Annotated in this window: 37 protein-coding genes (1 of these 37 cut by a window edge); 12 read left to right on the forward strand and 25 right to left on the reverse strand. The window is 49.1% G+C overall.

Annotated elements, in window-relative coordinates; genetic code table 11:
• The 3 genes in view from Q6A92_RS05510 to lpdA are tightly spaced (at most 13 nt apart) and all read right to left on the reverse strand, a layout consistent with a single transcriptional unit that may run on beyond the window.
• On the reverse strand, positions 1-850 hold the 5' portion of the coding sequence (locus Q6A92_RS05510; RefSeq protein WP_274399258.1) for an alpha-ketoacid dehydrogenase subunit beta. Its footprint begins 134 nt before the window's first position; only the first 850 of its 984 coding nucleotides appear in the window; its start codon is at positions 848-850; its stop codon lies beyond the left edge, outside the window.
• Positions 851-863: 13 nt separating this feature from the next.
• On the reverse strand, positions 864-1,889 hold the full coding sequence (locus tag Q6A92_RS05515) for a thiamine pyrophosphate-dependent dehydrogenase E1 component subunit alpha (RefSeq protein WP_332237338.1): 1,026 nt from the start codon (positions 1,887-1,889) through the stop codon (positions 864-866).
• Entirely contained in the window at positions 1,886-3,304 is a 1,419-nt protein-coding gene (lpdA, locus tag Q6A92_RS05520) for a dihydrolipoyl dehydrogenase (protein WP_332237339.1), read from the reverse strand. Before lpdA ends, Q6A92_RS05515 begins: the two co-directional genes overlap by 4 nt.
• A 257-nt stretch (positions 3,305-3,561) precedes the next feature.
• On the opposite strand from lpdA, the gene Q6A92_RS05525 reads away from it, so the two are divergent.
• Both Q6A92_RS05525 and Q6A92_RS05530 read left to right on the forward strand, forming a co-directional pair.
• Positions 3,562-3,783, forward strand: a complete 222-nt coding sequence (locus tag Q6A92_RS05525) for a helix-turn-helix transcriptional regulator (RefSeq protein WP_443029692.1) — start codon at positions 3,562-3,564, stop codon at positions 3,781-3,783.
• Complete coding sequence (locus tag Q6A92_RS05530) at positions 3,764-4,204, forward strand: branched-chain amino acid ABC transporter substrate-binding protein (protein WP_332237340.1); 441 nt, start codon at positions 3,764-3,766, stop codon at positions 4,202-4,204. Before Q6A92_RS05525 ends, Q6A92_RS05530 begins: the two co-directional genes overlap by 20 nt.
• Before the next feature lie 20 nt (positions 4,205-4,224).
• Here the strand turns inward: Q6A92_RS05530 and Q6A92_RS05535 are convergent, their stop codons facing one another.
• Positions 4,225-5,226 carry a DUF4003 family protein gene (locus Q6A92_RS05535; RefSeq protein ID WP_332237341.1) on the reverse strand — a complete coding sequence of 334 codons (1,002 nt, stop codon included), beginning with the start codon at positions 5,224-5,226 and terminating at the stop codon, positions 4,225-4,227.
• Between the two features lie 482 nt (positions 5,227-5,708).
• On the opposite strand from Q6A92_RS05535, the gene Q6A92_RS05540 reads away from it, so the two are divergent.
• The gene (locus Q6A92_RS05540) at positions 5,709-6,134 is read left to right on the forward strand and encodes a VOC family protein (protein ID WP_274399251.1); all 426 of its coding nucleotides are present in this window, start codon (positions 5,709-5,711) and stop codon (positions 6,132-6,134) included.
• 164 nt (positions 6,135-6,298) lie between these two features.
• On the opposite strand, the gene Q6A92_RS05545 is transcribed toward Q6A92_RS05540, so the two are convergent.
• Complete coding sequence (locus Q6A92_RS05545) at positions 6,299-6,682, reverse strand: DUF4064 domain-containing protein (RefSeq protein WP_332237342.1); 384 nt, start codon at positions 6,680-6,682, stop codon at positions 6,299-6,301.
• A 214-nt stretch (positions 6,683-6,896) separates the two neighbouring features.
• Between Q6A92_RS05545 and Q6A92_RS05550 the strand changes: the two genes are divergently transcribed.
• On the forward strand, positions 6,897-8,045 hold the full coding sequence (locus tag Q6A92_RS05550; protein ID WP_332237343.1) for a mechanosensitive ion channel family protein: 1,149 nt from the start codon (positions 6,897-6,899) through the stop codon (positions 8,043-8,045).
• Between the two features lie 450 nt (positions 8,046-8,495).
• Here Q6A92_RS05550 and Q6A92_RS05555 read toward each other — a convergent pair whose 3' ends face one another.
• Positions 8,496-8,894 carry a hypothetical protein gene (locus tag Q6A92_RS05555; RefSeq protein ID WP_332237344.1) on the reverse strand — a complete coding sequence of 133 codons (399 nt, stop codon included), beginning with the start codon at positions 8,892-8,894 and terminating at the stop codon, positions 8,496-8,498.
• A gap of 532 nt (positions 8,895-9,426) precedes the next feature.
• Between Q6A92_RS05555 and Q6A92_RS05560 the strand changes: the two genes are divergently transcribed.
• Positions 9,427-9,783, forward strand: coding sequence for a hypothetical protein (locus tag Q6A92_RS05560; protein WP_332237345.1), 357 nt, complete (start codon positions 9,427-9,429; stop codon positions 9,781-9,783).
• A 274-nt stretch (positions 9,784-10,057) separates the two neighbouring features.
• Here the strand turns inward: Q6A92_RS05560 and Q6A92_RS05565 are convergent, their stop codons facing one another.
• The 5 genes from Q6A92_RS05565 to Q6A92_RS05585 form a co-directional block, all read right to left on the reverse strand.
• Complete coding sequence (locus Q6A92_RS05565; protein ID WP_274399247.1) at positions 10,058-10,369, reverse strand: hypothetical protein; 312 nt, start codon at positions 10,367-10,369, stop codon at positions 10,058-10,060.
• 158 nt (positions 10,370-10,527) lie between these two features.
• Positions 10,528-12,345, reverse strand: a complete 1,818-nt coding sequence (locus tag Q6A92_RS05570) for an ABC transporter ATP-binding protein (RefSeq protein WP_443029693.1) — start codon at positions 12,343-12,345, stop codon at positions 10,528-10,530.
• On the reverse strand, positions 12,342-14,099 hold the full coding sequence (locus tag Q6A92_RS05575; protein WP_274399245.1) for an ABC transporter transmembrane domain-containing protein: 1,758 nt from the start codon (positions 14,097-14,099) through the stop codon (positions 12,342-12,344). The genes Q6A92_RS05570 and Q6A92_RS05575 overlap by 4 nt, the downstream gene beginning before the upstream one ends.
• A 368-nt stretch (positions 14,100-14,467) precedes the next feature.
• Positions 14,468-14,902, reverse strand: a complete 435-nt coding sequence (locus Q6A92_RS05580) for an Hsp20/alpha crystallin family protein (protein ID WP_274399243.1) — start codon at positions 14,900-14,902, stop codon at positions 14,468-14,470.
• Between the two features lie 143 nt (positions 14,903-15,045).
• Complete coding sequence (locus Q6A92_RS05585) at positions 15,046-16,317, reverse strand: APC family permease (RefSeq protein WP_332237346.1); 1,272 nt, start codon at positions 16,315-16,317, stop codon at positions 15,046-15,048.
• Between the two features lie 121 nt (positions 16,318-16,438).
• Between Q6A92_RS05585 and Q6A92_RS05590 the strand changes: the two genes are divergently transcribed.
• Together Q6A92_RS05590 and Q6A92_RS05595 are read left to right on the forward strand one after the other, a co-directional pair.
• Entirely contained in the window at positions 16,439-17,329 is an 891-nt protein-coding gene (locus tag Q6A92_RS05590) for a LysR family transcriptional regulator (protein WP_332237347.1), read from the forward strand.
• Positions 17,330-17,453: 124 nt separating this feature from the next.
• The gene (locus tag Q6A92_RS05595; RefSeq protein ID WP_332237348.1) at positions 17,454-19,562 is read left to right on the forward strand and encodes a DNA topoisomerase III; all 2,109 of its coding nucleotides are present in this window, start codon (positions 17,454-17,456) and stop codon (positions 19,560-19,562) included.
• A gap of 106 nt (positions 19,563-19,668) precedes the next feature.
• On the opposite strand, the gene Q6A92_RS05600 is transcribed toward Q6A92_RS05595, so the two are convergent.
• From Q6A92_RS05600 to Q6A92_RS05615, 4 genes are all read right to left on the reverse strand, one after another.
• Entirely contained in the window at positions 19,669-20,370 is a 702-nt protein-coding gene (locus Q6A92_RS05600; RefSeq protein WP_332237349.1) for an SGNH/GDSL hydrolase family protein, read from the reverse strand.
• A 409-nt stretch (positions 20,371-20,779) separates the two neighbouring features.
• Positions 20,780-21,487 carry an acyl-[acyl-carrier-protein] thioesterase gene (locus Q6A92_RS05605; RefSeq protein ID WP_274399234.1) on the reverse strand — a complete coding sequence of 236 codons (708 nt, stop codon included), beginning with the start codon at positions 21,485-21,487 and terminating at the stop codon, positions 20,780-20,782.
• A gap of 406 nt (positions 21,488-21,893) precedes the next feature.
• Positions 21,894-22,373 carry a threonine/serine exporter family protein gene (locus Q6A92_RS05610; protein WP_274399233.1) on the reverse strand — a complete coding sequence of 160 codons (480 nt, stop codon included), beginning with the start codon at positions 22,371-22,373 and terminating at the stop codon, positions 21,894-21,896.
• A gap of 12 nt (positions 22,374-22,385) precedes the next feature.
• A complete protein-coding gene (locus tag Q6A92_RS05615; protein WP_332237350.1) occupies positions 22,386-23,171 on the reverse strand; it encodes a threonine/serine exporter family protein in 786 nt (261 codons plus the stop codon).
• A 419-nt stretch (positions 23,172-23,590) separates the two neighbouring features.
• Here Q6A92_RS05615 and gpmA point away from each other — a divergent pair, with 419 nt between their 5' ends.
• Positions 23,591-24,334 (forward strand): 2,3-diphosphoglycerate-dependent phosphoglycerate mutase, encoded by a 744-nt coding sequence (gene gpmA, locus Q6A92_RS05620; protein ID WP_274399230.1) that lies wholly within the window; start codon positions 23,591-23,593, stop codon positions 24,332-24,334.
• A 395-nt stretch (positions 24,335-24,729) separates the two neighbouring features.
• On the opposite strand, the gene Q6A92_RS05625 is transcribed toward gpmA, so the two are convergent.
• Positions 24,730-26,124, reverse strand: coding sequence for an amidase (locus Q6A92_RS05625; RefSeq protein ID WP_332237351.1), 1,395 nt, complete (start codon positions 26,122-26,124; stop codon positions 24,730-24,732).
• A 456-nt stretch (positions 26,125-26,580) separates the two neighbouring features.
• Here Q6A92_RS05625 and Q6A92_RS05630 point away from each other — a divergent pair, with 456 nt between their 5' ends.
• Positions 26,581-27,639, forward strand: coding sequence for an ATP-binding protein (locus Q6A92_RS05630; protein ID WP_332237352.1), 1,059 nt, complete (start codon positions 26,581-26,583; stop codon positions 27,637-27,639).
• A 398-nt stretch (positions 27,640-28,037) separates the two neighbouring features.
• On the opposite strand, the gene Q6A92_RS05635 is transcribed toward Q6A92_RS05630, so the two are convergent.
• From Q6A92_RS05635 to Q6A92_RS05645, 3 genes are all read right to left on the reverse strand, one after another.
• On the reverse strand, positions 28,038-28,331 hold the full coding sequence (locus tag Q6A92_RS05635) for a YxcD family protein (RefSeq protein WP_332237353.1): 294 nt from the start codon (positions 28,329-28,331) through the stop codon (positions 28,038-28,040).
• Positions 28,319-28,768: a hypothetical protein gene (locus Q6A92_RS05640; RefSeq protein WP_332237354.1), complete on the reverse strand. Its 450-nt coding sequence runs from the start codon at positions 28,766-28,768 to the stop codon at positions 28,319-28,321. Before Q6A92_RS05640 ends, Q6A92_RS05635 begins: the two co-directional genes overlap by 13 nt.
• A 355-nt stretch (positions 28,769-29,123) precedes the next feature.
• On the reverse strand, positions 29,124-30,314 hold the full coding sequence (locus tag Q6A92_RS05645) for an MFS transporter (RefSeq protein WP_332237355.1): 1,191 nt from the start codon (positions 30,312-30,314) through the stop codon (positions 29,124-29,126).
• Between the two features lie 173 nt (positions 30,315-30,487).
• On the opposite strand from Q6A92_RS05645, the gene Q6A92_RS05650 reads away from it, so the two are divergent.
• Complete coding sequence (locus Q6A92_RS05650) at positions 30,488-31,129, forward strand: hypothetical protein (RefSeq protein WP_274399223.1); 642 nt, start codon at positions 30,488-30,490, stop codon at positions 31,127-31,129.
• Between the two features lie 55 nt (positions 31,130-31,184).
• Here Q6A92_RS05650 and Q6A92_RS05655 read toward each other — a convergent pair whose 3' ends face one another.
• Positions 31,185-32,369 (reverse strand): MalY/PatB family protein, encoded by a 1,185-nt coding sequence (locus Q6A92_RS05655; RefSeq protein WP_332237356.1) that lies wholly within the window; start codon positions 32,367-32,369, stop codon positions 31,185-31,187.
• Positions 32,370-32,527: 158 nt separating this feature from the next.
• A complete protein-coding gene (locus Q6A92_RS05660) occupies positions 32,528-33,133 on the reverse strand; it encodes a thioredoxin family protein (RefSeq protein WP_332237357.1) in 606 nt (201 codons plus the stop codon).
• An 843-nt stretch (positions 33,134-33,976) separates the two neighbouring features.
• Here Q6A92_RS05660 and proB point away from each other — a divergent pair.
• Together proB and Q6A92_RS05670 are read left to right on the forward strand one after the other, a co-directional pair.
• Positions 33,977-35,119 (forward strand): glutamate 5-kinase, encoded by a 1,143-nt coding sequence (gene proB, locus Q6A92_RS05665; RefSeq protein ID WP_332237361.1) that lies wholly within the window; start codon positions 33,977-33,979, stop codon positions 35,117-35,119.
• Positions 35,119-36,384, forward strand: coding sequence for a glutamate-5-semialdehyde dehydrogenase (locus Q6A92_RS05670; protein ID WP_274399216.1), 1,266 nt, complete (start codon positions 35,119-35,121; stop codon positions 36,382-36,384). The genes proB and Q6A92_RS05670 overlap by 1 nt, the downstream gene beginning before the upstream one ends.
• Before the next feature lie 86 nt (positions 36,385-36,470).
• Here the strand turns inward: Q6A92_RS05670 and pheA are convergent, their stop codons facing one another.
• The 4 genes from pheA to Q6A92_RS05690 all read right to left on the reverse strand — a co-directional run bounded on the left by pheA (position 36,471) and on the right by Q6A92_RS05690 (position 40,351).
• Positions 36,471-37,289, reverse strand: a complete 819-nt coding sequence (pheA, locus tag Q6A92_RS05675; RefSeq protein ID WP_332237358.1) for a prephenate dehydratase — start codon at positions 37,287-37,289, stop codon at positions 36,471-36,473.
• 160 nt (positions 37,290-37,449) lie between these two features.
• The gene (locus tag Q6A92_RS05680) at positions 37,450-38,148 is read right to left on the reverse strand and encodes a LutC/YkgG family protein (protein WP_332237359.1); all 699 of its coding nucleotides are present in this window, start codon (positions 38,146-38,148) and stop codon (positions 37,450-37,452) included.
• Positions 38,145-39,614 carry a LutB/LldF family L-lactate oxidation iron-sulfur protein gene (locus tag Q6A92_RS05685; protein WP_332237360.1) on the reverse strand — a complete coding sequence of 490 codons (1,470 nt, stop codon included), beginning with the start codon at positions 39,612-39,614 and terminating at the stop codon, positions 38,145-38,147. Before Q6A92_RS05685 ends, Q6A92_RS05680 begins: the two co-directional genes overlap by 4 nt.
• Positions 39,605-40,351: a (Fe-S)-binding protein gene (locus Q6A92_RS05690; protein ID WP_274399211.1), complete on the reverse strand. Its 747-nt coding sequence runs from the start codon at positions 40,349-40,351 to the stop codon at positions 39,605-39,607. Before Q6A92_RS05690 ends, Q6A92_RS05685 begins: the two co-directional genes overlap by 10 nt.
• Between the last annotated feature and the right edge of the window lie 832 nt (positions 40,352-41,183).

A 41,183-nucleotide genomic window follows, 5' to 3' on the forward strand; every position in this document is an offset into this window, starting at 1 on the left:
CAAACAGGCAGCTCTCGGCAATAATTGCCGCAACCTCGCTGATGACACTGCCTTCCTTCGTGTCTTCAGTCACGAGCAGCACTTTTCCGGTTTTTTTGGCCGCGGCAATGATCGCTTCTTTATCAAGCGGATAGACCGTGCGCAGATCAAGGATGTGAGCGGAGATGCCTTCGCCGGCAAGTTTTTCGGCGGCCTGAAGGGCCAGATGAACGGCAAGGCCGTAGGTAATGACCGTTACGTCCTCTCCCTCCCGTTTTACATCCGCCTTTCCGATCGGCAGTACGTACTCGTTATCGGGCACTTCACCCTTGATCAGCCGGTAAGCGCGCTTATGCTCAAAAAAAAGCACCGGATCGTTGGCGCGGATCGAAGCCTTCAGAAGCCCTTTGACGTCATACGGAGTCGACGGCATGACAATTTTAAGTCCGGGAACATGGGCGAAAACCGCCTCCATCGACTGTGAATGGTAGAGGCCGCCGTGCACTCCGCCGCCGTATGGAGCGCGGACGGTCAGCGGCACAGACCAGTCATTGTCGGAACGGTAGCGCATCTTGGCCGCCTCGGAAATAATCTGATTGGTTGCCGGAAGCATGAAGTCGGCAAATTGCATCTCGGCGACCGGACGCAGGCCGTACATAGCCGCACCGATGGCGACGCCGACGATCGCCGATTCGGCAAGAGGCGTGTCCATCACACGTTTTTCTCCGAACCGATCATATAGACCCTTGGTCGCCTGGAAAACACCGCCTCGCCTGCCGACATCTTCTCCCAGAACAAAAACATTTTCGTCGCGTTCCATTTCTTCCTTCAACGCCTGATTAACGGCTTCGATATATGAAATGATTGCCATGGTCCACTCCCCCTTAATCCTTTTCCTCGTATACATAACGAAGGACGGTTTCCGGATCGGCAAAGGGCGCCTTCTCGGCGTAGTCCGTCGCCTCGTCGATTTCTTTTCTGATCCGTTCTTCGATTATTTTTTCTCTTTCCGGCGTTAAAATGTCCAGCTCACGTAAATAGGCGGCAAATGCCGGTACGCCGTCGCGTTTCTTCGCTTCATCGACTTCCGCCTTCGTCCGGTAGGTCATGTCGTTGTCATCGCTTGTATGCGGCGTCAGGCGGTAACAATCGGCCTCAAGCAGAGAAGGCCCCTCACCGCGATGTGCCCGGTCCGCAGCTTCTTTGACAGCCGAGTATGCGGCGAGCGGATCATTTCCGTCAAACGTCCTGCCGAACATACCGTAGCCCTTTGCCCGGTCGGATATATGTTCACAGGAGAGCTGGTGGTTCAATCCGACTGATATGGCATAATGATTATTTTCACACATAAAGATCACGGGCAGTTTGTGTACGCCGGCAAAATTAGCCGCCTCATGAAAATCGCCCTGATTGGACGACCCTTCGCCGAACGTTACGAAACTTACAATATCGTCGCCCTTTAATTTGGCGGCAAGAGCAATGCCGACCGCGTGCGGATTCTGTGTCGTGACCGGGGACGAATGACTCAGCATCCGGAGCTTTTTATAGCCGAAATGACCCGGCATCTGGCGCCCGGCTGAATTCGGATCTTCCGCCTTGGCAAAATTGTTCAGCATCATTTCGCGGACCGTCATCCCCCAGGCAAGCACAAATCCGTAATCGCGATAGTAAGGGGCAACATAATCTCTTTCATGATTCAAAGCGAAGGCTGCGCCGACCTGCGCCGCCTCCTGGCCCTGACAGGAAACGACGAACGGAATTTTTCCCGCCCGGTTCAAAAGCCAGAGACGCTCATCGACCCTTCTGGCCTTCAGCATGATTTCATACATTTTTAAGACATCCTGATCCGAAAAACCTAAAGCATGATGACGATTTTCCATTATGTTCTCCCCCTCATTCGCTGGTTTCATATATGAATCGCTTTCCCGTCTGCGGCCAGTGCTGCTTCGCCGATGACCTCGGCCAGCGTCGGATGCGGATGAACCGCTTCCGCGACCTCCCACGGAGTTGCGTCAAGCAGCTTGGCCAGTGCCGCTTCGCCGATCAGATCCGTTGCATGCGGCCCGAAAAGATGGATACCGAGAAGATCGTTGTTTGATTTATCGGCAATGATTTGCGCGAAGCCTTCGGAATCGCCGTACACCAGCGACTTGCCGATCGCCCGGAAGGGCACTTTGCCGACCTTCACGACGTGCCCCTTTTTCGCCTCCGCTTCCGTCATGCCGATCGAAGCCGCCTCAGGCCGGGTGTAAATGCAGCGGGGAACCAGCTCCGGGTCAAGCGGTTCAACAGAAAGGCCGGCCAGATGCTCCACCGCCTTTATCCCTTCACGCGCCGCCACATGGGCGAGCTGCAGCCCGCCGATCACATCGCCGATCGCATAAATATTCGCTTCTTTTGTCTGTCCGAACGCATTGGTCTTAATAAATCCTTTTTCCGTTTCAATCGACGTATTCGAAAGCCCGATGTCTTCCGTATTCGGCTGCCTGCCGACCGAAACGAGCAGCCTCTCAGCAGAAAAAACTTTCTTTTCCCCTGAAAGATCAGCTTCGATCCGCACATCTCCGGATTTCTCCACCGTCTCCGGCAGGATTCTGGCCCTTGTGTATATCTTTATACCGCGCCTCTGAAAATTCTTTGTCAGGGCCTGCGAAATGGCCCGATCTTCCGAAGGAACGATTCGATCGCTGTATTCGGCGATGGTCACCTTTGAGCCGAAATCGGACAGCATCGATGCCCATTCGACGCCGATCACTCCGCCGCCGACAATTAGGATCGAGTCCGGGCATTCATTTAGATCCAGTGCCTCGTCCGAAGTCAGGATCCGGTCGCCGTCAATCGTCAGACCGGCAAGCGAACGCGGCCTCGATCCGGTGGCGATGATCACATTCTTTGCGGTCAGAATATCATTTTCACGATCATCACCGTATTCAACCGACACAGAACCCGGAAGCGGCGAGAAAATCGACGGACCGAGAAGCCGCCCCAAGCCGTGATAGATATCTATTTTCCCTTTTTTCATTAATTGTTTGACTCCTTGATGGAGCGTTTCGACAATTCTCTGCTTTCGTTCCTGAATCTTATCGAAATGAAGCGCCGCCTGAGCGATTCCGATACCGAATGTATCGCTCTCCTTCACCGTCGAGAAAACTTCGGCGCTCCTCAGCAGCGCTTTCGTCGGGATACAGCCCCTATGGAGACAGGTGCCGCCTAAAGCCTCTTTTTCGACGACAGCCGTCTTCAAACCGAGCTGGCCGGCACGGATCGCCGCTACATACCCGCCTGTTCCACCTCCTAATAGGACCAGGTCATAATTTTTGGCCATAAAAAAATCACTCCTTCTGTGCACGCTACAAAGTACGCAAACACCCCAAAAAAGTTTCGCCGGATTCCGGGACCTGAATCATTTCACGAAACAACAGCGGCTTGAATCTGTCCGCTCTTCATATTCTATCTTATCTTACTCTTATTTAAGTCATGACACAATTTTAACTTTAAAAAACACTTTGACTAGATGCAATTTATAAAGTACACTATGTAATCTATATGTTACAATATGAGTAATGAGGTGTTGAACAATTGATGAATGACTTAAAAATCGCCCGCGTCGAGGCAGGGCTGACACAGCAGCAGTTAGCGGAAAAAAGCGGTGTGACGCGGCAGACCATCAGCCTGATTGAAAAAGGAAAATATAATCCAACGCTGAAACTGTGTCTCGCGATTTGTCATGCGACCGGCAAAACACTGGATGACATTTTTTGGATTGAAAAGAGGCAGAACAAAAATGAAACGAGTGACAGATGAACGGCTGAAAATAGAATTGCTGAAAAATATCCGCATTGTTTTTATCTTTCAAACGCTGGGAATATTGGCTGTTTTGATTTATACAGGAATTTCAAGAGGAGCGGATGCGGCATTCCAGTCGCCCCTTTTTCTTGTATTTACCGGGACCGGCGTTATTATAAGCTTTTTGCAAATGCGGGTTTCTGCCGATATGGATGAAATGAGCAAACACAGGCGCAGAAAACCGATGCCGTATTACGGACTGTTCCTGATCGCGCTGGCCGTCGGTCTGGGGGTCGGTTTGCTGAATTTCGTTGTCGATCCGCTGCATAAACAGTTTGCATGGATCACGGGCGGCGTCTTTTTCATTTGTTTTCTCACCGTTTATTCAGTCGGATACTTCAACAGGAAAAAACGCGGCGAACAGGATCGGGATGAATGAAGACGGCGTTCATCCGCTCCTCAGTTTGCCCCGCTGCTGTTTGCGGCAATGACGGCGCTTGCGGATGCGGCCATTGCCGCTGCCTGGGCAGCCTCCTGTGCCCGGATCAGCAGATCGGTCATGCTCACGATGCCCGGATCCGCCGCCCTTTCCTGTCCCTCCGCTTGGAGCCGGCTTCCGATGCAGAGATGGGCAGCTGTCTGAAAGTAAAAATCTTTGTCGATAAACAGACTCATTTTTTCTTCGCGCATCGCCTGATAAAAATTCGCAATCTCCTGAACGGCCTGATCTTCATCCTGTAATAAGGCAATCATTCCATATATAGGATAACAGTTCGAATGAAGTCTGATGCGATTCGCCGCGATCGAATTTTTGACCGCGGCACACTTCTCAATCAGAGAGCGGGACGGCTGATCGGACAGAAAGGCCAGCACGCAGGCGAGCGTCTGTAAATCATTATTTCTGCGAAAGCCGTATTTCTGCAGCCCTTCAAAATAGTATTCTTCACGTTCGATAAGCACCGGTGCCTCGGCATCTAATTGCGCGAGAAGAATGATCAGCGACACATCGCCGCCGTTCGTCAGTACGAAATGCCGTTTTTTCAAAAGCTTGTACATCTCATTGGCTTTAGCTATAATAGCGTCCAGGCCGTTTTCCTCAGCTCCGGCCAGCATCGCCGCCGCAATATAGGTTTGCTGCTGCCGTAAAAAACCGCTTTTTACCAATTTCCTGTATCGGTCAAAAAGCAGCTCGGCGCTGCCGGATGTCTGCTTTTTGTCGATTAAGAGCATAGCGTCCAGGCAGAAGCGGATATCCCGGCTTAATATGGAAAACCAGCCGGCTCCTTTTTTCAGCCTCTGATCCATATCGCGAAAGGCTGTTTCATCGGCTGCTTCCCCTGCCGCCGTATACTGGGCGGCGACAATCATGCGCGTATTCGCCGAAGCCATTTTCAAAATCCTGCTCAATATTTTCATGTTGTGAACCAGCAATCCAATCTTATCGCTTTGAGAGAAAGACATCACGGCACCTCCGGCCGGCACGATGGGAAACGGCGGCAGACAGATTCCGCCGCTTGGAAGGGATTAAATAAGAGCCGGCTGCTTTTTTCTGTTCTATCTTTTATTTTAACATACTTAACGGACCTTCAGTTCGGCCGATTGGTTTGTGAACAATCTGGACGCTTTCAGCTTAATCCCGATTTAAGTTCATAATGGCAATGACACAGGGTATACCGGAGTCACCCCCTGCAATTATTTTACTGCCCGGACGGAGTAAGCAGCCATATGCTGACTCGGGCTGTTTTCACAGTCTTCCGCACAGCATGTTTCATTTATCTGCCGGATCGGCAAACGACCGTTCAGACATCCGTCTGTTTTAAAGATTCTGTAAAGGTGTTGAATTCGGCACCCGCACGATTGCAAACGTATGTTCCTTCTTGTATAATCATTCTATGCAATAAGACAGATGACCTTTAAAAAGTATAAAAAGGAGCGGATTGATCATGCCGTTGCGATTAAGTCCCTATTTGATGATGAACGGAAACACTGAGGAAGCGATTCAGTTTTATGAAAAAGCACTGGATGCAAAAGTCGTCTTCAAACAGACTTTCGGAGAAATGCCGGGAAATCCGAATGCTCCTCTTCCGGAAGCAGCCAAGAAGCTTGTTTCTCATGCCCTGGTAAAAATCGGCGATTCCGATTTAATGTTTTCCGACAATTTTCCCGGGCAGTCCAGCAAGCCCGGCGATCAGATAACCATCTGCATCACGGTCGATGACAAGGAACGGTCGGGCCGGATTTTCGAGGCGCTGAGCGAGGGCGGTGCGGTCAAAATGCCGCTTCAGAAAACTTTTTTCAGCCCGGCTTACGCCATTGTAACGGATCGGTTCGGCGTGACTTTCCAGATCTTCACGGAAGGCAACAAGTGAGAAAAGGATTTCAGTTTATATTTGCAGGATACAGAAAAACGGCTCCGTCGCCCCCTTGTGTGACAGAACCGTTTTTCTGCTTTTAAGGGTACGCGGCCGCTGTTCTTTTTTCCCGTCATTTTTCAAAACCTCCCCCCTTAAAATCCGCGATGGGCATGGACAGCTTATTGAGGCGCCGGCTTCCTGACCAAAGCCATGATTCCTGCAATGATATAGAGAATGCCCGGAACGATTTCGATCAGGCTCGCCGCACCGGACAAGATCAACAGCCATCCCCCGAGTTTCGGATGGCTGCGCTTTAGAAGAATGAGGGCAATCCCTGCCGGAATGATGCTGACAATTGACAGAATGATGAGAACGGATCCGCCAGTATGAAACAAGTGGATTGCGTTATTAATATCCTGTGAATCCGGAGCGGATCCTGCGGCTCTGAGCTGCTGTTTCAGGACGGACGGATTCACCGTCAGGGCACGGGCTCCGTAGAACAGCGCCAGGAAATTAATAGCGGCTGCCAGAATAGATTGAACAAATTCGCCGGTTCTTTTCATTATAAAGGCCTCCTCGATTCATCAATTCAAAAATATCTCCGTAAATAAACCGCCTGCCCTATTCGGCCGCGGCTTCACGCTCATATAAAAGTATAAAGGCAGAAGTCAATTGTCTGCTGTCAATCAAGAGGTTTTATTTCTGCACATGCGCTCCGAACTCTAACATGTTATGATAATAAATAACTAGTAAATTTTTTCGCGGAGTGAAATCATCTTGAACAATTTTGTTTGGCTGACAAATATTACATGGATTGACGGAACGATCGCCGTCGCCATTTTTCTTATGTTTATTCTGGCAGGAAAACTGTTTTCCAAGTACTTTCTGAAGTTCACTGCAAAAATTGCGAGGATGAGCAAAAGCCGGATCGACGAAGCGCTGTTCTCAGCGTTTCGCAAGCCGATTATATTCATTCTCGTCATGACCGGCATCTATTTATCTCTCTCCTACTTGCCGATGCCGGCCCATTGGAAAGCAGCCCTCTCGCTCTTGTACAAATCGGCCGCCACTTTCTCGATTGGCTGGGGCTTCTTTCTTTTTTCCGACGCGATCGGGATATTTTTCAACAGGATGGGCGACCGTTTCGACCTGCAGTTTAATAATATCATCATTCCATTTCTTTCCAAGCTGACCAAGTTCATCGTTGTCGTGCTGACAGCCGCGCTGATTCTGGAACAGTGGAATTATCATGTGACCGGGCTGATCACCGGACTTGGAATTGGCGGGCTTGCCATTGCGATGGCGGCAAAGGACACTTTAAGCAATCTGTTCGGCGGTTTTGTGATTATCACCGACGCGCCGTTTACGATAGGCGATCTGATCCAGACCGGAACCATTGAGGGGGTCGTTGAAGATATTAACTTCCGATCGACAAGGATCCGCACGCCGGAGCAGGCGCTTGTTACCGTACCGAATTCCACCCTTGCCAATCAGCCGATCACCAATCTGTCGAAAATGGAAAAACGACGGATTTCGCTGAACGTTCAGCTTGATCTTGAGACGACGAATGAACAGCTGACGATCTGTATTCAGGCTGTCCGCCGCCTTCTTTCCGACGATCCGCAGATCCTTAAGGACGGACTGATGGTCTATCTCGACCGGATCACTTCATCCAGCAAGAATTTAATCGTGCAATTTTTTATTCCGACCACCGAATATGAAGAGTGGATGAAAGTGAAAGAAAAGTACAATCTGGCTATTCTCGGCCTGTTGGAAAAACAAGGCATTAGCCTGGCAAAAGTTTTCCCGCGAACGATTTCAGACGCCGATCAGAGCAAACCGAAACAGAAACTTGTGCTTCCGGTCAAACCGGCTTCAGATGACAAAAATCTGACCGAAACGGTACAGCTCAGATCCAGAAAATAGGCCGTCCGGTTTTTGGACAGGCAAAAAGCGCATCCGTCTGCAGCTGATCTCCTGCAAACGGGTGCGTGATCTTTTTATACAGGACGCCGGTTGAGTTGAGAAAACCCGGTACTTGAGTGCCGGAATGAATCAACGTCTCGGGCATCCGTTGTTGTATTCAGTTAACTGATTTTCAATATATCCGGCTCCCTCTCCTTCGACACATCGCCCGGGGGGCTCATGAAATAACCGGGTGACCGGAGATGGCCCCAAGGTTTCTGCCTGGTTTCAGGATATTGCCTGAACCAGTGCCCCTTTAAAATGATTTAACCATGGATAACGGCGTCCTGTTAGGTGGAAAACTCATCATCATGTGCACGTGGTCGGGCAGGCTCTCTAACTATTGAATGACAATCTTGTTTTTCCCGGTTTCCAGCAGCCCGGCATTTTAATGCCGATGCAGTTCGCGCCCTATTCAGTACCCGTCCTTCTGAGCAAGGCAATCATTCCTGCAGCCATCAGAACCAGTCCGGCCGGAAGACCCGCGGCAAAAAGGACCACACTATTTTCTGCCCCTGCAAGGATCAGCATCATGCCCGTCAGTGTCCCTTTTTTATCATTCAAAATAAAAAGCGCGGCTGCGGCGACGGCGAATGAGACGGTACCCGCAATTACAGCCTGCACGCTGAATGCGTTCAGGCTGTCCGACGCTCCGAAAACATTCGCCATGCCGGCGCTTCTTACAACACCCGCATGCGTCGCCGGGAACCTGAGGGCAATCAGCAGGAAAAGCCCGAAAAATGCCTGAAGAGCTGCAAGAACGGTACCCATGGTTCCTATGATTTTTTCAGCAAGTTTCCGATCGCTCATGACTTCCTCCTTTGCCGCGGATCATGCTTATCGGAAAAAGCCGTGTTGTCCGATGATCCGGCCGCCGATGGCATCGATCAGAAAGAACGCCGTTTTGCACGATTGAAAAATCGCTTATTCTTTCTGCAGACGACAGTCTTTTCACTTCGAATGTATGTTTATTAAAAGGGGAACATGCCTTCAATAAGAAGAGCATTCGGCCGTCTGCAAAAAACACGGGACTATTTTTTGCATGATAAATACAAATAAAGCTGTTTACTCAGGACAGCGCAAAATAGCATTCTCACACTGAAATACAAATCGATTAGAGAAAATAGTTGTTTACTCATGCAGCAATTCTTTTGTTCGCCCACAGATTTCGTGACAAAAAAGTCCTTTACTACTCTATAATTAAGAAAGCAGACTGTTGTGCAGTTGACGAATTCCGTGCACAGTCCGATCGGATTTAGAGAACTGCACCCAATCAAAAAAGGTAGAGTCGGAACTGAAAAAAACTATCAGTCGCACCGAATCGAGTTTGAGTCGCACCGAAATGAGAGAAAGCCGCACCGAATCACTAAAATGTCGCTCCGAAATGCCAGAAACTCGCGCCCAATCGATCAGAACTCGCTCCGAATCGGAAGAAAGCCGATCCGAAATGCTGAAAAGACGCACCGAAACGTTAAAAGAGAGGTTTATCGGTCAGCACGGCAATTTCATCGGTCAGCGCACCTCGTTTATCGGTCGTTGTGCCCCAATGGCGCCGGACTCACCTCCTAATTCGGCTGAATCATGGCAAAAAATTCATTTGTTCCATATTTCTACAGCCTTTCACTTCATTCCTATTGATGTCAGCAGGACGGCCCTACTGCGCAACAACACTTTTTCAGGAAACAACTTTTTTATATAACAGCTATTCCAGCATTTTTTCAAATGAAAAAATCACCATGAATCCTTACTTTTAGCCATCTCCCACCTCTGATAAATGGTAATAAAAAACACGCCATGAGTTACCTTAGGTAAGGTATAATACTTTATGACGTGAATTTTTGAAACAACTTTATTAAGCGCATACATTTCATCCATAAAAAACCAAAAAAGCGGGACCCTTCCGTCTCCGCTTTTCGATGATTCCTTTACTAATAGACCGGAAACTGCCTCCGGCCGCGTCTTCTATCCAGTGGTCATTCCTGACGATATAGGCCGGGATTCTCGCGTGCATTTTCTCTCAGGAGTTTGATTGAATCCAGAATTCTCCGGTACAGTGCATCCGCGTCTTCGCCTTCTATAATAAGCAGTATCTCCTTCCCTTGAAGAGAGGAAAGAAATTTTATCGTCTCCGGCAAATCATTTATACAAAAAGTTTTTTCATTAGCAGAGAAATACGCAGTACTGCGGCTTTTTTTAATTGTCTCATATAGGCGCAAGGCACGTTTTAATGTCAGGGCACTGACCGACTTGATCGGGACTTTGATCGATACGATTTGTTTTGCCATTATAAAAAACCACCTCTTGCTCAATTTCTTCGCAGGTTTTCTATCACTATCCTTATTATATGTCATATTCTCATGGATACGGAAGAGCCAGCCGTTCCGGCCGTTTATACATTGAGAAGCCGTTTTCCCTGCTCTTTCCCTGCTCTTCTCCGGCAAAGTTAACGATCGGACGATGAGCGGACGACAATCGATTCGTTCGGCTTTTCTTTTCCATGCTGAAGCTGATACATATTGAAATAAAGCCCTTTTTCTTTCAGAAGCGACTGATGCGTTCCCCGTTCAACAATTTCGCCGTGATGAAGCACAAGGATCTGATCCGCATCCTGAACAGTCGACAGACGGTGGGCGATCGCAATCGTCGTCCTTCCCTCTCTCATCTTTTTCAAAGCTGCCTGAATTGCTTCTTCTGTTTCGGTATCTACATTAGCGGTGGCCTCATCGAGCACCAGAATTTTCGGATTGAGCGCCATGGTCCGTGCAAATGACAGAAGCTGGCGCTGCCCGCTTGAAAAAGTCGCCCCGCGCTCTCCGACCGGTTCGTGATATTTGCGGGGCAGCTGCTCAATGAACGGGTCGGCCTGAACGAATTCCGCCGCTTTTTTCACTTCTGCATCGCTGACCTGGCGACGGCTGAGGCGGATATTGTCTGCCACATCACCGACAAACAGGAATGAATCCTGCAGGACAAGTCCCAATTTTCGGCGCAGCTCTTCGTCCGAGAAAGTCTTCAGCGGTTTCCCGTCTATGTAAACTGCGCCCCGCTCAACCGGATAAAAGCGCATCAGCAGGTTGATGATCGAACTCTTGCCGCTTCCCGTGTGCCCGACCAGCGCCACGGTCTTTCCTGGCTCGGCGACAAACGAAATATGTTTGAGTACGTCGGTCTTGCTGTCATAAGAAAACGATACATCTCTGAATTCGACACGCCCGTTGACGACAGCGGGCCGCTCCGTCCCCTGGCGGGCGGGAGCCGTCCGCTCTTCGTCCAGCAATCCGAACACGCGCTCCGCCGAAACCATGGCCTGCTGATAGAACGTCAGCTGCTGCATGATCTGGTTAATCGGGTCAAAAAAGCGATCCAGATAGTTGACAAAGGCATAGAGCACCCCTATTTGCACGACACCGCCGAGAGACTGTATGCCGAAAAAGCTAAGAATCATAATCAGTCCAAGTAAATATACGGAATAGACAGCAGAACGCAGCATTAGGCTGTTCAGCCGCACGCTTTTCATCAACGCCTTTTTATGTTCATTGTTGATTTTGCCGAATTCTTCGCGCATGCGCCGCTCCTGACGCATGGCCTGAATCATCGCCATCCCTTGAAGCGACTCATTCAGCTTCGCATTGAGCTGACTCAGTTTGACACGGGTTACCCGGTAGACCTTAGAACTGAGTTTTCTGTAGGCCCACATCAGAATAAGAATGAACGGCATCAGAACGAGACAGATCAGCGCAAGCCGGCCATCAAGAAAAAACATGCCCGTAAAAATGCCGATCATCGTGATTCCGCTGCTGATGAAGGTCGAGAGTACGCTCACGTAAAGATCTTTTATCGCTTCGGTATCATTCGTGATTCTGGAAACGAGGCTGCCGCCGGGTGTCCGGTCAAAGAAAGTCAGGCCAAGGTGCTGGACCTTGCTGAAAACTTCGACGCGCATTTTCTGAATAACATGCAAAGCGATTTTCTGAAAAGACAGCGCCTGCAAATAATGAAAAATGGCCGATACAGCATATAAAACAATAAAAAGTGCCGCCAGCAGTGTCAGTGCCTGCCATGGAAATTTCCGCGGCGTTAAATAATTATCTATAAAAATTTTCATGACAATCGGTCCGAGGACGTCGGCTACGGTCGCGATAACCAGCATGATAAAGGCAAGACCGAGACTTTTCCTGAAATGCTTGAGGTACGTCATCAGCCGCAGCAGCACATGATCTTCTGAGATCTTTTCACGATTCTGCTTTATTTTTTCTTTCACAGACGGTTTCCTCCTTCCATCACGAGTGATTCCAGCTGCTGGTGTGCATACATTTCGGCATACCACCCGTTCCCTTTCAGCAATTCCCGGTGCGTTCCCTGTTCCGCAATCCGTCCGTCCTCAATAACAATGATTAAATCGGCATGTTCCACCGCGCTGAGCCGATGAGCCGAAATCAATGTTGTTTTATGGCGCCTTTCGCTTTTCAGGGCCTGCAGAATAGCGACTTCGGTGCGCGCATCGACGGCAGACAGCGAGTCGTCGAAGATCAGGATTTCAGGATCGGCGAGCAGGGCGCGGGCGATAGATACACGCTGTTTCTGACCGCCGGACAGCGTGACGCCCCGTTCTCCGACGACGGTGTCGTAGCCGTCTTTAAAATCCAGTATCTCCTCATGAATATTGGCGAGTCTGGCCGCTCTTTCAATCTCTTCCCGCGATGCACCGGCGCGGGCAAACGCAATATTTTCCGCAATAGTCGCCGAAAAAAGGATATGATCCTGAGGAACATAACCGATGGCGCTTCTCAGAGCCCCCAAAGTGAACCGTTTAATCGGCGTTCCGCCTATCTCTATCTCCCCGTCCCGCACATCGAACTCTCTGAGCAGCAGCCTGAGCAAGGTTGTCTTCCCGGCTCCTGTCTTCCCGACGATGCCCAGCGTCTGTCCTTTTTTCAGCGTAAGGGAAATATTCGATAAAACCGCTGTTTCACTGCCCGGATAGCAAAATGAGCCGATGCGATAATCAATGTCGCCGCTCGGGATGACGTCCAGAGCGGCTTTACTGTCGACAATCTCGGGTTTCACGGAGAGGAGCCGCCGGATCCGGTCGTACGAAGCTCTGCCGCGCTCAACCGTGTTGAAAAGGAATCCGAAAGCGAGCATCGGCCAGACAAGCTGACCGAGATAAAGCGTGAAGCTGGTCAGGCGTCCAATCGTCAGTGAACCGTTCACGACATAAATGGAACCGAAAGCAAGCGCGAGAAAATAGCAGACTCCGACGATCAGCGTAATCGTCGGATCGAACAGGGAATCAATTTTCGCAACAGCGATATTTTTATTAACGACGTCCTGAGAGGCTCTGCTGAATCGATCGATCTGGGCATTCTCTTCGCCAAACGCCTTGATTACGCGAACGCCGGCTATATTTTCCTGAACCTTGTCATTCAGATCGGAGAAAGCTGCCTGGGCCTTGCCGAATCGTTTATGAAGGAGCGAGCCGTAGTGCATCGTCAGAATTGCCATGACCGGCATCGGGAGAAGAGCGATCAGCGTTAATTTCCAGCTGATCAGCGCCGCCATGCTGACAATCACCATAGCGCCCATTGTTATCGAATCGACCAGCGTCAGAATGCCTTCGCCCGCAGCATTCTGTACAGCATTTATATCATTTGTCGCATGCGCCATCATGTCTCCGACCCGCGTTTTCTGGTAGAAATTAGGCGACAGCCGCGTAAAATGCGTATAGAGTGTATCTCGAAGCTGTTTTGCAAGAATGACGGATGATCCGAAAATAAGCTGACGCCATAAATATCCTGTACAATAATAAATAATACCGATCAGGACAAGAAACAAAATCCATTCTGCCAGCAGAAACGGTGTCAGCGTCCTCCCCTTGATTGCGTCCACCAGTATGCCGACGACGTAAGGCGGGATCAGCGAAAGAAAACTGGAAAGCATCAGAAAAGCAATACCGAACAGATATCTGAATTTTTCCTGTTTGAAAAACCACCACAAATCGTAAAAAATACGCACCGTATTCCCTCCCTTGATGCAGCCGCTTTCCGGCAGTAAAAAGCCACAGGAGAAAATCACCATCTCTTCTCCTGTGGCTCATAGGAAATAAACAAACGAATCATTTATTAGACAAGAAAATAAATGATTAGCCGTTATCCGTGCCGGAAAAAGGAGCCGGGCGTCGGCAGTCCGCTAATAGCGGCAAACATTCTGATCCGCTGTGTCCAATCAGCCGTAATAGGGGTCAACTTCATGACGCCCGCCTCCTTCTCGATTATTAATTATTGAAATCATTATATCTTGATTTATCAGCCAAGTAAATATGAAAAGGCAAAAAAATGGAAACCGCTGCAATACGGTCCCCATTTTTACTGACTGTTTCATGTTTAATCGATCGAAATGGATTTACTCGGTTTCTGCGCTTCTTCTCTCTTAGGAAGTGTAACCTGAAGAACGCCGTCTTTGAATGAGGCTTTGATTTCGTCTTCTTTGATCCCGTCAAGCATAAATCTGCGCGTATAAGATCCGGATGCGCGCTCCTTGCGGATGAAACTGCCGTCTTCCGCCTTTTCATTCGTTTCCTGTTCACGGGTCGCATCGATTGTCAGCACGCCCTGATCAAAGTCCAGGTGAATATTATCCCTGCTGAAACCCGGCAGATCGACCTTCACCTCATAAGCATTGCTCTTTTCCTGAACGTCTGCCGCAAAAGGCTGAATGCCCGTGTTGCGGAAGAAATTGTGCCCCCATTCATCAAACCAGGAAGGCAGGAAATCAAAAAACCCGTCGCGATCTTTTTTAGTTGGATACAGATTTGCCATAAAGCATTCCTCCTCGAATGTTATAAGGGTATTTTTTGCATGTCTGTTTTTTTGTATCCCTATCTCCTACAGCTTTTATTATAGACCTTTGGTCAAATAAGGTCAAACTATTTTGTGGAAATTTTGACCTTTTTTTGTGCCCTTCAGCCAATCCGTCTCATGAAGCGGGCAATTGCTCCGGGGACCAGCCTGAAGATCAGCATAACTGCCAGGATGATTGCCGGATAGACGAGCGCCCGGCCGATAAAGAAGATCATAATGAAGGTGGCTGCCGCAGCGGTCAGACTGATCAGCCGTTTTTTCCGTTCGTTTCTGAACAGAACGACACCGGCCGCGCAGCCGCCAAAGTACGTTAATAGAAATGCCGCATTCGGCAACTGGATTAGATCAGTCAGTGTCACGATCTTCAATCCGAAAAATATCATGACGAAGATAAAGCACAGGCTCAAAAAAAGCAGCCCGCCGAGCGGTGTTCCGTACTTCTTTGAAATGAGGCCCAGCCAGCCTGGTGCGCTGCCGGTTTCAGATAAGGCACGTCCAAGCCTTGACGCCGCACCGATATAAGCCACAACGGTTGCCAGACAGATGAGCAGACCGGATAGACCGATCAGGACGCCGCCGGTTTGGCCGAAAGCCAGCCTGGCGACAGCAACCAGAGCCGCCTGCGACTGCTGCCGATAACTGTCTGTTCCGATAACCGCTGCCGCTGTCATAAAATAAATGGTTCCGACCAGCCCGGCGGAAAGGATCGTAGCCCGCATGACGTCCCTTTCAGGACGGACAAATTCTGCTGACAGATGCGAGACGGCTTCCCAGCCGATAAAACACCAGAAAAGGATTGTTGAAGCGCTGCCCACCGCGGCCGCACCGTGAGGCATAAAGGGCTCAAAATTGGCAACTTTCATATGGGGGACGGCACCAAGAATCGCCGCAATCAGAATGCCGAGGATTCCGGCAACCACAGCGATCTGAATCTTCCCCGCCAGACTCATGCCTAAATAATTCAGGGCAACGGCGGCAAATAAAATCAGGCAGGCGATAAAAATCGTGAAAGTTTCAGTCTGTCCAAGCGCTGCGCTTAAATAACCGGATCCTGTCAATGCGGCAACCGGAGCCCCGATCGGTACCGACATCAGGAAAAACCAGCCGACAATCGATCCTGCCCGTTCACCGAAGGCCAGCCGAACAAAATGCGCTACTCCGCCGGAGCTTGGATATTCCTGTGCGAGATAAGCCATGGACACAGAGAGCGGCAAAGCCAGAACCATGAGAAAGCCCCAGTCGATTAATGAAGCAGGACCGGCCATTCGTGCAGCCAGGCCCGGAACAATTAATATACCGGATCCAAGCACCGCACCAATATAGAGAGCAACAGCCTGCGGCAGCCGAATCGTTGCTTTGATCTCTTTTTTCATCTTCTTGCCTCCTGTTCTTTGCAAACGGCAGCTTTTCCTGTATCATATGAGTGATCAGGCAATCGGTAAAGATGATTATTTCGATAAAAACGATCGGAAATTCTGATAGAGGGGGGATATTATGGAGATCAAACAGCTGATCACTTTTCAGAAGGCTGCTGAAAAATTAAATTTTACCCATACGGCTGAGCAATTGAACTTCGCCCAATCGAGTGTCACCGCTCATATTAAGTCGCTCGAGGATGAGCTCGGCGTTCAGCTCTTCGACAGATTGGGAAAAAGTCTGGCACTGACAGATGCCGGCAGAAAACTGCAGATCTATGCCAATCAGATTCTTTCTTTAACAAATGAAGCCAGAAAAGCCGTTATGTCAGAAAAAGAACCATCCGGTACATTGGTCATCGGCGCTACCGAAAGCCTGTGCACCTACCGGCTCCCTCCGATCCTGTCCGATTTCAGGCACCGCTATCCCAAAGTCCGCTTTCATTTCTCTCCGGGCATTTCCGACCGCGACATTCTTGACCGGCTTGAGAAAGGCAGCCTGGATGCCGCAATTCTGATGGACGTCGATCTCATTCCGGACGTGTTTGTTATTGAAAAGTTAAAAAAAGAAACGATCGGCGTCGTCGCTGCGCCGGATCATCCTCTGTTCAGGAAAAAGACCGTTGTTCCGGCCGATTTATACGAAGAGTCCTTGCTGCTGACCGAAAAAAACTGCAGTTACCGCCGTCAGTTCGATCGTGATTTTTCGAACTGCGGTTTAGTCCCCGAACATGTTTTTGAGTTTGCCAGTGTGGAGGCGATCAAACAATGCGTCATAGCCGGACTGGGCATTGCCGTTCTCCCGGAAATGACCTTCCGGAAAGAACTTGGGAATGGAGAGATCGCCCTGCTCCCCTGGGGAGGGACCCCTTTATCTGTTCACTCGCATCTTGTCCGCCACAAAGACAAGTGGCTCTCCCCGGCGCTTGCCGCATTTCTGAACCTGACCCGGGAAAGCTTGAAAGACTAGATTGCGGACTAATATCGTTTTTCTCCGCTCCGGTGTTCCTGTATAATGATCATTGTGCAGCTGCCGATCGGCCGATTTTTATTGCCGCCGGCCGTGAAGACGCTGCCTGAAAGGAAGTCACGATATGACCAAATCTCTTATTTTGGCGGAAAAACCAAGCGTCGCCAGAGAAATCGCCCGCGTGCTCGGCTGCCGCAATAACAGTCGAAATTACATTGAAGGCGACCGTTACGTTGTCACGTGGGCACTCGGCCATCTGATTGAACTCAAGATGCCTGAAGACTACGACAATCGCTACAAGACATGGCGGATGGATGATCTGCCGATTATACCGAAGAAAATGGAGATAAAAACGATCAAACAGACGAGCGCACAATTTCATGCGATCCGCCGGCTGGCTCAGCGCAAAGATCTCGGCACGTTTGTGATCGCAACAGATGCCGGTCGGGAAGGCGAACTCGTCGCCCGCTGGATTATTGAAAAAATCGGCTGGCGGAAACCGGTCCAACGGCTGTGGATCTCTTCGCAGACTGACCGGGCGATCCGTGATGGATTCAGCCGCCTGAAACCTGCCGGAGATTATGATAAACTTTATCAGTCGGCCGTATGCCGTTCACAGGCCGACTGGCTGATCGGATTGAATGTTTCGCGAGCGCTTACGACAAAATACGAGGACTCTTTATCCGCCGGACGCGTCCAGACGCCGACACTTTCTATGATCATCGACCAAGAGGAGACGATCCAGTCCTTTCGTCCGCAGCCCTACTGGACGATCGACGCCCGGATCGGAGGATATACGGCGGCATGGCGGCACGGGGAACAATCCCGCCTTTTTGATCCGCAGCAAGCTGAAACCATCGTTAAAGAACTGAAGGGACAACAGGCGGTCGTCGACAAATTAGAGATCAGGCGGAAAAAAGAGCATCAGCCGCTTCCCTATGATCTGACGGAACTGCAGCGCGATGCCAACAGGCACCTCGGTTTTTCCGCGAAGAAAACATTGAACGTGCTGCAGGCGCTTTATGAACGGCACAAAATTGTCACTTACCCGCGCACGGATTCACGCTATCTGACCCGGGACATTGCCGCGACCATGCCTGAGCGTCTAAAAGCGATTTCGTCCGTTTACGGGGAGGAAACACGGCCGATTCTTCACAAACAAAAAGGCAAGGTACTGGCAGCCAATGTGTTCAATGACGCAAAAGTAGGCGATCACCATGCGCTGATTCCGACCGAACAGCCCGTTTACATCGGCGATCTGTCTGCGGATGAACGAAAACTTTACGATATGGTCATACGCCGCTTCCTGGCGCTGTTTTATCCGGAGCATCAATATGAATCCGTCCGTGCCCTTCTATCGGCCGGCAATCAGCATCTGGTCATACAGGACACCGTTGAGATTGATCCGGGATTCAGGCGGATCGTGGGAACAGGCGAAGAACGGGCGCCTCAGACCCACGGGTCCCTGCGGGAAGGGCAGGCGCTTCCCATCGGCAAGGTTTCGCTGCAGCAGAAAATGACGGAACCTCCCGCACGCCTTTCTGAAGCCGATCTGCTGACAAAAATGGAAAAATACGGACTCGGCACACCGGCGACACGCGCCGATATTATCGAGAAGCTGCTTCAATCCGAAGCAATCGAACGGAATGCGGGCGGAAGGCTTCATCCGACACCCAAAGGCAGACAGCTGATCGATCTCGTCAATCCCACCCTTAAATCGCCGGAACTGACGGCAAAATGGGAGAATCAGCTGGAGGATATTGCTAAGGGGACAGGCAGCCCGGATCGTTTTATTAAAAATATACGCGAGCAGACCGTCCGGCTCGTTCAGGAAATTAAAGAAAGCGAACAATCTTACAAAATTCAGAATCTGACCGGAACAAAATGCCCGGAATGCGGCTCGCCGATGAAAGAAGGCAAGGACCGCGACGGCGGCCGGGTGCTTGTGTGCATTAACCGCGCCTGCGGTTACCGAAAACGCAAAGATCCGAAACTGTCCAACCGCAGATGCCCGACGTGCCATAAGAAGATGGAAATCCATCAGGGCAAGGCCGGAGTCTATTTTCAGTGCAGAACATGCGGCATCGTAGAAAAGGCGGAGCACGCCAAAAAGCATGCGGACAAACGTGAAACGCGGCAGCTGATGCAGAAGATAAACAGCAGCAGTGAACCATTGGGGAACAGTCTGGCGGACGCACTAAAGTCGGCTCTTGAAAAAAGAACGGATCATTGACCGACAGAGTTCTGCGGGGAAAAATTCAAACAATGACTGATAAAAGGGACCGCGGAAGACCGCAGTCCCTTATTTTAGCGACGTTTTCCTGCCTTTGAAAATAAGATCAGGCATGCTGCTTCACCCGGGTCCGCAATTCAGGAATGTACGTCGAAACGATTTCGGCGAGCGCCCGGTACCCTTTGGCAGACGGATGCAGCCCGTCTTCATTAATTAATTCCGAAAAGCTGCCCTTCCGTTTGAATGCTGATCTGATATCGATCGTGGGTACACCTGTCCTGCGGACAAAATCTTTCAACGCGCGATTGTACATGCCGTGCCAATGTTCAATACCGCCGCAGTAGCTGATCCAGTGCCCGATCGAGTGGCTGTACCGTTTCATTAAAGACTGATAGTAGCGGACAGGATCAAGCGGCAGCAAACTGAGAACGACAGGAACTGCCCCGATCGAATTGACTTTTTCAATCAATATCTTCATATTTTCAAGATAACGGCTGAGCGGCACAATCGGCACATGTTCCTCTTCAGGAAGAAGCGCCACCTGATCCCAGTGAAAATTACAGTCGTTTCCTCCGATACCGATCAGAACCAGATCCGGATGAAGCTGCAGAACGTCTTTGTCAACGCGCTCCACAAGCAGATCGGAATTATCGTTAAAAACACCTTTGTTGATCACTTTATCGCCGCTGCCGAGAAGGCGCTGCAGCAGTACGGGATAATTTTCCCGAATAATTTTGAATCTTCCGCCGGTAAAAGTGACCCCCCGAGTCACGCTGTCTCCAAAACATATGATTTTCAATTCGCTCACCTCTTGAATTTCTCTGCCGGGAACGTCAGCGAAAATTGATCGCCCGATTCAGACTGACTTCTTTACCTTCATACTAACAAAACCAGCGGCCGTTTCCCAGCATTCAACAGAAGATTATAAGAAATTTATTTTTTTAACGCGGAAAATTTCTTGGCGGCCGGCAACATATTCGGGATGGGTCCCCTATGGAACAACATTTTTCCAGAGACATTCGGACGATCAGGCATCGATCCTGCCGCATGGTTATGAGAAGGAGGAAGACAGCGATCTGCTGTCTCCGTGCTCTCCCTTTTTTCATACGGGCCGGGCCGCCTGCCTGATTCATTGGTGCCCTCCGCCATTTTCCTTTTTAAAAACGGTTTCCCCCTGAGACAAGCAAACAAGCAGAATAGTACGGATAAGGATAATATCAATAAAATTCCAGGATGGCATACGGCCTGTTTTTTGCATTTTGAAGCAAAATGTACCATTTCCCGGATGAAGTCCGGATTCGTCCCGGATAGATTGTATATCCTGCCTTTGCCGGCATTTTATACTCAATCCGCATTCGGTGAATCGTAAAATTTTTCGGCAGGAACTCTATCGCCTTCTCAATATACTTTGCATTATTCATATGGTGATACATATCAATATCGCTGCGTTTAACGATAAAGGGATCAAAGCTCTGTTCGTGAATATCCGGTACTGCAATTCGTTTAGGCAGATAATCCATGTTTACTTTACGATCGATCGTAATTTTATCCTGTTCCTCTTCAGGAACTTTTGCCATTTTTCCTGTGTTTAAACCGACAAATGCACCAATGCACCAGGTTAAAACACAAGGTTGATCATCTTCACCGTACAGCAGGGTATTTCGATAGCCGGAAAATTTATCGCAATCAAAGACACTTGTTCTGACGGTTATCTTTTCTCCGTAAGCCGGCAAACGCAGAACGTCTGCTTGCCGGGATACTAAAAACATACCGAGATCGTTTGCTTTCAAGAAATTACGGAAAGAAGGTTCCGATTCCAACCACAACATCGAACAATCCTGAATCACTTCGATGGCATCCGAGAATCTTAAGCGACCATCATCGCCCGTTCGACTGGCGCAAACACGATCTTTGAGAGTATACAAAAAAATTCACCTCTTGCAAGTTAATTAGATGGTAGTCCAGTGAATTTCAAAATTCTCAATCCTTACGGGTTAGAGTTTTGGCGTACAAAAAAAAGAAATTCTTCCCTAACCCGAAAAAGTGAATAATGATACCCTCAGATAAGAGGAAAAATTTTCTTTATCTACTATTATACTATACCTCAATAAAGTCTTTTTGACCCGCAAAATCCTTATTATTCAGATACTGCTCAACTTATGCAACCATTCTTTCAGCGGTGGGCCGGGGCGAATTTTCTCACACGGTGGCTAAAGATCCTGTCACAGTGCGCCTATTAAACTGGGCCCGGCGAACTCCGTCCGTCCCGGTTTCTTTTCCGGCCATCCGGCGAATTTGATCCCACAAAGGAGATGGAAGAAATTTATTTTTTCAATGCGGAAAATTCCTTGGCAGACGGTTCATGGCCGGTGAGATGCCCTTCTTAAAAATCTGATAGAGCACCTCGGCAAAAATCAGCCCCATGGCTATCGCGCCGGAAAGAACAAAGGTCTTTTCCGCCAGATGGAGAGCCAGACTGTACTGATCCACCACAGCCTGACTCATGACCGTATAGGTAAGTCCGCCGGGGACAAGAGGGATGATTCCCGAAACGCTGTAAACGATCACAGGGTTCTTATACCTTCTGGCAAAAATCTGACTGAGCAGGGCGATAGCGAAAGAAGCCGCGAACGTTGCCGCAAAAGCATTGCCGCTCCATTTATACAGGAAAAAATAAATCAGCCAGCCGGCCATTCCGATTAATCCGCCGTGAATCAGCGGTTTCCACGATATGTTATAAATAATGCCGAATGCTGCAGTCGCCAGGAAACTGGTAACGGACTGCACGATAAGTATTGAAATAAGGTTCACTGTGATCCACCCTCAATCAAGAGATAGAGCGAGCGCTATTCCGATGCCGACGGCAAAAGCAGTCAGTCCTGCTTCCGCACTTTTCGACAGGCCGGAGACAAGATCTCCGGCCATCATATCGCGAACCGCATTGGTAATAGCAACCCCTGGAACCAGCGGCATGACGGCACCGATAATGATTTTATTCAATTCAGAACCGACGCCGGTCTTTACACTGAGTACGGCGATTAATCCGATGAAAATAGAGGACATAAATTCAGAAAAAAATTTGACTTTAGTTAAACGATGAAAGTAAATAGTCCCGGCCTGACCAACGCCGCCGGCGATAAATGCCGGCAGCACGTCTCCCCATTTACCGAGAAACATCAGTAAAAAACAGCCGCTTGCCGCAGCGGCAGCCATAATCTGCAACCCATTCGAATAGACATGTCCGGACTGTTCGATTTCCTTTAATTTTTGATAAGCCTCGGCAGGACTGAGTGCTCCTTCGGCAATCAGCCGTGAAAGACTGTTCACCTGAGTCACTTTTCGAAGATTGGTGCCGCGCCGGGTAATGCGGACAAGCTTTGTCACGTCCCTGTCCTCAATCGAAAAGATAATGCCTGTCGGCGTGACAAAGCTTTGTGCTTCATTTACGGAAAAACTTCTGGCGATTCGGTTCATCGTGTCTTCGACGCGAAAAGTCTCGGCTCCGTTTTGCAGCAATATCTTGCCGGCAAGCATACAGATTGCCGCTACTTCATGAGCAGGACCCATCTTGTTTCCGTCCCTGCTGAACGATTCGTGGAAACCATTCATTTTTAAAGACTTCTCTCTTTTTACAGAATAAAAGTACAGAGAAACGGATCTGTCACGAAATCAGGCAGCGGATGTTTTCCCCCTTTCGGCTGCCTTTTTAAGCATGATCATTATAATATGACAGCCGCAGGAATAACAAGACATTCACATTGTTTTAATAGATGAAAATGTTAAATTAAAAAAAGCATGCTATAATTAAATGATGTTGGGGATCACGCATTCGTCATTATGCCGCTTGACGCAAGTGATCGGAGTAAAAAAGTCCGGTGTCGCCGATACTTTAAATGTGTATAAAAATGCACGAAAAGATGGAGCGGATTGGAGTGGCTTAAAACCCCAGCTTCGCCCGTCATTTCCGTATTGGATGCGGCGCCGAAAATTTCATGGTGTTTTTCAAAATGAGAGGAGTGACACACTCGATGATCAAGCTTGTACTGATCCGTCACGGACAAAGTGAATGGAATCTCGAAAACAGATTTACGGGATGGACGGATGTAGATCTGACGGAAAAAGGAGAACAGGAAGCAACGGAAGCCGGTCAGATTCTGAAAAAGAACGGCTATACATTTGATCTTGCCTACACGTCGGTGCTGACAAGAGCCAATCATACGCTTTGGAATGTTCTTCATGAACTGAATCTGACTTGGATTCCGGTTAAGCATACATGGCGGTTAAACGAACGTCATTACGGCGCCCTGCAGGGCCTGAACAAGGCGAAAACCGCCGAAAAATACGGAGCGGAACAGGTGCATATCTGGAGGCGTTCCGCTGATGTCCGTCCGCCTGCTCTTACTAAAGACGACGAGCGCTATATTGCACAGTTGCATGATCCGAGATATGCCGGCCTGTCGGAAGCCGCACAGCCGCTCACGGAAGACCTGCTGGACACGGTCGACCGCGCTCTGGTTTACTGGAATCAGGAAATTGTTCCTCAGCTGAAAGCCGGCAAAAAGGTCGTCATCGTGGCTCACGGCAACTCAATTCGTGCTCTCGTGAAACATCTCGATAATGTTTCAGCCGAAACAATTGTCGGACTCAATATCCCGACCGGCACGCCGCTTATTTATGAACTGGATGATAATCTTAAGCCGCTCAACCGTTACTATCTGGGTGAAAACGGACCTCTCGACAAGGACGTACTGCCTTCTGCCGAAACGAAATAAACGTGCACGGCACATTGCCGGACACTTCTGCTTTTGCGGAGGTGTCTTTTTGTATCTAAGACAGATCTTGCTGTCCGTCATCCGATATAAAGTTATTTCACTTATTCTTATCAAAGAAAAAGTCTCCTGAATCCAGGAGACACATCATGGTAACCGGAAGAATTTAATCTCCAATCCGCAAGCCTCAGGCAGCACATTCAGTCACCGGATGAGGCTTTTTCAGCCGGAGTGGGCAATCCGGCTTTACGGAACGGGAACCATAAAAGCTGGGTAACATGCTAGGTGCAAAGTATTGTGATGGGCATAAAATTAAACCTGCAACGTTTACATTGTAACCCCTTTCTTAAAAAATGTAAAGGCTATCATTTTGTATTTTTTAATTAATGAATCAATTTTCAATAATTAAGCGAACTCAAAGTGTTCGTTTTGAGCACGCTCTGTGCCCACTCTGCAAACTGCATCAGACCGATATCATTCAGTTTGCGGGCTATGCACTGTATACCGACGGGGATCCCCGAAGCGGTAAAACCGGCCGGCAACGAACAGGCCGGCTGCCCTGTAAGATTGATCGGGCTGGTCATCATCCAATCAGATTCCGGATCGATCCTATGGCCGTTTACTGTTTCAGGCCCTTCCCGATCGTAGGCATAGTCGGCCGCAGCAAGTGTCGGCGAAATGAGTACGTCAAACTTTTGAAACAGGCCCTGAAACATCTGCCAGACATAGGACCGGTACCGGTTCATCTCAATATATTCATCCGCGCTTGCTCCCTCGCCGCGGTGAATCATCGATATCAGCGTGCCGGATAATTCTTCACGATGTTCGGCCATCAATTCCTTTGTTCCGGCTGCAAGTCCGATCATCCACAATCTGTTAAAAAAATGAACGTATTGCTGTAAATCTTTGCCCATCCGGACATCTGCCGGCACCACGATTGCGCCATGCCGGCGCAGCTTCTCCAGTACCCCCATAAAGATATCGCGGATTTCGGCATCCACCTCGTAGATACCGAAATCAAGGGTATAGCCGACCCGATAGTCTGTTTTGTGCCGATTCAGCATCTCTCTTGCGGACAGATATAAAGGATCGAGAGAATAAGGATCGTTATCCGAGGCCCCCTGAATGACATCAAACATCAACGCCGCATCGGAAACCGTCCGGGCAATCGGGCCGTGGCTGACGAACGGAACGGAATGGGCGAATGCATCGTCCGGATGATCGTCGAACGGCACACGTCCGAAACTCGGCTTAAATCCGAATACGCCGCACAGACTGGAAGGGATGCGGATCGATCCTCCTCCGTCGCTTCCCTCGGCCAGCGGACAGAATCCGGCTGCAACTGCCGCCGCCGAACCGCCGCTTGAGCCGCCTGTGCCATTTGATACTTTCCATGGATTTTTTGAAGGACCGAAGAGGCGATTGTCGGTCGTTCCCTTATGGCCGAATTCAGGTGTATTGGTCTTTCCCATGATGACGGCGCCCGCCTTTTTTAAACGTTTGACAACGGCGGCGTCGCGTGACGGGATATAATCTTTATAAACCAGGCAGCCAAAGGTTGTACGCAGTCCCTTCGTATGCGTCAGGTCCTTTATTGCAACCGGAACACCTTCGAGCGGCCTGGCGGTTCCCCTTGCAAAATTCCGTTCCGATACTTCCGCCTGTTCAAGAGCAGCCTCCCGGTTCAATGTCACAAAAGCGTTCAGCTCGGGATTCAGCCGGTTTATGCGGCGGAACAGAGATTCTACGGCTTCGACAGGTGAGAACATTTTTGCCCGATAATGGTGAAGCAATTCTTCGGCCGTTAACTGATAAATTTCCGTCTTCTTTTCCCCCTCTCAACTGTTTGAGCCTTCCGGCTCGCCTTTCCATGCAACATCTTTAATTCCCGGATTCCCGACGCCGGCGGCCGATAATCGCTGCATCTCTTTATCCGCCCGGCGTATGCTTTATCCGGAAAATGAATCCACCGGTGCTTCGATGTATTTTTTGTTAACCATTGTAGAAAAGGGTTAACTTTTATTATTATAATATAACAACCCGATAAACGGCAGCCGATTTTTATCCATATAAAAAAATAAAAAAACAATGACAAAATGCAAAAATTTGTACTTTCATGAATCAAAAACTTTGCCTTTCAATCAATTACTGACATAAGAAAATGAATTTCGCATAAATTATTACCAAATTAACCATATTTGTTTACAAACTATGTAATTAAACCTATGATTTTCTTGGGAGGCAAGGAAATGGATGGTAATGGTAAATCAGTAGTCTCACAGCTTGATTTTGAACAAATTTTGGAAAATATTCTGGACGCCGTCGTCATTCTTCAGGAAGATAACATAATTTTTGCCAATCAGGCGGCCAACGAACTATTTTCGAACGATGTTCAGGCATCTCTTGATGGACTGTCCATTGCTCTTTTCATACGTCCTGAAGATCTGACACTTCTGCATGAGAACATCCGCCAAAATATGTACAAAGATCCGGATCATCCAATAACCAGCATGTCGATTATTCCGGAAAACGGCAATCCGAAACCGGTGGAGATCGCCGTCAGCACCCTTTATGACGATTTGCAAACACCGCTGGTTCAGCTGACGCTCCGTGATATCAGCAGCCGGAAAGCCGCAGAAAGAAGCATGATGCAGTCTGAAAAGCTTTCGGTGATCGGTAAACTTTCTGCCGGCATTCTTCATGAAGTCAGAAATCCTCTGACCTCTATCAAGGGATTTCTGCAGCTGCTTCAAAAAGAACCTGTCCTCAATAAAGAATACGTAAATATCATTATGGGTGAAGTGGAACAGATCGAGCGGATTGCCAATGAACTCTTATACTTTACCAGACCGAATGCCGAACGTTTTGTTACACAGGATCTGCTGACGATCGCCAAGGAGACACTTTTTCTCTTTGAAACACAGGCCGCCAAGAAAAATGTAAAACTGGAAGTACAGACGAACGGCGGACCTCACCAAATAAACGGCGATAAGACTCAGTTGAAACAAGTGTTTGTCAATCTGATCAAGAATGCGATCGAGGCGAATTCGGAAAACGGGAAAGTGACGGTTGTCCTTTCAAGAGCGGGACGGCAGGAGCAAGTATTTATCAAAGATAGGGGGCACGGAATTCCGAAAGACATTCTCGGAAAGCTGGGAAAATCGTTTTTCACAACCAAAGAATCCGGCACCGGCCTTGGACTGATGATTACATACACGATCATCAGAAATCACAACGGGAAAATACAGGTCGAAAGCAAGGAAAATGACGGCACCTGCTTCACTTTAACTTTCCCGTGTGCCGGGTAAATAGAGAATGGACAAGAAAACCGTTCCCGCAAAAACAGACATTCGATCCCTTTATCATATATAGACAAGACACGGGTATCCTGAAATGAAGACCAAAACAGACAAAAATCGAGAGGCATTTTTATGATCCTCTCGATTTTCGTTATCAGACAGCCTGTTGAGACTGTTTTTCCAGCGATAAAAAGCAATGAAATTTAAGCGGCCCCGAAGCGGAAAAACATCGCTGCCCGCATCCGGCTTATTGCCGTCCGGACGGAAAATATCCTTTTCTGCAAAAATACAAGCCGCTCAGCGGAACACAGTGACCTTCATAAAAATATAGTGCCGTTACCCCGCCGGTACAAACAAGCGGCCCCCGGGAATTGCCTCCTTTTCCCCTAAAGACCGACAGCCGGCATTTATTCCCGATAAGCAACAACGATGCCCTGCTCATCATCCAATAGCAGACGCAGCGACGCCGCAAACGGATCTTTCTGCATTTCCGTGTCGAGCCAGAAACGCACCGCCTCAATCATGTTTGATTCAACGAGAACCTGCTTTCTCCCCTGTACGTAAGCCTCGGCTGAGAATCCGTAATCATCGTCAAACATCAGTTCCACCTGAATATTTTCAGGAGCCATTCCTTTTTTATCAGCCAGGTACAGACAAATCGCATTCACAACATCCTGCTCGGGAATGATTATCTCTTCCATGGATCAGACCTCTCGGCTCTTTTTTTCCTGGAACGGCTGAACAAAGCGGCAAGCAGATAGCGGATCAGAACAATGGCGGCAACGATCACAAGCACATTAAACAAGAAGCCGGCTATTATTCCAAGTCCGCCGAAATGTGAGATCAGGCTTCCGAACAGGAGACCGGACAAACCGCCGAAAATCATGCCGCGCATGAATCCGCCGCCTGTAAAACTTTTCGTTGCGGGTGCGGTTGTCGCAGAATTTTGCTTTGTCCCCTGCTGCTTGTTTTGAAAGAGCGACTTGGTTCCCCCGCTTTTACTTGTATTGAATGATTTGACACCCGAGTGATAGCCCTTGGCACTGACCGGATTGTCGGCAAAGTGAAAAGCAAAGTTCCCTGCCGGAGTAAAGATCAGCGCTAAAGCAAGAAGCGCAGCCATCATTTTTTTCATCATCTGTTCTCATGTCTCCCTGTTTTTTTGTTTTAATGCTCAGAATAATAAATGTACGAAAAGGAGATCGAAAAGTTCCCAATGAATCTCAAATAAACATGATTTCTGTCACATAAAAAATAGTCGTTTTCCCTTTCTTTTTCAGCCGTTCACGAAAAAATACGCGATGATTTAGAGTTATATTCTATACTGTACCTTGATTTTCGCATCAAAACTTTCTCTGCTTTTATTCCTTAATTTCAGCGCCCGTCGTGAGCCAATTCAGTTTTTTTGCTTTTCGCCGCTGCTAAGGGAGACATCCGGTTCTTTTGCAGCCGCTGCAAAATCATATCTGAAATTCAGCGGTAAGCCCGGCAATTTATCGGCTGCGATTTTCCGAACTCAGGAGCAAGGTTTCCAGACCGAAAGCAAGGAGGATGCAAAGCACAATCATAGAGACAATTCCGGTCCAGTGAATGTAATGCCAGACAACCCCGCCGAAAGTCCCGAGAATGCTCGAACCCGCGTAATAAAAAAACAAATATAAGGAAGCAGCCTGTGCCCTGTCACGCAGCGCAACGCTTCCGACCCAGCCGCTGGCAATGGAGTGGCTCCCGAAAAAACCAAAAGTAAAAAGAGCTACACCCAGCACTTTAATCGGCAATAACGGAACCAGCGTACATAACACCCCGATCATCATGATGCTCATGCTGACTGTTAAAATGAACCCTTTTCCCTTTGTATCGGCTAATTTTCCCATCCACGTCGAACTGAACGTGCCGCAGACATAGACGGCAAAAATCCAGCTGACCTCTGCCTGAGTCAGATTGAATGGCGCAGCCGTCAGCAGAAAACCAATATAATTGAATAACGTAACAAATCCGCCCATCAATAAAAACCCGATTCCAAAAAGGCAAACCAGCCGGATCCTTTTTAGATGGCTGATAAAAGGCCGAAAAATCTTTGAAAAGGAAACGCTCTTTTTTTCAAAGTGCATCGATTCCGGCAGCCCCGCCCAGAACCACAAACTGCACAGAAGACTGATTAATCCCAGAGAGACAAGGGCAACCCTCCAGGAAAAGAAATCCGAGACCATGCCGACAACAATCCTTCCGAACATTCCGCCTACCGTCGTTCCGCTGACATAGAGCCCCATGGCCGTACCCAGGCTTCTCGCATGGAATTCTTCACTGACATAGGTCATGGCAATAGAAGGCAGCCCTGCCAGAACGAGTCCCTGCAAGGCACGAAGCACAAGCAGCGAAAAGAAGTTGGGGCAGAATGCCGTCGCAATCGCGGCAACGGAAGATAAGACAAGCGAACAACTCATCATATTTTTTCGGCCAAAGCGGTCGGAGACAACAGCTGCGATTAATAAAGAAAAAGACAGCACTCCGGTTGTCAGCGATAATGCCAGGCTGGAATATTCCGGAGACGCACGGAATTTCCGGGAGAAAATCGGAAGCAGCGGCTGAGTGCTGTAAAGAATGGCAAAGGTGACCAATCCGCCGGCGAAAAGAGCGCTGTTCGCCATCCAGTATTTCTTTGTCCGTGCTTCTATGTAATCCACATCTGCTCCTCCTCTATTTCTATCAGGCACTCCCATTTGTGAGTCCTGTTTATCCATTTTAGCACCGTGAAAGCGTTTTATTAAGCAAACAGTCCTGTATCCGGCAGTGCTTCGGCTTATAAAATATACCATCAGTGGTCAGAATAATAGAAATGAAAAAAAGAAGGTGCAGCATGTCGGCGAAAAATGTCTCTTGTTTTTTACTGATCGGTGCTTTACTGACCGGAATCACAACCGTATTGCATCCGGTCATTTATAATCCGTGGAACGGCCGGACCGCCATGCAGCAAATGGCCCGCTGTCCGATATGGCTATGGGATCATGCATGGATGATCGTCGCTGTCATTCTCTGGATCGGCGGGCTCATTGAATTTGAAAGGATTATAGGGGCAGAATCACGTGCGGCCCTCGTTCTGTTTATTACTGCTCTCTCATTGTGGGTGCTCTTTCTGACGGCCGAACTGAGCGCTCTCCCCTACTTGATGCATGTGTTCGCCGGGCACCCTGATTTTTCCGTGCAAACCGTCATTCAATCACTTTTCATATTTAACCTGTTATTAGGTTACATAACGATCATGCTTGTCTGGCTGGGCATTTTCTTTCTCGGCCTGTTTATGAGGCAAAAAAAATACGGCCCTTCATGGCTTGGGTGTCTGGGAATGGCAGGCGGCCTGATCGGTGCCGCCGGCTCTCTTTACACGACCCTTTATCCCGAAAAAGGGGGGCTGAGCGTTATGATTTTTTCGTCAGCGATTCCTTATATCTGGACAATAGTCCTTTCCGTGTACACCTTGATCAAAAGGCAGCCGTCTTGAGCGAAGGATCGGCAAAATGTCTCTTCTTATTGTGAAAAATACTTTTCTGTCAGCCTTAAAGATTTTGAATTGCCTGCAGCATCCGGCCCATCGCCTGTTTAATCAAAGAGCGCGGACAGGCAAGGTTGACACGGACAAATCCTCCACCTTCATCGCCGAATGTATAGCCTTGATTGAAGGCAATTTTCGCTTTTTTCAGCATCAGATTCTGCAGATGTATCTTGTCGAGTCCGAGTTTCCGGCAGTCGATCCAGCCGAGATATGTCCCTTCAAGCGGAACCATCGTCAGTTCGGGAATGCGGCTCCGCAGAAAATCGGCGACATAATCAGCGTTTCTTTTTATGTAATCCAGACACTGATCGAGCCACTCGCCGCCTCCGCGATAGGCAGCTTCCGCCGCAACGGCACCCAGAGCGTTCGGTTCATTCAAACTGAAGCGCTGCAGCTGGTCAAGGTAGATCCGTCTCAGTGCGGGATCGGGGATGATGATATTCGAGATCTGCAGGCCGGCAATATTGAACGTTTTGCTCGGCGCCGTACAGATGATAGAATGGCTTGCCGCTTCCTCGGACAGGCTTGCAAAAGGGATCTGCTTCTTACCGCTGAATACCAGATCGCCATGAATTTCATCACAAACGACCAAAACGTGATGTTTAAGAGAAAGCTGGGATACTTGAGAAAGTTCGGCCTTTGTCCAGACGCGGCCGACCGGATTGTGCGGCGAGCATAGAATCATCATTTTGACCGATGGATCGGACATTTTTCGCTCCAGATCGGCAAAATCCATTGTATATTTTCCCTGATCGTACACCAGCGGGTTTGTGACCAGATCCCGTGCCTGATTTCGGGCCGATTTTCTGAACGGCGGATAGACCGGCGGCTGAATCAGCACCTTATCCCCGGGTTCAGTGAAACCATCCACGATCAGATTCAGTGCCGTGACCACGCCGGGGCTGTGACAGATCCATTCCCTTTCAATCTCCCAGCCATGACGCGCGCTCATCCATCTTTGCACGGCAGCAAGATAGCTTTCCGAGCGGAGCGAATAGCCATAAATGCCGTGATCTACTCTGTTTCTCAGTGCAGCGGTCACTTCATCGGGCACGCGAAAATCCATGTCGGCCACCCACATCGGAAGCAGACCTTCCGTATGAAAAATCCGATCAGCCTCATCCCATTTGACCGATGCGCTCCCTTTTCGCTCAATTATTTCATCAAAATCGTATTCTTTAGAATTCATCACGCCATCTCCTCGCGTTATAAGAGTTGAACCTAATAGTAAATCCTTATTCAGCTCGGCGGCTGTATCTCCGGCTGAGAAGTTTTTTCTTCCTGAAATGAAACAAAGCGTTTTCCCCTGTCAAAAAGGAAGACGCTTCGAAGAAAAGGCCCATCATATTAAACAAGATCGCATGCTTCGGCCGGCATCCAGTGCGCGTCTTTGCCTTCCCATTTAATATTGCAGCCAACCGGATTGGTCAGGGGGATGGAGACGGCCTTTCCGCTTGTTATCTCGGCCAAAGCCGCATCCAGATTATTAACGGTCGCTTTCTCCGGTATTCGCGGATTGTCCAGCTCGCGGCCGGTATAGACCAGTTTACGCTCTTCATCAAAGACAAAGAAATGCGGCGTCCTCAGCGCACCATAGGCATTCGCGGTCTCCTGCGACTGATCTCTCAGATACGGCCACGGAAATTTCTTCTCGTCCATCTGTTCGACCATATGTTCAAAAGAATCGGCCGGATGCGTATGCTCGCTGTTCGAGTTGACGGCAGCAAACTGTACACCCCTGCTTCGATATTTTTCGGCCAATTTTCGGGTCGTTTCGTTTGAGCCGAGAACAAACGGACAATGGTTGCATGTAAAAAAAACGACCAGCGTCTTCGCTGTTGAAAAGTCTGCGAGTGAATAAGTCTTGCCATCGGTTGCCGGAAGCGTAAATGACGGCGCTTTGTCTCCGATCTGCAAAGTAAATGCAGACTGATGTTTCAGGTTATCTGTCATAATTTGAAACGCTCCTTTTCCTGATTATATTAATAACTCACACATTATACATTTTACAACCTTATTTATGATTGTCTATTATTGTACAACTCGGCGGGGCCGGCAGGAGACAATAAATAATGGAATAAAGTTATGTTCTGTCAGCTTCTAATATAAAAAAGTGATTTTACGGCACATTTTCATTCAATCACACACACCTGCCGATAATTAAAAATTTTTCTTTCGAACGGACACCCTGAAATTAGACGGAAAGCAGCCGGTCTTCGGGGGACAGCTCATGTTAAGCTTTCTTTGGAGAAAAGCTGACAAAGACTCCCTTAGCGGTTGAAAAACTGCTTCTGACGAGATAAAACAGCCGCAACGACCGATAAATTTCCTGCGACAGCTGATAGATCCGGCGCAACGACCGATAAACAGCTTCTAACGACCGAAAAGCCCTTTGCGACGGCCGATGAACGCTTCCGCCGCATCCTCTCCCCCTTATTTCAGGCCGCATCGGATGCTTGCGCCTTTTCCATAAAGAGGTAAACTATTGACTTCTGTCTTGATTTCGAATATAATTTATTCACTTATAAAGAGCGTTGATAGGGATTAGTAAGCAAAGAAGGAGCGCAAGAGAACGGCATCCGTTGGCTGAAAGATGCCGCCGCTTTCTTCCTGCCGAACCTGCCCCCGGAGCTGTCCGGCCAATAATCGGACCGTTTTCCTCACGTTACGGAGGTCTGAGAGAGCGCAGCGCAGAACAGAGCGCACGCTAATGAAGGTGGTACCGCGGGTAAAGCCACTCCCCGTCCTTTTAGAAAGGACGGAGAGCGGCTTTTTAAATTCGAAAGGACCTGGATGATGGAAGCGAAACGGATTGTCGTCAAAATCGGCAGCAGCTCGCTGACTGATCTGCACGGAAAATTAGATCAGGAAAAACTCAATGATCATGTAGACGCGCTGGCCCGGCTGAAAAGCAGCGGCCGCGAGATTGTTCTTGTTTCTTCGGGAGCCGTAGCAGCCGGCTACCAGCAACTCGGCTACCCCGCACGGCCGGTCACAATCGCCGGCAAGCAGGCGGCAGCAGCGGTCGGACAGGTGATGCTGCTGAATCATTATGCCGAGGCTTTCCGCAGGCACGGAATGACGGTTGCCCAGCTGCTTCTTGCCCGCCAGGATTTCGAGCGGCGGGAACAAATGAGCCACGCCGCCTCAACACTTTCCGAATTATTGAAACGGTCCGTGATTCCGATTATTAACGAAAACGATTCGATCTCCCTGGAGGAGCTGACGTTCGGCGACAACGACATGCTTTCCGCGTTAGTCAGCGGACTGATTCATGCCGATTTTCTCGCTATTCTCACGGACGTCAACGGGCTTTATAATAAAAATCCGCATAAGTATCCCGATGCCAGACGCTATGATTTTCTGGCAGAGCTGCCCGATGAGCTTCTGCGCGAGATCAGCGGCATCTCAGGATCGAAGGTCGGCACAGGCGGTATGAAATCAAAAATTATGGCCGCTAAAACCGCTCTATCGCTTGGGGTCCGGACGTTTATCGGAAAAGGAAGCGGCGCCGACAAACTGGTGCAGATTATTAAAGGAAACGGGAACGGCAGCTACATCGGTTCCGCAAGGCTGAAGCCGTCGCTTAATATTTCCGAACAATGGATCGCTCTCCACTCTCCGGTTTCCGGAAAAATTGAGATTGACGACGGTGCCGCCCGCGCCCTGATGGACGATGGAAAGAGCCTGCTCCCCGCCGGCGTCAGACAGATCAGCGGGCATTTTCTTTCCGGAGAGGTGATTCAGGTGGTCGATCGGCATCATCATATTCTTGGCAAGGGACAGGTCAATTATTCGGCCGATCAATTAAATGAAATAAAACGCATGCCGAGCAGCCGGGCGATGAACCTGGTTCACAGCGATCGGCCGGAAGTCGTTCATCGCGATAACTGGGTCCCGTGGACAGCTGCAATACGACAGAAAGGAAGAGATAGATAATGAGTCAGATAATTGAAAAGGATGAGCTGCTGCTTAAAGCCGAAAAAGCCAGACGGGCTTCAGGAATACTTGCCGTGAAGGCAACGGAGCAAAAAAATCGGGCATTGCACACTATTTCCGCCGAAATTCGCGATAACTGCCCGATCATTCTTGCGGCAAACAGAGAGGACGTCGAGCGGGCAAAAGAAAGCGGCATGTCAGATTCGCTGCTTGACCGGCTCTTTCTGAATAAAGAGCGGATCGAGTCTATGGCGGACGCACTTGATCATCTTGCCGGGCTTCATGACCCGATCGGCGACTGTATCGATGAATGGGATCGGCCGAACGGTCTGCACATTCAAAAAATACGCGTGCCTCTCGGAGTCGTCGGTATGGTTTATGAAGCACGGCCTAATGTAACTGCCGACGCGGCCGGGCTCTGCCTGAAAACAGGAAATGCCGTCTATCTGCGGGGCAGTGCATCCGCTCTTGAATCCAACAAAGCTCTTGTTTCAGTGATCCGGCATGCTCTGATCGAGACGGATCTTCCCGAAGACAGCGTCCAGCTGCTTGAAGACGTCCGTCATGAGACAGCCGATCGTTTTTTCAGGCTGCACGGACTGATCGATGTGCTGATCCCGCGCGGCAGTAAAAAAATGATCCAGACGGTCGTCAGCCGGTCGACGATTCCCGTTCTTGAAACCGGGGCCGGCAATTGCCACCTGTTTATTGATGAAAGCGCCGATCCGAACATGGCGATTACGATTGCGCTCAATGCGAAAACGCAGCGGCCGTCCGTCTGCAATGCGATAGAAACGATTATTGTGCATCAAAAATGGATGGCAGGCTATGGCAGCCTGCTGATCGAGGCGCTGCGGAACGCGGGGGTCGAATGCCGCATAGATCCTTCTCTGGCGTCTCAATACCCGGATCTTCCTTTGGCAAGTGAGAATGACTGGTCAACAGAATACCTCGATAAGATCGTAGCTGTAAAAGCTGTCAAAAACGTGGATGAAGCCATTACTCACATTAATCGGTTCGGAACGAAACATTCGGAGGCCATTGTTTCCGAATCGCCGGATCATGTTCAACGGTTTTTTCAATATGTGGATGCGTCGACGCTTTATCACAATGCATCGACCCGATTTACCGACGGTGAAGAGTTCGGCTTCGGCGCAGAAATCGGCATCAGCACGCAGAAGCTCCATGCACGCGGGCCGATGGGGCTGCCTGCGCTGACAACCATTAAATATATTGTGAAAGGCAGCGGGCAGATTCGTCAATGAACCTGCCCGTTTTTTTATGTTTCATTTTCATAAAATTCCGTAAAAAATAATAACTATACAAAAAGCGTGATAAGATAACAGCGGAATCAAAGAGTTATTGTGCTGTAGCTGCCCAATATGGCAACCTGGTGTCCAAACATGCGGAGAATATTGATCGCTTTGCTCATCGGATCGCTTCCGTATCCCGCTTCCGTTTCAATAAAAAAGCGGTACTCCCCCAGCTTCTCTCCCGTCGGCCGCGACTCGATCCATGATAAATTGATCGAAAGTGCGGCAAAAACATTAAGTATGGAAGCAAGCATCCCGACATGTTCCCGCGCCGGCGTCACAAGAAGCATCGTTTTTTCCTGATGCGGATCAAGACGGCTGCTGCGGCTGATGACGATGAACCGCGTGTGATTCCTTTTGCTGTCCTGAATATCCGATGCAATTAACTTCAGCCCGTAAATGTCTGCCGCGCATTTTGACGCGATGGCGGCCCATTCGGGTTGGTTACGTTCCCTAACCGCCTTGGCGGCGGCAGCCGTACTCCCCACTCGATCGCACACCCAGCTTTTATCTCTGATCAAGGCACGGCACTGTTCGAGGGCCGGTGTAATCGACACGACGTGCTGAATAGTGTCGAGGCCGCAATTCTCCGTGCCGAAAAGATAAAGCGAAATGGGAAAAATGACGTCCGCTTCGATGAACAAACGGTAAGTAAGCAAACCGTCAATGCTTGTATCAATCGTTCCGGCGATTGAATTTTCGATCGGCACCACGCCCTTGTCAACGGCCGCGCTGCTTACAGCCTGCAGCACATCGTCCATCGATTCCTGCGGCAGAAGCGTGTCCGTATCACTGAATAAACGTATGGCCGCTTCCTCTGAAAATGTCCCGCTTGGCCCTAAATAAGCAATTCTCATTGACACACCCCTTATCAAAGTACGGTTCCCTGCTTTTTCGACACATTTTCGCATTGACTCAACTATAACAGACTTATCACCCGTTTTGTAGAAAGTTTCACGCGCCGTCTTTCCTGAAAGAGAGGCAGTTCCGGCCGGAACTGCCTCTCTCCAGACACGATTAAAGATCTTCGACGACAATATAGGCAACTTTGACCGGCCCGTGAACGCCGACAACAAGCCTCATTTCAATGTCCGCGCTGTTGCTCGGTCCCGAAATGAAATTGATATAAGTCGAGATCTCTTCACCGTCTCTCACTCTTTCCTCAACCATCTGCATCGCCTGCGTAATCCGGGGCACAATCAGACTTCCTGGAACAATCACAATGGAAGTGATCGGAAGAAGGCTGACGCTTCTGGCCTTGTCCTTATCGTTAAATAGGCCGGCGGTTGCCGATTCCGCCAGCATCACATCACAAATGGACAGGCCGATATTCGCCTGAGCAGCGATCTCGATATTCCGCCGCCCTTCTGAAACATCCCAAATATGAACATGATTTTTTTTCATCACATCTTCAAGACCGAACTGGGAAAACCGGTCATCATGAGTGGCAACGACGGAGCTGGAACCATAATCTTCGATCGCTTTTTCCAGAGACTCCGGCAAATGAGCCGAGTCCGTTTCATAAATTTTCGTATGAATCGATTCGCATGCCTTTTTCATCACGGATATGAGCTGATCCTTCGAATAGCCCTTATAAACGTCCCATTGCGGCTGATGTGCCCACTCCGGTGTGACAGCCCTTTCGCCTGTTGTGTGATGGAGCCTGTCCGCAATATGACGCAGAAATGCGTCGCGATTCTCAATCGTTCCTTTCATGAACGTTCACCTGTTCCTTTATCCTTTGCTGATTTCTGCAGGAGCCTGGCTGTTTGGTGGTCCTTAAACCATTTCCGGAAATTTTCACGGCTCGGAGCCGGTAAATTACGGCCGCCGGTCCACGGTTTCATCGGGCCGGGACCTTTGCTGATTTCACCGTCATGAACGATTGGTTTAAGCATAATCGGAGCCGTTTTCATGCCCGCCTTATAGATGAACGGCGACTTCGCCGCGATTCCGAATCCCTTCATCGCCATTTTTTCGCTTATCGGCGGCTTGCCTTCGCTTTCCACGTATTTCTGCCGATGTTTGATCAGCAATTCATGAAGCGGAATCCTGACCGGACAGGCCTCGGTACAGGCCGCGCACAGACTGGAGGCATAAGGAAGCATTCCGTACTCTTTATAGCCGCCTAAGATAGGAGAAAGGACGGCTCCGATCGGCCCGGGGTAGATTGACCCGTAGGCGTGACCGCCGATATGGCGATAGACCGGACAGACGTTAATACAAGCCGCACAGCGAATGCAGTGCAGCACCGCCTGAAAATCCGTGCCGAGTGCATTCGAACGGCCTGCGTTCACGATCACCAAATGATAATCTTTCGGACTATCCACCGTCTCGGTCTGATCTCCGGGCGTAATATCCGTCACATAGGTCGGCAGACGCTGACCGACGGAACTGCGGCAAAGCAGGGTGACCAGTATATCCAGTTCCTTCCGGGTGGGCACCAGCCGTTCCATGCCCATCACCGTAATCTGTGTCTGCGGGAATGTGGTCACCATATTGGCATTGCCTTCATTGGTCACAAGACAGAGACTCCCCGTATCAGCGACGGCAAAATTGCAGCCGGTTATGCCGACCTCCGCATTCAGAAACTTGCTTCGCAGTGTTTTTCGCGCAAACCCGGCCAGTTCTTTCGGATCGTCTGTGCCTGTATATCCCAGTTTGCGAAATGCGTCACGGATCTGCCGCCGGTTTTTATGCACGGACGGAACAACAATATGTGACGGCCTGTCCTGATCGACCTGCAAAATGAATTCCGCCAGATCGGTTTCCAGAACATCGCAGCCTTCCGCTTCCAGTGCATCATTAAGACTGATCTCCTCCGTGACCATGGATTTTGATTTGACGATGTGCTTAGCATTTTTCAGTCTGACGATCTTTTTTATATATTCACGCGCTTCTTCCGCAGTTTCCGCAAAGAAAACGTGACCGCCTCTTGCCGCAAAATTGTCGCTCAATTGTTTGAGATAGAAATCCAGATGATTCAGCGTATGGGCGCGTATCTCCTCGCCGGCCTTCCGCCAGTCTTCCCAGTCGCCAAGTGTTTTATCTCCGACCGTCGCCTGAAGCTTCTTGTTACGGAGCCCGTCCTGAGCGGAAGAAACTGCGTTGACCATAAAAGAATTATGAATCGCCTGATCGACGGATTCAAAAAACGGTCGATTTCCGATTTTCATCGGCATGGTTTTTCTCCCCCCTCCTCACTCCGACTGTTCAAAATTTGTGCAATATGCATGACTTTAATTTTCTTGCCTTCCCGGCTGATCCGTCCGCCGATATTCATCAGACAGCTGGCGTCGGCCCCGATCACAACTTCCGCTCCGGTTTCCTCGATATGACGGATTTTTTCATCAACCATCTGTTCGGATATCGGTGCCATTTTTACGGAAAAAGTTCCTCCGAAACCGCAGCAATCATAATTGTTCGGCAGATTGACCAATTCGAGCCCTTTTACATGGCGAAGCAATGCATCGTGCGATTCCCGTTCTCCGAGAAGCCGGGTCATGTGGCACGATGTATGAAGGGTTGCTCTTGCGTGATACTCGGCTCCCACATCGACAACTCCGAGCACACGGACAATAAATTGAGTGAATTCATACGTTTTTTCAGCTATTTTTTCCGCCTTATCATGCCATTCCGGCTCATTCTTAAAGAATTGCGGATATTCATGAAACATAGCGGCACACGAACCCGACGGGCATACGACGTAATCCGCATGCTCAAATGCCCGGATCATTTGTTTTGCCGGCCCGGCGGTATCGGCCTTGTAACCGCTGTTATATGCCGGCTGTCCGCAGCAGACCTGGCTGTCCGGAACATCTACTTCGCAACCTAACCGCTCAAGAACCTCCGTCACGTCCTTAAGTACATCGACGTAAAAAAGTTCGCCCAGACAAGTAGTAAAAAGCGATACTCTCAAAATGATCCCCTTCTCCTTCTGCTGCAACTACGCAACCCTATTTTTCTCCAACCCTTTTATCGATCCCGGGCCTGTTCGCGGCTTAGGGGATAGCCATTAAATCCGAAAATCCCGCAAACATGAATATGTAACAAGTTTAACACCCAATACCCACATTATCACATTTTATACACATTAAAAAAGATATCAACCCCCTGACCTTTATAGAGATTATCAAAAAATTACAGCGCGGACGCACGCTTTATCCTTACTATCAAACTTTTCAGAGATCTGTCCCGATAATAGAGGAGACCGTACCAAAGCAAGACTCTTTTAAAAAATATGTACCCTTTTATTTATGCTCTGTGCAACGTCTAAAAACTATAAACATGAATCCTACTCAACTGAAATCATGCGGAGATTGAAATAGATCAGACTGTCGGAAATGACCGGATCCAGCTTTTTTAACCGCCATGACGGCAGCTGAATGATTGAGCGGGGTGCTTAACTCTCAAAGTCACCATACAGATATTTCCTACAGCTACTCTCACTTTCTTCTAAAACAGCCGTTTTTTTATCTTTCAAGATTGGGTGAACAGTGGATGTGTCCAGTGCGGGTGACTGCAGCTGCGCAATATGCATTCACACTGCAAAACCGCAGATAGAAAAACGTGCTGCGGAGGACGCCTTCTTTATCGCCGTCCGCAGCACTCAATGCTTTGTACGCTAACAAAAAGAGAGGTGCTTCTCACTAACCGAGAAGTGCCTCTCTCTTTCTGTTTGTTCATTTTTGCCTGGCAGCGACCTACTCTCACGGGGGGACAGCCCCCCACTACCATCGGCGCCGAAGAGC

This window comes from Sporolactobacillus sp. KGMB 08714 (genome assembly GCF_036598985.1).
GTDB lineage: Bacteria > Bacillota > Bacilli > Bacillales > Sporolactobacillaceae > Sporolactobacillus.

Excerpts from the sequence above, each read along its gene's own strand:
- pheA (WP_332237358.1), bottom strand. The coding sequence starts at position 37,289 with ATGAGAATTGCTTATTTAGGGCCAAGCGGGACATTTTCAGAGGAAGCG.
- Q6A92_RS05555 (WP_332237344.1), bottom strand. The coding sequence starts at position 8,894 with ATGAGCGATCGGAAACTTGCTGAAAAAATCATAGGAACCATGGGTACC.
- Q6A92_RS05590 (WP_332237347.1), top strand. The coding sequence starts at position 16,439 with ATGGAGATCAAACAGCTGATCACTTTTCAGAAGGCTGCTGAAAAATTA.
- proB (WP_332237361.1), top strand. The coding sequence starts at position 33,977 with ATGGAAGCGAAACGGATTGTCGTCAAAATCGGCAGCAGCTCGCTGACT.
- Q6A92_RS05640 (WP_332237354.1), bottom strand. The coding sequence starts at position 28,768 with ATGATGAAAAAAATGATGGCTGCGCTTCTTGCTTTAGCGCTGATCTTT.
- Q6A92_RS05530 (WP_332237340.1), top strand. The coding sequence starts at position 3,764 with ATGAAACGAGTGACAGATGAACGGCTGAAAATAGAATTGCTGAAAAAT.
- gpmA (WP_274399230.1), top strand. The coding sequence starts at position 23,591 with ATGATCAAGCTTGTACTGATCCGTCACGGACAAAGTGAATGGAATCTC.
- Q6A92_RS05545 (WP_332237342.1), bottom strand. The coding sequence starts at position 6,682 with ATGAAAAGAACCGGCGAATTTGTTCAATCTATTCTGGCAGCCGCTATT.
- Q6A92_RS05525 (WP_443029692.1), top strand. The coding sequence starts at position 3,562 with ATGAATGACTTAAAAATCGCCCGCGTCGAGGCAGGGCTGACACAGCAG.
- Q6A92_RS05585 (WP_332237346.1), bottom strand. The coding sequence starts at position 16,317 with ATGAAAAAAGAGATCAAAGCAACGATTCGGCTGCCGCAGGCTGTTGCT.
- Q6A92_RS05615 (WP_332237350.1), bottom strand. The coding sequence starts at position 23,171 with ATGAATGGTTTCCACGAATCGTTCAGCAGGGACGGAAACAAGATGGGT.
- Q6A92_RS05650 (WP_274399223.1), top strand. The coding sequence starts at position 30,488 with ATGTCGGCGAAAAATGTCTCTTGTTTTTTACTGATCGGTGCTTTACTG.
- Q6A92_RS05660 (WP_332237357.1), bottom strand. The coding sequence starts at position 33,133 with ATGACAGATAACCTGAAACATCAGTCTGCATTTACTTTGCAGATCGGA.
- Q6A92_RS05655 (WP_332237356.1), bottom strand. The coding sequence starts at position 32,369 with ATGAATTCTAAAGAATACGATTTTGATGAAATAATTGAGCGAAAAGGG.
- Q6A92_RS05685 (WP_332237360.1), bottom strand. The coding sequence starts at position 39,614 with ATGCCGATGAAAATCGGAAATCGACCGTTTTTTGAATCCGTCGATCAG.
- Q6A92_RS05540 (WP_274399251.1), top strand. The coding sequence starts at position 5,709 with ATGCCGTTGCGATTAAGTCCCTATTTGATGATGAACGGAAACACTGAG.
- Q6A92_RS05560 (WP_332237345.1), top strand. The coding sequence starts at position 9,427 with ATGAGAGAAAGCCGCACCGAATCACTAAAATGTCGCTCCGAAATGCCA.
- Q6A92_RS05580 (WP_274399243.1), bottom strand. The coding sequence starts at position 14,902 with ATGGCAAATCTGTATCCAACTAAAAAAGATCGCGACGGGTTTTTTGAT.
- Q6A92_RS05635 (WP_332237353.1), bottom strand. The coding sequence starts at position 28,331 with ATGGAAGAGATAATCATTCCCGAGCAGGATGTTGTGAATGCGATTTGT.
- Q6A92_RS05515 (WP_332237338.1), bottom strand. The coding sequence starts at position 1,889 with ATGAAACCAGCGAATGAGGGGGAGAACATAATGGAAAATCGTCATCAT.
- Q6A92_RS05535 (WP_332237341.1), bottom strand. The coding sequence starts at position 5,226 with ATGTCTTTCTCTCAAAGCGATAAGATTGGATTGCTGGTTCACAACATG.
- lpdA (WP_332237339.1), bottom strand. The coding sequence starts at position 3,304 with ATGGCCAAAAATTATGACCTGGTCCTATTAGGAGGTGGAACAGGCGGG.
- Q6A92_RS05680 (WP_332237359.1), bottom strand. The coding sequence starts at position 38,148 with ATGAAAGGAACGATTGAGAATCGCGACGCATTTCTGCGTCATATTGCG.
- Q6A92_RS05565 (WP_274399247.1), bottom strand. The coding sequence starts at position 10,369 with ATGGCAAAACAAATCGTATCGATCAAAGTCCCGATCAAGTCGGTCAGT.
- Q6A92_RS05630 (WP_332237352.1), top strand. The coding sequence starts at position 26,581 with ATGGATGGTAATGGTAAATCAGTAGTCTCACAGCTTGATTTTGAACAA.
- Q6A92_RS05670 (WP_274399216.1), top strand. The coding sequence starts at position 35,119 with ATGAGTCAGATAATTGAAAAGGATGAGCTGCTGCTTAAAGCCGAAAAA.
- Q6A92_RS05595 (WP_332237348.1), top strand. The coding sequence starts at position 17,454 with ATGACCAAATCTCTTATTTTGGCGGAAAAACCAAGCGTCGCCAGAGAA.